Source organism: Flexivirga oryzae, assembly GCF_014190805.1.
GTDB classification, from domain to species: Bacteria; Actinomycetota; Actinomycetes; order Actinomycetales; family Dermatophilaceae; genus Flexivirga; species Flexivirga oryzae.
The window spans coordinates 1,028,198-1,085,868 of record NZ_JACHVQ010000001.1 but is presented as its reverse complement, the minus strand read 5'-3'; the positions used below and the strand labels follow the sequence as shown (position 1 = coordinate 1,085,868).

Below are 57,671 nucleotides of genomic sequence, written 5' to 3'. Positions count from 1 at the left end.
CCTCGACCGCAAGGCGGCCTCGATGATCAAGCGCGAGTTCCAGCCGGGTTTCCGGATCGACCTGCATCACAAGGACATGGGCATCGTGCTCGACTCGGCGCGGGCCGCAGGTGTCGCGATCCCGCTCGGCAGCCAGACCGCCCAGCTCGTGCAGGACCTGCGCAACCTCGGCCACGGCGGCCTCGACCACTCCGCGCTGCTGCTCCTCGTCGAGCAGCTGTCCGGACGCAGCAACAAGAACGAAGGTGATGCACGATGACCCGCATGCAGGCAGTCGACGCCGCAGTCCTGATCCTCGAGAAGGAGGGCGCGACACAGACGTTCGGCCTTCCCGGTGCTGCGATCAACCCTCTCTACGCGGCGATGCGCCGCCACGGCGGCATGCAGCACGTGCTCGCCCGGCACGTGGAGGCGGCGTCGCACATGGCCGAGGGCTACACCCGGGCCGCGGCCGGCAACATCGGCGTGTGCCTGGGCACCTCCGGCCCGGCCGGCACCGACATGATCACCGGTCTCTACTCCGCGTCCGCGGACTCGATCCCGATCCTGTGCATCACCGGCCAGGCGCCGATCGCCAAGCTCGACAAGGAAGACTTCCAGGCCGTCGACATCGCCTCCATCGCGGCACCGGTCACCAAGTGGGCCGTGACCGTCAAGGAGGCCGCCCAGGTGCCCGGAACGTTCGCGAAGGCCTTCTGGCTGATGCGCACCGGACGCCCCGGACCGGTGCTGATCGATCTGCCGATCGACGTGCAGCAGGCCGAGATCGACTTCGACATCGACACCTACGAGCCGCTGCCGGTCTCGCGACCGGCTGCCACTCAGGCACAGATCGACAAGGTCTTCGACATGCTGCTCGCCGCGGAGCGCCCGGTGATCGTCGCCGGCGGCGGCATCCTGAACGCCGATGCTCCCGACCAGCTGGTCGAGGTCGCCGAGTTGCTCGGCATACCAGTCATTCCCACGCTCATGGGTTGGGGCATCATCCCCGACGACCACCCGCTGCACGCGGGCATGGTCGGCATCCAGACGGCGCACCGCTACGGCAACGAGACCCTGCTCGCGTCCGACTTCGTGCTGGGCATCGGCAACCGCTGGGCGAACCGGCACACCGGAGCCCTCGACGTCTACCGCCAGGGCCGCAAGTTCGTGCACGTCGACATCGAGCCGACCCAGATCGGCCGCGTCTTCGCGCCCGACTACGGCGTCGTCTCCGACGCCGGCGCGTTCCTGGACGCCTTCCTGGCCGAGGCCAAGCGCCGCAAGGCCGACGGCCCCCTGCCCGACTACGACGTGTGGGCGAAGGACTGCCAGCAGCGCAAGGCGACCCTGCAGCGCAAGACGCACTTCGACGACGTGCCGATCAAGCCGCAGCGCGTCTACGAGGCGATGAACGCCGCGTTCGGCCGCGAGACCACCTACGTCTCGACCATCGGACTGTCGCAGATCGCCGGCGCCCAGCTGCTGCACGTCTTCGGTCCGCGTCGCTGGATCAACGCCGGTCAGGCCGGCCCGCTCGGCTGGACCCTGCCCGCGGCGCTCGGTGTCGCCACCGGTCAGCCCGACCGGCCGGTCGTGGCGCTCTCGGGCGACTACGACTTCCAGTTCCTCATCGAGGAATTGGCGGTCGGTGCCCAGCACAACATCGGCTACGTCCACGTGCTCGTCAACAACTCCTACCTGGGCCTGATCCGCCAGTCCCAGCGTGCCTTCGACATGGACTACTACGTGTCGCTCGCCTTCGAGAACATCAACTCCCCGGAGGTCGAGGGGTATGGCGTGGACCACCTGAAGGTGGCGGAAGGTCTGGGGTGCAAGGCGATTCGGGTGCACAACCCGGATGACCTGGAGCCGGCGCTGAAGAAGGCGAGTGCCCTGGCCCAGGAGCTGAAGGTGCCCGTCGTCGTCGAGGTGATCCTCGAGCGCGTCACCAACATCTCCATGGGCGCCAGCATCGACGCGGTGACCGAGTTCGAAGCGGTCGCCGAGAACGCCGCCGACGCTCCGACCGCGATCCTGCCGATCGGCTGAGGATCGACCCAGTCCGGCCGAACGACGGCCGGGAGCACAGTGTTGGATCGAAGATGAGGAACGAAGTCTTCGTCCCAGCCCGACCGACGATCGGAGAACGCCGTGCGCGTCGTCATCGCCCCTGACAAGTTCAAGGGTTCCCTGTCAGCCGACGGAGTCGCGCGTGCGGTCGCGGCCGGTCTCGACGGTGTCCTACCGTCCGCCATCGACCTCGTGCCGATGGCGGACGGTGGCGACGGCACCGTCGACGCCGCACTGCGCGCCGGCTTCTCCGCCGTCCACCAGGCCGTCACCGGGCCCGACGGGGCGACCGTCGAGGCAACGCTGGCGGTCGGCGACGGGACGGCGGTCGTCGAGCTGGCGACCGCGTCGGGACTCGCACTGCTGCCCCGGGACGAGCTCCTCCCGCTGACCGCGAGCAGCCGCGGCACGGGCGAGTTGATCCGGGCCGCGCTCGACGCGGGCTGTACGCGCGTCGTGCTCGGGCTGGGCGGCAGTGCCTGCACCGACGGTGGCGCCGGACTGATCTCCGCGCTGGGTGCCGAGCTCCTCGACGCGAGCGGGTCGACGCTGCCGGACGGTGGCGCCGCCCTGGCCGATCTCGACCGGATCGACCTGTCCGGCTTGGACGTTCGCCTGCGCGACACCGACGTCGTGGTCGCGCTCGATGTGGACAATCCGCTGCTGGGGAGCACGGGCGCGGCATACACCTTCGGTCCGCAGAAGGGCGCCGACCCGCAGCAGGTTGCCCAGCTGGACGCGGCGCTCGCCAACTTCGCAGCTGTCCTGGGCACCGCGCAGGGCAAGGATCTGCAACCGGTGATCGACGCCCCCGGGGCCGGTGCGGCGGGTGGCGTGGGGTTCGCCGCACTCGCTGTCCTGGACGCGACGCCCCAGACCGGCCTGGAGCTGGTCGCCGACCTGGTCGGGCTAGCCGACCGGGTGCTCGGTGCCGATCTGGTGATCACCGGGGAGGGAAGTCTCGACCAGCAGAGCCTGTCGGGCAAGACGCCGGTCGGTGTCGCCCGGATCGCCCGTGCTGCGGGCGTGCCGGCGGTCGTCGCGGTCTGTGGCGTCAGCTCACTCACCGACGCCGAGGCGCGGGCGAGCGGGATCGACGCCGTCTGGACCCTCGCCGACCTCGAGCCGGACGTGGCACGCAGCATCGCGAACGCCGCACCGCTGCTGACCCAGGTCGGCGGAAAGATAGGACAGTGGGCTCGAACCGAGCTGTCCACCACGAGCACCACCGAACTCACCACCGAGGAGGCATGATGACCGACACCGACGCCGTGCTGGCACAGGTCAACCAGCCGGAAGTTGTGCAACAGCAGATCACCGAATTCCTTGCAAAGCAAGGTGATCCGCGTACTTCGCAACCGGAGACGACGCAATCCTCCACGGCCTCAGGCGAATTCGATCTGGTGGTGCGGGCCCAGCGTGCGGTGACACCGGAGGGCGTGCGCGCCTGCGAGATCGGCATCCGCGACGGACGCATCGAGACGATCGAGGCGCTCGGGGCCGACCTGCAGGGCGCGAACGTCGTCCAGCTCGGTGACGACGAGACACTCATCCCCGGGGTGGTCGATGCGCACGTGCACGTCAACGAGCCCGGCCGGACCGACTGGGAGGGCTTCTGGACCGCCACGAAGGCCGCTGCCGCCGGTGGCGTCACGACGATCATCGACATGCCCCTCAACTCCATCCCGTCGACGGTCACGCCGCAGGCGCTGGAGTTCAAACAGCTGGTCGCGACCGGGCAGACGTTCGTGGACGTCGGCTTCTGGGGCGGAGCCGTCCCGGGCAACCAGGAGCACCTGCAGCAGCTGCAGGAGGCCGGCGTGTTCGGTTTCAAGTGCTTCCTGCTCGACTCCGGCGTCGACGAATACCCGCCGCTCACACCGGACGCGCTCCAGGACTACCTCACGACGATCGCCGGGTTCGACGGCCTAATGATCGTTCACTCCGAGGATGCCGAGTCGATCGCTGCTGCGCCGGAAGCCCACGGCAACGTCTATGCCGACTTCCTGGCCTCCCGCCCCCGCGAGGCGGAGAACCGCGCCATCGAGCAGGTCATCGAACGCGCCCGGCGGACCGGTGCGCGCACCCACATCCTGCACCTGTCGTCCGCGGAGGCGCTGCCGCTGCTGCGTGCCGCCAAGCAGGACGGGGTGGACATCACGGCCGAGACCTGCCCGCACTACCTGACCCTGCTCGCCGAGGACATCCCGAACGGCGGCACGGCGTACAAGTGCTGCCCGCCGATCCGCGAGTCGGCGAACCGCGAATTGTTGTGGGAAGCGTTGGCGGACGGGACGATCGACTACGTCGCGTCCGACCACTCCCCCTCGACCGTCGAGCTGAAAGACCTCGAGCACGGCGACTTCGGCAACGCCTGGGGTGGCATCGCGTCGGTGCAGCTGGAGCTGGCTGCCGTCTGGACGGAGGCACGTCGCCGCGGCATCGCCCTGGAGCAGGTCTCGCAGTGGTTGTCCGCCAACCCGGCAGCCCGGATCGGGTTGCAGCGCAAGGGGAAGCTCGCGACCGGGTATGACGCGGACCTGGTCGTGTTCGCGCCGGACGACGAATTCGCGGTCGACGCGAGGCAACTGCAGCACAAGAACCCTGTGTCGGCATACGACGGCAAGACGCTGGCAGGCGTGGTGCGCGGCACCTACGTGCGCGGTCAGAAGGTCGACTTCGACCAGCCACGCGGGCGACTGCTTACCCACGGCACCGACTGAAAGTAGCGAAAACTCATGCGATTGCTTCGTGTTGGCGACGTTGGCGCAGAGCGACCGGCGGCGTTCGCCCCCGACGGGTCCGTCGTCGACGTCTCGTCGGTGGTGCCGGACTACGACCACCGGACGCTCGACAGCGACTCGCTCGCTCGGGTCGCTGTGGCGGTGGCCGCGGGAGGACTACCGACCGTCGAGCTCGGCAACGTCCGGGTCGGCGCGCCGGTCGCCCGGCCCGGCAAGGTCGTCTGCATCGGCCTCAACTACCGCGACCACGCCGCGGAGACCGGAGCCGAGATCCCTGCGGAACCCATCGTGTTCATGAAGGATCCCTGGGTGGTCACCGGCCCCGACGACGACGTGCCGATCCCGCGCGGCAGCAGCAAGACGGACTACGAGGTCGAGCTGGCCGTTGTCATCGGCCGGACCGCCCGTTACCTGGAGTCAACGGAGCAGGCGGGCTCGTACATCGCCGGTTTCGCTGTTGCGAACGACGTGTCCGAACGGGAGTTCCAGCTGGAGCGAGGTGGCCAGTGGGACAAGGGCAAGAGTTGCGAGGGTTTCAACCCGCTCGGTCCCTGGCTGGTGACGCGGGATGAGTTCGACCCCTCCGACGCGCCGATCCGATTGCAGGTCAACGGTGTTGACCGACAGTCGAGCCGCACGAGCCAGCTGATCTTCGACGTGCCGACGGTGGTGCACTACTTGAGCCAGTTCATGGTGCTGCGCCCCGGGGACGTGGTCATCACCGGGACACCCGGCGGCGTCGCCATGGGTCAGCCGGACCCGAAGCCGTATCTGCGCGACGGCGATGTCGTCGAGGCGGAGATCAGCGGTCTGGGCCGGATGCGCCAGGTCTTCCGGCAGGCCTGACCACGACCGTGTCGGTTCGGGCGTTGACCTGTTGCCTGAGCCGGCTGTCGGCGCACGCTTCGCAGGTGTCCTCCGGGATCACGCCGACGCGCATCAGCTGCCCGAACACGAAGCATCCGGCACAGAATCCCAGTGCGCTCTCCAGGGTCGCGAAGACGGCAAGCACCACCAGCAGCGCGGTCGAAACTGCATGTGCGCCCGTGAGGTTGAGGATCAGCGCCGTGCCGGAGAAGGCCAGGCCGATCGCCTGAGCGAAGCGTTTCGGCGGACCGGGGACCAGCTTCGCGGCGCCGAGCCGGGGCGCCACCAGGCGCGTCGCCAGCTGACCGAGCGGGCTGAGCCGTGGCCCCGTCGCCACCCGGGCGGCGAAACCGTACGCCAGCACCAGCAGGACGACCCACCACCCGGTAACCGCCGCAAGCACGCTGAGCACGACGACGCCGGCTGCAACCGTACGCGCCGCCTTCTCGTTCACCGGATTCGGGAAGCTGAAGATCTGAGCCACCCGGTCAGCATAACCTTTGCTTCTGAATTAGGTAACTTTGTGTCACTCCGTGACCGGCATACCCGTCAGCAGCGTCGCCAAGGATGACAGCATCCACGCCTCGGCGCGGTCGAAACTCCACCCGGTGTCCTCGGTCAGCTGCCGCCAACTGGCCGGCGACGTCAACACCGCGAACGAGGTGGCGGCCTGATCGACACCGACCCCGGACGACAGAGCCCCGAGACCGGCGAGTCGCTCGGCCAGCGAATGAGCACCATCCCTATGGCGCCGCATCCCGTCCCTGACCGCAGCAGCGACGGCGGCGTCCGACGGTTCGGCGGCGAGCAGAACCCGGACGATGTCGCCACAGCGTTCGTTGATCCGGCGGGTCAACTGGACCGCACTACGCAGCACGACCTCGGCATCGTCGGCGACGGCGATGCGTCCGGCGAACTCGCCGACGCCGCTCTCGCTGTCGATCAGATCGTTCAGGGCGAGCACCAGGACGGCCTTCGATCCCACGCTCGAGTAGACGGTCTGAACGGCGACCCCGGCCTCTGTGGCGATCTGATTGATGGTGGTGCTGGCAAACCCGTGCTCCGCGAAGAGCCGTCGCGCCGCACGCAGGATCTCCTGCCTCGTCGCAGCGGCAGCGACATCCCGGCGGTTGCCCCGCCGTTGCGGCCCCTCGGACACCCTTGACAACCTCTCACTGGAGCGGGATTCTCTTTACTGGAATCTGATTCCAGTAAGAAGAATCTCCTTCTGATTCCAGCGTACAAGTACGAGGTGCTCCCATGTCCACTCATGCAACTCCGGCAGCGGCGATCACCACGGCGCCGGCTCTGACAGATCGAGCCATCCGCCGGATCGCGGGCTGCGCGGCGCTGGTCTTCGCAGTACTCCTGCTGATCCAGAACGTCATTCGGTCCGGAGAGCCGGCGTTCGACGCGGATCCGGCCGCGGTGTCGCAGTACTTCGCCGTGCACCGGATCGCTGTCGTGGTCCCGCTGGCGTTGTTCCCCGTCGGGATGGTGAGCCTGCTGTGTCTCGCCGGTGGCCTCCGCACCCTGGTGGCCGATCGCCATGATCGCTTCCTGGTCGACGTGGGCACGCTTGCCGTCGTGGTGATCGCTGCGCTCTTCGGTGTCGTCAACATCGTCGAGATCGCCCTCGCCGGAGCAGCCCCGCAGGCGACGTCATCGGCGGCCGTGGTCGCCGGCCTCTGGGCAGTGCACGCGGCAGCCTTCGGCCTGAACCTCGCGGCCATCGCGATCGCCCTGCTCACTCTGTCCGGCTTCTGCGTGCGCCATCACCTGGTGCCTCGGTGGGTTCGCCCGCTCGGGATGGTCGGCGCCGGCTGCCTGTTCCTCGCGGCGTTCGGAGCCGTGGCGATCGTCGAGGGAAGTGCGCTGCTCTACCTGGGTTTCGCCGGATTCCTCGCCTGGGGCGTCTTCCTGGTGCTCGCCGGCCTGGGTCTCCTGCGCAATCCCGACACGGACACCTCTGGCAGCTGAGTAGATCAGCGCAGGAATTCGACGAGTCACGCTGTCGCACAGCCCAATTCAGCGCCGGCCATCTCAGCGGTGATCATGTCAGCGGTGGCCATTCAGCGGTGGCCGAGTAGGTCGAGCCGCTAGGCGAGACCGTGATCGAGGTCCCGCGCCCGCCGCGCTCGCCGGGTCATCTTCCCGCGCAACCCATTCCAGCACCCGGTCATTTCCGCGGTGGCCGAGTAAGGGCGAGGAACGAGCCCGCATCGAGGTCCCGCACACCAGCGGTGGCCGAGTGATCACCCCGCGCAACCCAATTCAGCACCGGTCTTCTCCGCGGTGGCCATTCCAGCGGTGGCCGAGTACGGGCGAGGAACGAGCCCGCATCGAGGTCCCGCACACCAGCGGTGGCCGAGTGATCACCCCGCGCAACCCAATTCAGCACCGGCCATTCAGCATTCGGCCATTCCCGCGGTGGCCGAGTAAGGGCGAGGAACGAGCCCGCATCGAGGTCCCGCACACCAGCGGTGGCCGAGTGATCACCCCGCGCAACCCTTTTCAGCACCGGCCATGTCGGCGCCCGGCCATTCCCGCGGTGGCCGAGTAAGGGCGAGGAACGAGCCCGCATCGAGGTCCCGCACACGCCGCGGTGGCCGAGTAGGTCGAGCCGTTAGGCGAGACCGTGATCGAGGTCCCACACCCGCGCTGGCCGAGTCATCACCCCGCGCAACCCATTTCAGCACCGGCCATGTCAGCGCCCGGCCATTCCCGCGGTGGCTGAACATTTCTTCGATACATTTGACCGGAAACGTATCGGCTCGCGGGGTCGTGAGGCACGCGCGGGACCTCGATACGGCTCGCCCTTGCGGGCTCGCCTACTCGGCCACCGCGGGGGATCGGCTACTCAGCGGCGCGTCGGATCGGCTACTCGGCCACCGCCGGGGGACGCGACCTCGATACGCCGTTCCTCCGCTGCGCTCCCCCACTGCTACTCGGCCAGCGCATTGGGGTCAGCTACTCGGCCAGCGCGTCGGATCGGCTACTCGGCCAGCGCGTCGGATCGGCTACTCGGCCGGCGTGGGGCTACTCGGCCGACGGGTGAGGTACGGAACCCACGAGCTCGAAGGCGCGCCACATGTCCGCGTAACGACCACGCGCTCGGAGCAGTTCGTCGTGCGAGCCGACTTCCACGACCTCCCCTGCGTCGAGCACGGCGATCCGGTCCGCGGTGCGCGCCGTCTGCAGACGGTGGGCGATCACGATCGTCGTTCGTGTTTCGGCGACGGCGGCCATCGCCGCGTTGACCTTCGCCTCGGTGACCAGGTCCAGATTCGCTGTCGCCTCATCCAGTAGCAGAATCGCCGGATCGACCAACTGCGCTCGGGCGAGAGCGAGCAGCTGCCGCTGACCGGCGGACAACGACCTACCCCGCTCGGTCAGCTCGTGCAGATACCCACCGGGTAATGACGCGACGAAGTCGTGCGCCCCGACAGCACGGGCTGCGGCCTCGACCGCGCTGTCCGGTGCGTCCGGACGACCGTACGCGATGTTGTCCCGCACGGTGCCACTGAACAGGAACGACTCCTGTGGCACGTAGCCGAGCGTCCGGCGAAAGCCGGGCAGGTCCACCGTCCGCAGATCGACCTCGTCGACAGCCACCGCACCGGTCTGCGGATCGTAGAACCGCGCGATCAGCTTCATCACCGTCGATTTGCCCGCACCGGTTTCGCCCACGAGCGCGACCGTCTCACCGGCAGCGACCTCGAGCGACACGCCGCGCAGCGCCTCCGGTGGCTTGGGCACGGCCGGAGCCCTCGTGACGAGCTGCGCGTCACGCGGCCCGCGGGCCGCACTGCGCGGTATGACGGGCGGATAGCTGAAGTGCACGTCGACCAGCGCCAGTCGTCCCGCATGCACGACTGGATCGAGCGGCGAATCAGGCTGCGGCGTCAATGTTTCCAGCTTCATCAACTCTGAGATCCGGTCGACGGAAACTCGCGTCTGCTGCCAGGAGTCGAAGACCTGGGACAGTTGCTGGATCGGCGAGAAGAACAGGTTGATGTACAGCAGGAACGCGATCAACTCACCCGTGGTGAGCCGGCCGTGGGAGATCAGGTGCGCACCCACACCCAGCACGATGACGTCCGCGATGGCCGACAGGAACTGCACGAACGGGAAGTAGGTCGCCACCAGTCGCTGCGCCGCTACCCGCGACTCGAGGTAGCCCCGGCCGAGTCCGTGGAAACGAGCGATCGTCTCGGCCTCATGGACGAAGGCCTGCGTCTCCTTGACACCGGAGAGACTCTCCTGGAAATCGGCATTCACCACCGCGATGCGGTCGCGTGCCTGGCTGTAGAGAACAGCGGCCCGCTTACGGAAGGCGTAGGTCGCAACGACGAGCGGTATGGCGATGGTCAGCGTCCAGAGACCGAGCTCGAGATTGACCAGCACCAGAGCCAGCCCGACACCGACGAACGTCACCAGAGAGACCAGTGCCGACAACAGGCCGTTCTCGATGAGCGACTCGAACTGGTCCACGTCAGTGGTCATCCGGGTCATGATGCGCCCGGCCATCTCACGCTCGTAGTAGTCGAGCGACAGTCGTTGCAGCTGCGCCCAGATCCGGATCCGCAACGAGAACATGATCCGCTCAGCCGCGCGACCGGTCACGAAGGTCTCGGCGATCTGGTCGAGCAGATCCGCGACGGTCACGACCAGAAGGGCTGCCGAGGCCAACAACAGCACACCCCTCGCACCCTGCGAAACTCCATTGTCCACACCGATCTTCACCAGCACGGGGCCGAGCAGACCGGCGAGCGCGTCCAGCACCACGAGGATGAGCCCGACGCCGAGCGGACGCCGGAAGTCCTTGAGGAGTCGCCACAACGAGAAGTCCGGGAACGGTCGCGACTCGGATTCGACATCGACGGCAGCCCGGTCTCGGACGGGTGGGAGTGCGTCGACACGCGCGATCAGCTCCGGCGTAGGCGCCAGCGCCATTCGCCAACCGCCACCTGCACTCCCCCCGAGTCCGACACCGAGACTGGGTGCTCCGATGGACCCTGCAGCCGATGAGTAACGGCGGGCCCGGCGGGCCGCGGTCCATGCGGAGTCGGTGCGTTCCGCGCCGGACGTCATCGACGCGAGGACCTCGATACGGTCGCCGACTTCCTCATCGAGCTCGGTCTCCAGGCCGGACAACAGCCTTCGATACCTCTGGCTGGCCCGGGTCAGCTCGTCGTGCGTGCCGGACTCCACGATCCGGCCGTCCTCCAGCACCACGACGCGGTCCGCCAGGTGCAGCGTCGAGAGACGGTGCGCAATCAGCAGGGTCGTTCGGCCGGCAAGGATCTCGCGCAGCGCATCGTGGATGGCGCCCTCGGTGTGCGCATCGACGGCGCTCGTCGCATCGTCGAGGATCAGGATGCGCGGGTCGGCGAGGATCGCCCGCGCGAGTGCGATCCGCTGTCGTTGCCCGCCGGACAGTGACAGGCCTCGCTCCCCCACCGGGGTGTCGTAGCCGCGCGGGAGCTCCCGGATGAATCCATCCGCGGCCGCGGCGACCGCCGCGGCGCGGATCTGGCCCTCGGTGGCGCCCGGATGTCCGTAGGCGATGTTCGCGCGGACCGAGTCGGAGAAGAGAAAACTCTCCTCGAACGCCACCGCGACCTGGCGACGCAACGAGTGCAGCCGGACCGATCGCACATCATGGCCGTCGATCTCTACGGCTCCGGACTGGGGGTCGTAGAAGCGTGAGATCAATGCTGCGACAGTGGATTTGCCACTGCCACTGGCACCCACGATCGCTACCCGCTCCCCTGCCGGTATGTGCAGGTCGAACCCGTCCAGAACCGTAGCGTTGTCGTCATACCCGAAGCGCACACCGGCGAACGTCACGTCCCCACGCACGGGTGGTAGCTCGACCGCATCATCCGCATCGCGGACCCGCGGTTCGAGGTCGATGAGCTGGAAGATGCGCTCCACACCGGCGCGCGCCTGCTGGCCGATCGTCAACACACCGGCCAGTTGCCGGGCCGGCGCGACGAACTGTGAGATGTAGGTGCTGAAGGCCAGGAACGTGCCGATGCTGATGCGGTGCTCGAGCGCCATCCAACCCCCGAGTACGAGGATCAGCACCTGCGCGAAGGACGGAATCGCCTGCAGCAGTGGCTGATACCGGGCCTGCAGACGCACCGCTCGCATTCGCGAGCCGTAGAGCACCTGCGCTGTGTCCACCATGCGCTGCAGCTCGCGGGACTCCTGACCGAAAGCCTTGACGACGCGCACACCGGCGACGTCCTCGTCGACGATCTGGGCGACGTCGCCCTCACGCTGCTGCCCGTCCCAGGTGGCCGGGAAGACCTTGCGCCGCATGCTGTACGACACCGCGATCAGGGCCGGAAGCACCACCAGCCCGACGATTGCGAGCAATGGCGACAACACGAACATGATGACCAGTGACACCACCAGCAGCAGCAGATTGCCCGTCATCAACGGCATGAACTGCAGCAGCCCCTGGACGAGCGTCGAGTCCGAGTTGGCGCGCGAGACCAGCTGGCCGGTCGGCAGGTGATCCAGCGTGCCCTGGTCCATCGTCAGCAGATGGTCGTGCATCTCATTGCGGAGGTCGTACTGCACCGACAACGCCAGCTTGCCACCCTGATAGCGGCGCAGGTAGGCAAGCAGGAACGCCAGCAACGCCGTGCCGATCAACACTGTGAGCCACGGCCAGAGCGCGGCCCGGCGTTCGATGATGACTCCGTCGACGATCTCCCGCGCGACGAGCGGCACCAGGCTCTGGCAGAGGCTGCCCAGGACCGCGCCCAGCACGGCGAGCACCAGGCTGGTGCGGTGTGCGAACAGGTATGACGACAGCCGACGCACCCAGCCGCGGTCAGTCATCTGGCCGCCCTCTGCTCGGCGAGTTCGTCCAGACCGGCGTTCAGCGCCGTCAGTTGCTCGACGGTTGCCGCAGGCACCGGTGCGTGCGCAATCACGGCGCGCAACTGCTCGACCATTGCGGCGCGGGCCGCCGCCAGTGCCCGCTCGCCCTCGGGGGTCAGTCGCAACGTGACGGCACGTTGATCGGCCAACTCCGTCTGCCGCTCGAGGAGGCCTCGCCGGCATAGGGATTCGACGCTCGCGCTGACGGCCGGCTTGCCGAGCGCGAGTCGTCGTGCCAGTCGTGATGCCCGCTGCTGACCGTCCGCGACCGCTGACAGCACGCGGAAGTGCGCGAGGCTGAGGTCGGTCGAGGCGCGCTCCAGCACCCTGCTGAGCCGGATGATCGCGTCGACGGCAGCAACATCACTCACATAGCCATGCTACTCAGATTGGTTCGAGAGTCGAACCAATCTGAGTGGCAGGGCGTCGGTCACTCGGCGTAGTAGGTGTCCGTGGTGTCGAGCGCGAGGTCGAGGATCGCGAGGCCTTCGCGAACTTCGTCCTCGCTGATCGTGCACGGCGGCACGACGTGGGTGCGGTTGAAGTGGGTCATCGGCCACACCCCGCCGGCCTTGCAGGCGGCCGCGAAGTCGGCCATCGGCTTGGCGTCGGCACCGGAGGCGTTGTAGGGGACCAACGGTTCCCGCGTCTGCCGGTTCCGTACGAGCTCCACGGCCCAGAAGACACCGAGACCGCGGACGTCACCGACCGACGGGTGTTTCTCGGCCAGCTTCGCCAGCTCCGGTCCGATCACCTCGTCGCCGAGCCGGCGTGCGTTCTCGATGATGCCTTCGTCCTTGAAGATCTGGATCGATGCCACGGCCGAGGCGCACGCGAGGGGATGCCCGGAGTACGTCAGCCCGCCCGGGTAGACCCGGTCGTCGAACGTGGCGGCAACCGCGTCCGAGAGGACCACGCCGCCCAACGGCAGATACCCGGAGTTGACGCCCTTGGCGAAGCTGATCAGATCGGGCCGCACACCCCAGTGCTGTATGGCGAACCACTCGCCGGCGCGCCCGAACCCGGCCATCACCTCGTCGGAGATGAGCAGGATCCCGTGCTCGTCGCAGATCTCGCGGACCCCCGCGAGGTAGCCGGGCGGCGGCACCAGGATGCCGTTGGTCCCGACGATCGGCTCGAGGATGATCCCGGCGATCGTCTGGGCACCCTCGACCATGATCGTGTCGCGCAGGTGCGCCAGCGCCCGCTCGGTCTCCTGCTCCGGCGTCTCGGAGTGGAAGGAGGACCGGTAGGGGTACGGCCCCCAGAAGTGGACGATCCCGGGCACCGTGTGCGGCTCGGTCCCCCAGCGACGCGGGTCGCCGGTCAGCCCGATCGCGCCATGCGTCGCACCGTGGTAACTGCGATACATGGCAAGGATCTTCGGCCGGCCGGTGTGCAGCCGGGCCATCCGGATCGCGTTCTCGTTCGCCTCCGCGCCGGCGTTGGTGAAGAACACCTTGTTGAGGCCCTCACCGGCGACCTCGGAGATCAGTCGCGCAGCCTCCGACCGGGCATCGTTGGCCAGCCCGGGCTGGATGGTCGTCATCCGCGCCGCGTAGTCCTGGATCGCCTGGATCATCCGCGGGTGCTGGTGTCCGATGTTGACGTTCACCAGCTGGGAGGAGAAGTCCAGGTAGCGCTTGCCCTCGTAGTCGGTGAAGTACGAGCCTGCGGCGGACACGATCGGCAGCGGGTCGATGTGCGCCTGCGCCGACCAGGAGTGGAAGACGTGCGCCCGGTCGAGCCTGCGTACCTCCGCCTCCTCCGTGGGGATGGAGGCCAGGGCGTCCTGGGTAGAAGTCGTCGTCGAGGTCATCAGCGTGTCCTGGGGAAGCCGAGATCGACGGACGACGTCGACGGATCCGGCCAGCGCGAGGTCACGACCTTGCCCCGGGTGTAGAAGTTGACACCCTCCGGCCCGTACATGTGCGTGTCGCCGAAGAGGGAGGCCTTCCAGCCGCCGAACGAGTAGTAGGCGACCGGCACCGGGATCGGCACGTTGATGCCGACCATGCCGACCTCGACGTCGAACTGGAACTGCCGGGCGGCGCCGCCGTCGCGGGTGAAGATCGCGGTGCCGTTGGCGTACCGGTTGGCGTTGATGAGCTCCAGGCCCTCCTCGTAGGTGTCGACCCGGACGACCCCGAGCACCGGCCCGAAGATCTCGTCGGTGTAGACGCTCATCTCCGGTGTGACGCCGTCCAGCAGGGTGGTGCCGAGGAAGAAGCCGCACTCGGGCACGTCCGCCTCGCGTCCGTCGACGACGACCTTCGCTCCGGCACTCGCTCCGGCGTCGATGTAGCCGGCGACCTTGTCCCGGTGCGCCGCGGTGATCAGCGGCCCCATGTCGGTGTCACTCTCGTTCCCAGGGCCGACGACGAGTTTCGGCAGCCGTGCCGAGATCGCGTCGACCAGGCGGTCGGCGACGTCGCCGACCGCGACGGTGACCGACAGCGCCATACAACGCTCGCCGGCAGCCCCGTACGCGGCACCGACGATGGCGTCCGCCGCGACGTCCAGGTCGGCGTCGGGCAGCACCATGGCGTGGTTCTTGGCACCGCCGAGGGCCTGCACCCGCTTGCCGGCCGCCGTGCCCGTCTCGTAGATGTACTTGGCGATCGGCGTCGAGCCGACGAAGGAGACCGCGGCGACGCCCGGGTCGGTCAGCAATGCGTCCACGGCTTCCTTGTCGCCCTGCAGCACCGTGAAGACCCCGTCGGGAAGTCCGGCCTGCTGCCAGAGCTTCGCGATGAGCAGGGACGCGGACGGGTCCTTCTCGCTCGGCTTGAGGATGAACGCGTTGCCCGTGGCGATGGCGTTGGCGCACATCCACAGCGGGACCATCAGCGGGAAGTTGAACGGGGTGATGCCGGCGACGACGCCGAGCGGTTGCCGGATCGAGTACACATCGATGCCGGTGGCGGCCTGCTCACTGAAGCCACCCTTCATGAGCTCCGGTACACCACAGGCGTATTCGACGTTCTCCGAACCGCGGGCCACCTCTCCGTGGGCGTCCGCGAGAGTCTTGCCGTGCTCGGCGGTGACGATTTCGGCGAGGTCGTCCGCGTGCTCCTGCAGCAGGTGCCGGAACGCGAACAACACCGCGCTGCGCTTCGACAGCGACGCGGAGCGCCATTCGCGGGCAGCCGCGGCCGCCTTCTTCACGACATCGCTGACCTCCGCCGCACTGGCGAGGTCGACCTCGCCGGACTGCTCGCCGGTGGCCGGGTTGTAAACGGGGGAAGTTCGACCGGAGGTGCCTTCGGACACGCGACCGTCGATCCAGTGGGAGATTCGGGTGCTCATGGCATCAAGATTATGTGTGTTTCAAACTCCGCACCACCCTCTTTTTGTTATGTTACATAGTGTGCGAGCGACCTTGAGCGCCCTCGAAGAGCGGCTGACCGAACCCAACGCCCGCGGCCTGACCGCCGCGGTGATCGCTGCCATCCGGGACGGGGTGCTCGTGCCGGGAGAGCGACTCCCCCCGATCCGCACCGTCGCCACCCAGTTGGCGCTCTCCCCCACGACGGTCAGCAGTGCGTGGTCGGTCCTCGCCAGGTCCGGCACGATCCGCACCGACGGTCGCCGCGGGACAACCGTTGCCGACACACGGAATTCGGCAGGCGCGCTGCGCTACCAGCACGCGGTGCAACCCCGCGCCGAGTTCGCCCTCGACCTGTCGACCGGGGTGCCCGACCCGGCACTGCTGCCCGACCTCGCACCGGCCCTCCGGGCGCTGGGCCGCTCCGCGTCGACGCCGGCGACCTACCTCGACGACCCGATCCTGCCGGCACTGGTCGAGCAGTTCGCGGCCGACTGGCCGTACCCGGCGGAGGCGTTCACGCTCAGCGACGGTGCCATGGACGGAATCGATCTGATCGCCCGGACCCTGTTGTCCTTCGGGGACCGCGTCGTGGTCGAACACCCTGGATTCCCACCGCTGTTGGACCTGCTGGACGCTCTCGGCGCGGAACTCGTCGGGGTCGCCCTGGACGACGAGGGGATGCGTCCGGACGACCTGGCGTCCGCCCTGCGGACGCACACGGCGGCGGTCTTCCTCCAGCCCCGGGCACAGAACCCGACCGGCATCTCGATATCTCCCACACGCGCCGAACGGCTCGCGCAGATCCTGGGTGAGCACTCGACCCTCGTCGTCGAGGACGACTCCGCGGGCGCGGTCGCCATCGCGCCCGCAGTGAGTCTCGGCTCGTGGCTGCCGGAGCAGACCCTGCACCTGCGCAGCTTCTCCAAGTCCCACGGCCCCGACCTGCGGCTGGCCGGCATCAGCGGCCCGAGCGAACTCATCGGCCGGCTGTCCGCGCGGCGTCAGCTGGGCCAGGGCTGGACGAGCCGACTGCTCCAGCACACGCTGCTGCATCTGCTGACCGACACCGACGCAGTGGACCGGGTCGCCGTCGCTCGGAACGAATACGCCCGGCGCAGGGCATCGGCCGTACGGCAACTGGAGGAAGCGGGCGTGCCCGTGGCGGGCGACGACGGACTCAACCTCTGGATCCCGGTCGCCGACGAGACCGCGGCGATCGTGCGCCTCGCCAGCCAGGGGATCGGCGTCGCACCGGGCGCGCCGTTCGGGGTCCTGCCGGATCAGCCCGGACACATCAGGGTGACGATCGGCCTGGTCGACCCCGACACGACACCGGTCGTCGAACAGTTGGCCCAGGCCGCAACTGTCACCGGCGGCTGGGGCCGCGCGCGGTAACGGAACGCGGTCGTCTCATTGGTCGGGTGTCCGGTTGACAGTATCCGGACACGGAACCTAATTTTATAAGCACTGGTTATAGGTATCAGTGCATGACGTATGACGTGTCATGGCACTCGTCGTGCGCCGATGCAGTGACCGGGGTCTTCTGCCCACGACGAGGAACGGCGTACATGAGCGATCAGCACCAGTTCGGTTTCGACACGCTCGCCATACACGCCGGGCAACGCCCGGACCCCGAGACGGGTGCGCGGGCGATGCCCATCTACGCCACCTCATCCTTCGTCTTCGAGGACGCGCAACAGGCGGCGGACCTGTTCGCGTTGCAGACGTACGGCAACCTCTACAGCCGGATCGGCAACCCGACGGTCGCCGCGTTCGAGGAGCGGATCGCCACCCTGGAGGGCGGATTGGGGGCTGTGGCAACCGGTTCCGGCCTCGGCGCCCAGTTGGTGACCGTGCTGACCCTGGCGCAGCACGGCGACGAGATCGTGGCGTCGACGTCGCTGTACGGCGGCACGCACACCCAGTTCGACGTGACCCTGCGCCGGATGGGCATCGCGGTCACCTTCGTCGACTTCGACGACCCGGACGCCGTCGAGGCGGCGATCACCGACCGGACCAAGCTGCTGTACGGGGAGACGATCGGCAACCCGCGCGCGGACGTCCTCGACATCTCCCGCTACGCCGATCTGGCGCATTCCCACGGCATTCCGCTGGTGGTCGACTCGACGTTCGCCAGCCCCTACCTGTGCCGGCCGATCGAGCACGGTGCCGACATCGTGGTCCACTCAGCAACCAAGTTCATCGGCGGTCACGGCACCGCGATCGCCGGAGTGGTCGTGGAAGCCGGCACGTTCCCGTTCGACAACGGCAACTTCCCGCTGATCACCGAGCCGTCGCCGGCGTACCACGGGCTGACGTTCTGGGAGAACTTCCGCGAGTACGCCTTCCTCACCCGCGCCCGCGCGGAAGTGCTGCGCGACGTGGGTGCTCCCCTGTCGCCGTTCAACGCGTTCCTCCTCCTGCTCGGCCTGGAGACGCTGCCGTTGCGCATGCAACGCCACGCGGACAACGCCAAGGCCGTCGCGAAGTTCCTCGCCGAGCGCGACGAGGTCGCCTGGGTGAGCTTCCCGATCTTCGACGACGATCCCTACATCGCGCTGGCGAAGAAGTACCTCCCGGACGGACCCGGCGCGGTGTTCTCCTTCGGCCTGAAGGGCGGCTACGAGGCCTGCAAGACCTTCATCGCGAGCGCCGAACTCGCCTCGCACCTGGCCAATGTCGGCGATGCGAAGACGCTGATCATCCACCCGGCCTCCACCACACACCAGCAGGTGCCGGACGAGGCGCGGGCGGCTGCGGGAGTCGGCGACGACCTGGTTCGCATCTCGGTCGGCATCGAATCAATCGAGGACATCCTGTGGGACCTCGACCAGGCCCTGCGCGCCACGAACGGGGGCGCGTGATGGCGCCGACGATCATTCCCGCCAACGAAGCGACGCACCGGGCGACCGGCGGGGTTCCCGAGGCGTCGCCGCAGGACCGCCTGCAGATCCTGCGGGACGCGCGGTCCATCGCACTGGTCGGCGTCTCCCCCAACCCGATCCGCGCCTCCAACTTCGTGGCCACCTACCTGGTGCGGACCGACCTCACGACCTACCCGGTCAACCCGCGTGCCGACGAAGTGCTCGGCCGGCGTTGTTACCCGTCGCTGGCGGACCTTCCCGAACCGCCCGACATCGTCGACATCTTCCGTGCCCACGACGCGATCCCGGGCGTGGTGGACGAAGCCATCGCGGTCGGCGCGAAAGTCGTGTGGTTCCAACTCGGTCTACGGCACGACGAGGCCGCCCGGAAGGCGCTGGACGCCGGGTTACAGGTCGTCCAGGACCGATGTCTGAAGATCGAGCACGCGCGGTTCGCCGGCGGCCTGCACTACGGCGGATTCACCACCGGACTGGTCACGTCGCGACGGCGCCGCTCGATCTGAAGCCGTCGGTTCACCCGGCCCGAACGCGGGAAACCCCTGACAGAACACCACCAAGAACAAGGAGAACCTCCATGACCACCACCCCGACCGCCAACAACGGCGTCAACACCGAGGTGCTCCTCGGTGCGCGCAAGGCGCTCGCCGACGAGCCGGCCGGAGCCCAGTTCACCTGGCGTGCCACCAACGAGTGGCTGCACGCCACGCACACGAAGGCAACCGTCAAGAGCTACTTCGGGCTGGGCGCCGAGCAGGGCCACAAGGTCGAGTCGACCTTCGAGATGGACCACCCGGAGACCTTCGGCGAGGAGGACAACGCGGTCACCCCGGTCGAGTACGTGCTCGTCGGGCTGGGCGGCTGCCTCTCCGGTGGCATCGCGGCCGTCGCGCAGAACCGCGGCATCCAACTTCGGTCGGTGAAGGCGACGATCGAGGGCGACATGGACATCCTGGGCATCCTGGGCGCCGACCCCGACGTACGCAACGGGTTCAACAACGTGCGCGTCAACTACGAGATCGACGCAGATGCCAGTGAGGAGGACATCGAAGCACTGGTCGCGCAGTCGCAGAAGCGCTCGGCCGTCTTCGACATCGTGACCAACCCGACCAACGTCACCGTTTCCGTGACGAAGGCCTGATGCGCACCTCCGTCGTGGTCATCGGCGCGGGCCAGACCGGTCTCGCCGTGAGCTACTTCCTGTCCGAGCGGGACATCGAGCACGTGATCCTCGAGCGTGGATCGGTGGGCCAGTCGTGGCGCAGCGAACGCTGGGACTCGCTGCGCCTGCTCACTCCCAACTCGCAGTCCCGGTTGCCCGGGCACGTGTATGACGGGAACGACCCGGACGGGTTCATGACCATGACGGAGGTCGTCGGCTTCCTCGACGATTACGCCCGCAGGATCGCCGCGCCGGTCCGTTCCGGGGTGACCGTGACCTCGGTGCGGCGGCGCGGCTCGGCGTACCAGGTCGGTACCGACGACGGCACCTGGGATGCCGACGCCGTCGTGATCGCGACCGGCGCCTGCAACACGCCGCGGATCCCCGCGGTCGCCGAGGGCCTGCCCGACGACGTCGTCCAGGTCACCCCGGCGGATTACCGCAACCCGGACCTGCTTCCCGAGGGCGGGGTGCTGGTCGTGGGCGCCTCGGCGTCCGGCGCCCAGATCGCCTCGGAGGTGCAGCGCTCCGGCCGACAGGTCACGCTGGCCGTGGGCGAGCACGTCCGGGTGCCGCGCACCTACCGCGGACGTGACCTGATGTGGTGGATGGAGGTCACCGGGCGGCTGGACGAGCGGTACGACGACGTGGACGACATCGTGCGTGCGCGGCACCTGCCGTCGACCCAACTGGTCGGGACACCGGAGCGGGTGTCGCTGGACCTGAACACCCTGACCGCAGAAGGGGTTCGGCTGGCGGGACGGCTGGCCGCGGTGACGAACGGCCGCGCCCAGTTCTCCGGGTCGCTGCGCAACGTCGCGAAGCTGGCGGACCTGAAGGAGCGGCGCCTGCTGGAGTTCTTCGACGAGTGGGCGGTGGAGGCAGGTCTCGACGGTGCACTCGGCCCGGTCGAGCGGTACGAGCCGACCCGCATCGAGGACGAACCGCCGTTGAGCGCCGATTTCGCGGCGGACGGCATCCGCTCGGTGGTGTGGGCGACCGGCTACCTCGCGGATCATTCGTTCGTGGACATCGACGTGCTGGACCGCAAGGGGCAGCTGAAACACGACGGTGGTGTGGTGACGGCCTCCCCCGGTCTCTACCGGATCGGGCTGCCGGTGCTGCGGCGCCGCAAGTCGACCTTCATCCACGGCGCCGGGGACGACGCACGGGACATCACCGAGCACCTGGCCGGTTACCTGGCCTCGGTCGCGGTCGACGAAGCGGAGTGCGCAGTCGGCTGACGCCTCGCGTCATACGACCTGGACTGCGGTCAGACCTCGGCGAGCGCGTCCGCCGGACTCCCGCCGGCCGCGTTCGACTCCACGATGTCCTTCATCTCGTCCGTCGCGAATCCACTGCGCACACCCCAGAGGTACGCCGTGATGCCCAGCACCAGCTCGATCAGGCTGCCCCACGGGAAGCCCAGCGACGGATCCTGCAGCGGGCCGTAGACCCCGTAGTAGGAAACCACCAGCGTGCCGAGCAGCAACCAGAGCAGCCACGCGGTGCGTTCGATGTGCAGTCGGCCGGTGCTGTTGGAGAAGACCCACAGGAGCGCCGAGAAGATGATGAGCGCGGCCGCGAACGCGATGAAGTAAGGCCAGAAGCCCCAGCCCCCCGCGCGTTGGCCGCCATCGCTGGTCAGCACCCAGCCACCCTCGATCGCCAGCCAGACCCACACCACGAAGAACGCCACCCCGAGCACCATCGCGGGAACCTTCGGCACCCATTCCTCGTGCCACGCGTAGTACCACGCAAAGATCGGGAGCCCGATGAACGTGGCGGTGAAAACGTTGACCAACGTTGAGAACCCCGCCCAGTACAGGATCATCGCCGCCGCCAGGAAACCGACCCCGGACCAGAAGTTGTGCTGCCGGAGCCGGAACGGGCGCGGCAGCGACGGCGCGGTCCTGCGCATCACGGGCAACCCCACGCCACCCATCATGTAGGTCAGAACCGCTGCGGCACTGATGAATCCGACCAGTTGATACCAACTCGGCGCGGGCACGAAGAACACGCAGCCCACGACGCTGGAGACGATGAGCGCGACCCAGGGGACGCCGAACTTGTTGTTGGATTGGAAGGCCGGCGGGATGTTCCGGTGCACCGCGAGCCCGTAGCCAGTGCGCGTCGCGGTGCCGAGATAGACCCAGCCGGCACCGAGCGGCGACACGGCCGCATCGATGATCAGCAAGGTTCCCAGCGCCCCCAGCAGCGCCATGTTGGCCGAGTCGAGGGCGTGGAAGAAGGGGCCGTCGGCCCACTTGCCGGACTCCAGCATGTTCCAGTCACCGGGGTGCAGGCCCATGCTCTTCCAGTTGAGCGCTCCGACGAAGGCGACCTGCAGCAGCGTGTAGAGGACGCCCGGGATGACGACCGAACCGAGAGTTGCGAGCGGCACGTTGCGCTGTGGCCGCTTCACCTCGCCGCCGTAGTCGAGTGCCTGCCGGAAACCGAGCAACGAGAATATGATCCCGCTGGTGGCGATGGCATGGAAGATCGGCGCGACGCCCTTGGGGACGAACCCGCCGTAGCTGTGGAAGTTGTCGGCGTCGAGCACCAGGAACAGACCGAGGAAGGTCGCGGTCGGCAGCACGAGCTTCCAGATGGTGACCCACTTGTTGGACTCGGACAGGAACTTCGCGCCGTAGAAGTTGAGCACGAAGAACAACAGCATCAACAGCACGCCGAAGACGATGCCGTTGGGCCAGGACAGGATGTCGACGCCGTTCTTCTTCTCCAGGAAGTCCATGCTCGGCCACTTGCCACCGAGATAGGTCACGACGGCTATCGCCTCGATCGGCGGGATCGTCACTGCCGACAGCCAATACGCCCATCCGATGATCCAGCCGGCATACGAGCCATGGGTCAGATACGTGTAGCGGACGATCGCACCGGACCGCGGCAGCATCGCCCCGATCTCGCAGTAGGCCAAGGCGATCAGGAAGACGAGCACCGACGCGATGAGCCAGGCGAGGATCGCCGCCGGGCCGGCCACCCCGGCGGCGCTCAGCACACCGAACAGCCAACCGGAACCGATCTGCGCGCTCACTCCGAGGAAGAGCAGCTGCGTCAGCGACATACTTCGTTTCAGACCACGATCCGCGTGTTCGAACTTGCCCAGTCCTACGCCCTCGTCGTCATCCATCTTTCGACGCTACCGCCGGTCGGCTCGGCTACCGGTCGGTTCGGGCTGGCGAATGGGGATCCAGCCGGGCGCATTACCGTGGACCACGATGAGTGAGTCAGCACACCTGCCGAGCGGGATACGCAGCGCCGTCCCGTTCACGGTCATCGCCGCTGTCGGCATCGTTCTCGGTGGCGCGGTCTCCGCTGCGAGCGCACCCAACGCGAACTACACCGCGTCCTGGGCCGTCGCGTATCTCGTCCTGGTCGTCGGGATCGCCCAGCTCGCACTAGGGGTCGCGCAGGCACTGCTGGCGCCGGAGCCGCCGTCGTCGCGGACGATCGCCGCGCAGGTCCTCACCTACAACCTGGCGAACGTCGCAGTGCTGGTCGGCACCCTCGTGGGTCGGACGGTCATCGTCGACCTCGGCGGCGTGTTGATGCTCGTGTCCCTGGTGCTGTTCATGTGGGCCAGCCGCGGAGCACGAACCACGAACACGTGGCTGCTGTACGGGTTTCGGGTCGTGGTCGCGATCCTTGTGGTGACGACCCCGATCGGGCTCATCATCTCCGCGGTCCGGGGTCAGGCATAAGCCGATGACCGGTCCGCGGGGCAGCCTCCGTGCCGCGATCTCGGCTGCCGTCGCCACACTCAACCCGGGCTACTTCGCGCTGGTCATGGGCACCGGCATCATCTCGATCGCCATGTGGGACAACGGACACCATGCGTTGTCGCGCGTCATGTTCGCCCTGGCGATCGCCAGTTGGGTCGTGCTCGCGGCGCTGCACTGCTGGCGCATCACCGCCTATTGGCGCCTGCTGCGCGCCGACTTCACGGACCCACGAAGGGGTTTCGGCTTCTTCACGTTCGTCGCGGCCACCGACGTGGTCGGCGCGCGAGCGGCACTGGAGGGGTTCCGGACGCCGGCGATCTGCCTCCTGGCGATCGGCGCCCTGACCTGGTTCGTGCTGGGTTACGTCATCCCCTGGACGGCCGTGCTCAACCCATCGGTCCGCCCCGCGCTCGGTGGCGCCAACGGCTCCTGGTTCATCTGGGTGGTGGCCAGCCAGTCGGTCGCCGTGCTCACTGCCGCACTGGAACCCACGATGCACACCGGTCGCCGGGTCTTCGCGCTGGTCGCCGTCTTCTCGTGGGGCGTCGGTGCCTTCCTGTATGCCGCCGTCGCGGTGCTCGTCATCGCGCGGTTGTTGCTCTACAAGCTGGAGCCCGCCGATTTCACTCCCGTCTACTGGGTGGCGATGGGTGCCACCGCGATCACGGTGCTCGCCGGTGCCCGGATCGTGCAGATGGCGGACGCGCCGATGGTGGCCGCAACACGCGGCCTCATCGCCGGATCCTCAGTGATCTTCTGGGTGTTCGGCACCTGGCTGATCCCGGTGCTGTTCGCGGCAGCGTGGTGGCGGCACATCACGCACCGCATCCCGTTGGTGTATGACGCAACGCTGTGGAGCATCATCTTCCCGCTTGGCATGTACGCAGTGGCGTCGTACTATCTCGGCCACGTCGATCACCTGCCGATCGTGGGCGACATCGGCTCGGTGATGGCGTGGGTGGCGCTGGCCGCATGGGTCATCGTCTTCACGTCGATGGTCTGGCATCTCGTGACGACGCTGGTGCTGCGCCGCGGGTCCGTCGGCCACTGATCGGGGCCGCCGACCGCGTCGAGCCGATCCAGGACGGCCGTGGCGAGTGCGTGGGCCTGCATGCGGATCTCGGGGATCGCGGTGGACTCCCACAGGTCACCGCGCAGCAGTGCACCCAGGGCCCACACCGGCGCGGTGGTACGCCCCCGGGAGTCGACCAGGCGCCCTGCACGGGTCCGCAGACCCAGCCCGGCCGTGCTGACGACACCGAATCGCACACCGCCGGTACGGGTCCGGAGAAGGTTGTCGACGAGCGGGTTGTTCCATGCGCGGATGTCGGTGCGAGGGCCCGTGGCGTTGATCACCCAGCCGACGTCGCGCTCGGATCCGTCATCCAACGTGACGTGCAGACCACCACCGGCCAACGCCCGAACCCGTTGCACCGTCGCGGCATTCACGGTCAACCGTCGACTCTGCAGCAGCCCGTCCAATGCCTCGGCGCTTCGCGGTGGCATGCGGTGCCGCATGCGGTTCCACGCGCCCGCATCCTCGGCCAGGAACGCCATGCGGTCCGACTCGCTGAGGCGCGACCACAAGGTGCTCAGCTGGTGCCGCAAACCGTCGACGCCGGGCCGCCAGTCGCCGGTGGTCGCCTCGACGTGACTGATGTGGGCGGCCATCCGCCGGCGCAGCTCGGCAATACTGCTCCCCCAGTCCGCCACATCCGGGATGACCGGCGGTGCGATCACGGCCGCGTGCCGGTGGGGCCGCACACCGGACCGGCTGATCGCGTGCAGCACCCGGCCCTTCCGAGGCCGCTGACCGAGGGTCGCCGCGATGTCGACCATGGTCAGGCCGGTTCCCACCAGCAGCACGTCCGCCGGACCAGTCCGGTCCCGCGACACCACGTCCAGCGCCCCGGGGACCCACGGATCGGCGATGAAGAAGTCGCTGCGCACCAGCTCGTCGGGTGCCCAGGAGAACCCCGGCCTGCTGAGCCCGGTTGCCAGCACCACGGCATCGGCCTGGATCCGGGTGCCGTCGTCCAGACCGACCAGCACGCTCCGGGCCCGCCGGTCGAGCTGCACCGCGGTGCCCGCGCGCACCCTGAGGCGCACCCGCCCTTCGGCGTTGGCCAGCGCGGAACGCACCGTGTGGTCGAGGTACTGCGCGTAACTGCGCCGCGGTGCGAACTCGTCCGGGCCCGCGGTCTCCGCGCAAGTCCGCCGCCGCCATGCGACGAAGTGCGCGGGGTCCTCGGGCAGGGCACTCATACCCGCCGCCGGCACGTTCAGCAGATGCGCCTCGTCGCGCGTTCCGAACGCGGTCCCGGCACCGAGCGTGCTGACCGGGTCGACCACCACGACGTCGAGACCCGACGATCGTTGTGCGGCGGCGCGGGCCAGGTGCAGCGTCATCAGCGCACCTGCGGCTCCCGCCCCGACCACCACCACTCGTGGTCCGGCTGCGGTCGTGATCATGACTGAGTCCTGTCCACCCGGCGTCGGCATTCGATCAGGAGGCGAAGGACGCGATGGGTGAGTAGTGACTCGCGTCCCCCTTACGGGTCGAGCTCCGCACACCATCGATGCTCACCGGCACCTCTCCGGCCAGGGTGATGCGATGCAGTCGGCGGTGCTCACGGGCGTCGTAGTCGTCGACCGCATAGTGCTGGGTCGCCTGGTTGTCCCACACCGCGAGGTCGCCCTCGCGCCAGTTCCACCGAACGGTGTTGTCCAGCCGGGTGACGTGCCGCTGGAACAGCCGGAAGAGGTCCTGTGAGTCGTCGCGGGTCAGCCCGACGAAGTGCTGGATGAAGTGGCCCAGGAACAGCGTGCGCTCACCGGTGACCGGGTGGATGCGCACGACGGGGTGTTCGGTCTCGAACTCCAGGTGCCGGAACTCCTCCCGGTATGCCGTCTCCTTGACGTCGATCCCGCCGAGGCGCTTCTCGTCGTGCTCGGCGGCGTAGTCGTACAGGTTGGAGTGGACCGCCCAGAGCCGGTCGGCGAGTGCTTGCAGCGCCGGGTGGAGTTGTGCGTAGGCCCGGGTGGTGTTCGCCCACACCGTCGTGCCACCGTATGGCGGCAGCTCGACCGCCCGCAGCAGTGACGCCGAGGGGATGCGGTCCACGAAGGTGACATCGGTGTGCCAGCTGTTGGCCTTGCTGTGATCGGAGTCGATCAGCAGGACCGCGTCGCCGTCCCCCGCGACCGTGGGGTGCGGTTTGGTGAGTGTTCCGAGCAGGGCGGCGAAGGCCCGCTGGTCGGCGTCGTCGGCGTGGTGCTGGCCGCGGAAGAAGATCACCTGATGGGCAGCCAGCGCGGCCTTGATCTCGGCGACCTGTGCGGGTGGGACATCCGCGCCGATCGTGACGCCGCCGATCTGGGCGCCGATGTGGTCACCGACCTTGCGGACCTCGATGTGGTCGTAGTCGGGCAGCGGCACGGCCCGGGTGGCGATGGAGTCGGTGGTGAAGGTGTCGAGCTGAGCGGTCATGATGCGTCCTTTCGGGTGGTTCGGGATGAGTGGGTGGTGGATCGGTCGGTCAGACGCGCCAGCGGGAGAACCGGCGCTCCGCGAGGACGAGCAGGTAGTTGAAGGCGAGGCCGATGACCGAGATCGTGACGATGCCGGCATACATCTGCGGGATCTGGAAGTTGTTCTGTGAAGCGATGATCACATAGCCGAGACCTGCTTTGGCGCCGACGAATTCGCTGGTGACCAGGACGAGCATCGACACCGCCCCTGCCAGCCGGATGCCGGTGAAGATGGCCGGCGCCGCCGCCGGAAGGATCACCTTGACGAACAGCTTGCGGCTGGACAGGCCGAGCGACCTGGCCGACCGGATGAGCAGCGGGTCGACGTCGCGGGCGCCGCTGATCGTGTTGTACAGGACGGTCCAGAAGCACGCGTAGGCGATGATCATGATCTTGGAGAAATCACCGATGCCGAGGATCAGCGTGAACACCGGGATCAGTGCGACCGCAGCCGTGTTCAGGAAGATGATCAGCAACGGGTTGAGGATCTCCGACAGTGTGCGGTACCACGCGATGAGCAGGCCGAGTGGTATGCCGATGGCGATCGCGATGGCGAACCCGGCGAGCGATCGGTGCAGGCTGGCCGAGATGTCGGTCCACAGGACGCCCGATCGGGCCAGGTCGACCAGGGCGTCCAGCACCGTCGTGAACGGCGGCAGGAAGGCTTCCTCCACCCAGCCGAGCTTCGGGGCGACCTGCCACAGCACGAGGAACACGCCGATGGCGGCAACGCGTTTGGCGACCGTCGCGGCGCCGCGACCGGCCCACGCGAGCGGGCGCCCGACGCGTGTGGTGATCGGTGTGCTGCCCTGGACCGGGGCGGCCTCGGGTCCGTGCCGTAGCGCGGGATCGATGGGGGTGAGCGTCTGGCTCATGGTTGTTCTCCTCAGTGTGCGGCGACGGTCTGGCGGCTTCCGGCGACCTCGTCCTGCAACAGCTGCCAGATGTGGTGCCGCTGCTCGACGAATTCGGGGGTCGAACGCCGGTCGCCGCCAAGGGTCGAGTCGGGTGGGTCGATGTCGACGATCTGTTTGATGCGACCGGGCCGCGACGTCATCACGGCCACGCGCACTTCTGTAGACCTAGTTCAATATGTGAACCGCCTTGAGCACGGACCTGCAGCACGTCCCGAAGGCGATCGACAGCATCGCCCGTCACACGACGGCGACGCCCCCACGCCGTGTGGCCCGAGCGCGCGACCGCACCACAGTGAGCACGATGAAGCCGGCGAGCACTGCGGCGACCCAATAGCTGTCGCCGTACAGGCTCTTGGCGGCCACCTCGGTGGTGGAGCCCGAGACCGGCAGGACCGACGCGCTGAGGACGCCGGTCACCAGCGCGGTGCCGAAGGCGAAGCCGACCGCCATCGCCGTGCCGGCGACACCGGCCGCCATCCCCGCCTTTGCTTCCGGCACGGCGAGCTGAACGAGGGTGAATCCGGCGGCGTATCCGATGCTGCAGCCGAGCCCGACCATGGCTGCCCCGACGAGGTATTCCCACACGCGGTCGTGGGCGAAGGCCAAGAAGGCGAACCCGGAGATGCAGGTGCACGCGCCCAGGATCAGCACCGGACCGCCACGACCGCGGTTGGCCGGACCGTCCGCGATGACACTGCCGACGAGGAAGGTGAGAGCGAACGGCAGCATGAGCAACCCGGTCTGCAGTGCACTGAGACCGAGGCCGTAACCCTTGCCGGCCGGCAACGTCGACGGTGCGACCTGGGCGAAGGCGCTCAGCAGCAACAGGAATGCCGCGTTGACAGCGGCGAACAGACCGACGCAGGTCGAGGCGGCGACGACGAACGGGGCTTTCAGCACGGCCGCGTCGAACACCGCAGCCGGCGAGCGCCGCTCAACCCGCATCCACGCGACCCCGCCGATGATGCCGAGCGCCAGCGGGATCAGCGCGCCGGTGCCCCACACGAGGCCCTGGGTCAGCGCCAGCAGGATCGCCGCGACCCAGGCGATCATCCACACCGTCCCGAGCACACCGATGCGTCCCGTCGGCTCGGCCGGCGGAGCGTGCGGGATGGCCAGGAACGCGATCACCGTCGTCGCGACAGCGGCCACGGCGAGGAAGATGAAGATGTCGCGCAACGAGAGGTGCTCGACCGTGTACCCGCCACCGATCATCCCCAGGACGATGCCGATCCCCGTGGCGATGACCAGCACGGCCACGGCAATGGTCAGACCGCTGTCCCCGAGGTTGCGGCGCAGGAAGCCGAGCGGCAGCAACTGCGCCGCACCACCGAAGCCCATGATGACCGAGCCGATCAGCAGTGTGGGATACGAGTCGCCGATCGCGGGGATGGTGGCACCCGCCACGAGAAGGGCTGATGCGATCACCGCCGCATTGCGGTCGCCGTAGATGTCCGCGACCCGCGGCAACAGGATGAAGCTGACTCCGCCGCCGAGGGTGAGCGCCGTGTACAGCCAGGTCGTCTCGGCGACGGTCGTGAGGCCGTACTGATCCTGGATGGTGGGCAGCAGCGGCGGAAGGAGGAAGACGATCGCATTGGTCAGCATGACCAGCAACGCGCCGATTCCGATCATCGCTCGCTTGTTCGCTGGCGCAGACACACAGCGAACGGGCGGTGCCTCGTTCGTGGGCCGGAGGTTGGTCATGGCGGGTCCTCGCGTCTTTGTTCATACGACTTAGTCGTTTGATCATATTGCTGAGTGACTTGTGTCACAAGGCCTTTCGCGCAATGGGTTCCAGCCGTACGGCCCGGACGTCCAGAAAGGGTGGTGACGGACTCGCCGTCACCACCCCGCTGTCGAGCAACCCGCTGTCAGCGACGCCGTCGACGCAGGTATGCCGTCAGCATCGCTTCGGCGGTCGCCGCCTCGCGCAACGCTCGCTCCGTGTCGCCATGGGTGAACAGCTGCAAGGAGAGACCGTCGAGCATGGCCACGATCATCCGCGTGACCGTCTCGAGCTCCTCGTCCGGAAGCGGGGTCCTCGCTCCAGCCAGGTAGCCCTTCCACGAATCGATGAACATGTCGTAGACCCGGACGGCGAAGGCCCGATCGTTGCGCTCGGCCCACAACAGGATCTCGATCTGGGCACGGGTGGCGGCCGGGTTGTCGATGCCCCAACGGACCGCCTCGGCGAGCAGTCGGGTCGCGATGGCAGCAGTTGCCTGGCCGGGCCCGGTGACCTTCTCCACGTTGATTCGCACGGTGTCCGCGAGACTCTGGAAGACTGCCCAGAGCAGGTTCTCCTTGGTCTGGAAACAGTAGTGCAGGGTTGCCAGCGGTGCCGCCGCCTCGTCGGCGATCCGTCGAGTGGTTGCACCATCGACACCGTCTCGAGCGATCACCGTGATGGCCGCATCGATGAACTGCTGGCGCCGGACCTCTGTGGGGACGTGTGGCACGCCGATTCTCCCCTTCGACTCAGTCAGATGAACATGTCGAAGACTACCCCGACCGTCGGTCACGTCCGCGTAGCTCGGAGCCGGCCCAGCACTGTCGAGAGCGCCTCGGCGGTCGCCCGGACGTCGGAAGCGGAGTGCGCCGCGGAGAGGAAGACCTTTCCCGAGGGCATGAACAGGAAGCCCTCGCGCAGCATGCCCGCGAGGATGAGTTCCCACAGGCCACCGGTGCCGTGCAGGCCGGTGCCGCCGCCACTGGGAACGTACTGCAGCAGCGACCCGACCCGGTGGAGGGCGCCGCCCCCGGGCTCCTCGGCGAGCACGCCGCCGACGGCCCGTTCGAAAGCTGCGGAGGTCGCCTCCAGTGCCTCGTAGAGACCGGGCTCGGCCAGGGCGGTCATGGTCGCCGCGACAGCAGCCAGCGCGATCGGGTTGGAGTTGAAGGTGCCGGCGTGGACCACACCGGAGGTGACCTGGTCCACGAGGTCGGCGCGGCCGACGACGGCGCTCTGGGTGAACCCGCCGGCCATCGCCTTGCCGAAGACGGAGAGGTCCGGTGGTACGCCGTACTTCTCGGCCGCGCCCCCGCGCGCGATCCGGAAACCGGCGATCACCTCGTCGAAGATCAGCACGACCCCGTGCCTGTCACACAGCGACCTCAGGGTGGGCAAGAAATCCGGGGCCGGGGCCTCGACGCCGCCATTGCTGAGGATCGGGTCGATCAGGACCGCCGCGATGTCGCGCTCCACCGCCTCGCCGAGCAGGCGGCCGGCCATCGCGACGTCGTTGAACGTCGCGACCAGCAGATCGTCCAGTGCACTGGGCGACTGCCCCTTGCTGGCCGGCAGGGCCGGCTTGCCGCTGTCGGATTCGTCGAGGCCGGCATACACACTGTCGTGCCAACCGTGATAGCTACGAGCGAATTTGAGCACCCGGCGCCGACCGGTCGCGGCTCGGGCAAGGCGCAGGGCGACCTGCACGGCCTCGGTCCCGGTGTTGCTCCAGAGCAGCCGTTCGCCGTGCGGTACTGCCGCGAGCACCCCTTCGGCGGCGAGGTACTCCAGCTCGTGGCTGGTGCCGACGACCTGCATCCGGGTCGCGACCTCACGTACCGCCTCGACCACTCGAGGGTCGCTGTGCCCCAACAGTATTGGGCCCCAGGCCATCACGTAGTCGACGTACCGGTCTCCGTCCAGATCCCAGACGTGCGCACCGCGCGCCTCACGAACGAAGAGGGGGTGTGGCTTCATCGAAGCCCGTAGCCCCGACCCCACTCCCCCGCCGACGCTGCGCTTCGCCCGCTCGAAGGCGAGTCTCGAACTCTCCAATGCCACCTCGGCCGGTCCTTCCGCGCGGTTCGCCAAATATGTTCGCTTGACTTGATCGTTTGACCGAGTATGACGTGGGGCATACCCGTCGTCAATGCCTGGCGAGACGAGTCATGGCCTTCCGCAGCGAATCCGGAGTGCACGATGCACCACCTCGTTCGAAGCCGGGTGCGCGGTGTCGTTGCCCGATGCAGGGGCGGATCGCGACAGTGGCCTACGTCACGATCACCCGAGAGGAGCGCACCATGTCGTTGCGCGAACCAGGAGTCCGGCCCACCGACGAGGCGAGCACGACCGACACCTCAGCATGCGCCCCGACCGCCAAGAGCCGCTGGTCGGTGATCGCCGCGTATGCCGCCATGGCGGCCGCCTCGCAGGCGATACTCGTGAACTACGCGCCGGTGACCGGCGACGCCGCGCATCACTTCGGCGTGTCCATCACGGCGATCGGCTGGCTCTCGCAGGTCTTCCCTCTCCTCTACGTGATCGTCGCGATCCCCGCCGGTCTTGCGCTCGACCGGTACTTCCGTCCGGCCCTCGTCGCGGGCGCGGTCCTGACCGTGGCCGGCAGCTTCCTGCGACTCGTTGCCGACGACTACTCCTGGGCACTCACCGGACAGCTCGTCGCCGCCGTCGGGCAGCCCTTCATCCTGAACGCGGTCACCGGACTCGCCGTGGTCTACCTCGTGGCGAAGGACCGAACCACCGGTATCGCCATCGCCTCGTCGGCGGTGTTCGCCGGCATGGTCGCGGGCAATCTGCTCGGTGCACTGCTGCCCGGCGAGGAGCACATCCGAACCCTGACGGTCATCACGGCGGTCATCGCGATGGCTGCCGGGCTGTGCCTGCTTGTCGCACTCCGCTTCGTCCGAACACTGGCCGGCACCAACGCCATTCCCGCAACGAACGGGCTCCGGTCCTTGCGCGCCGCCTTCGGCAACCGCCACCTGCGGCGGCTGTGTGCCGTCGTGGCGATCCCGATGGGTGCGTTCATGGCGCTCACCACCTACGCCCAGCCGATGCTGGAGCCCGCGGGTGTCTCCGAGACGAGCGCCGGACTGATCCTGGCGGGCATGATGGTCGCCGGCGTCGTCGCCAGTGCCGTGGTGCCGGTCTGGGCCGACCGCCACCGCCGCGAGGTCCGGTTCATGGGGGTCAGCATCGTCCTGACGGCGGGTGCGTGCCTGCTGCTGGCCTGGGCTCCGAGCACGGCGATGGCCTACGTGATGCTGATCGGCGTGGGGCTCGTCCTGCTACCTGCCCTGCCGATCGTGCTGGCGCTCACCGAGCGGCACGCCCCGGAGGCAGAGGGCACGGCCGCCGGGCTCATCTGGCTGTCCGGCAACCTCGGCGGCGTCGTGCTGGCCACCATCATCGGGGTGCTGGTGACGCACGCGTCAACGGCGTTCGTCACCCTCGCGGCCCTCATCCTCCTCGCGGCGCCGGCGCTGTGCCGCTACCGCGGCGTGGAGCGACCGTCAGGCGCCGACGCGGCCTAGGACCCGGCCACTGCCGCGATGTCGGGCGCCACCTCCAGCACGAGCAGCGCCGCCGCGACGTGGGTGGGGTTGTCCTCGACCTTGACCGCCGACAACTTGTTCGCGCGAGACACCCGGCGTTCGACCGTGTTGCGGTGGGCGTACAGCGTGGCCGCTGCCCGCGTGGTGTTGAAGCCGCACTGCACGTAGGTGAGCAGCGCTTCGCGCAACTCCGCGTCCGCCTCGGCCAGGGGACCGAGGGTGTTGGTGACGAACCGCTGGGCGGTGGCCCGGTCCCGCGTCAGGGTGTCGATGAGTTCGACCTCGGCATACTCGGTGAACCGCCGGGCCGACCCGAGCCGGATGATCATCGCCTGGGCCGCGAGGGCGTCCTGGTGGCTGGACCGGAAGCCCTCCAGACCGTGACCGGGCCGTCCGACGGTGGATTGGACCGGTTCCGCTGCGGCCAGTGCCTTCTCGACCGGATTCAGGTCCGGGCCGCTGGGCCCGGAGAGCCAGATCCACCGCGACGTCGTGCTGGCGCGCGCCACCAGTGCGCGCTGTCCCGCCGTCGTGTCCCGGACGGCTGCGACGGCCGCCTCGAGGGCTTCGACCTGCGCCGGATCGTCGGTCCACAGGACGAGGGCCTGGTGCCAGCGCGCGAGCCGGTAGTTCAGGCGACCCTCCGCGAAGTCCTGCGGGACGGAGGCGCCGTTCGCGATCAGCTGGATCATCGCGACCGCGTCGGAGTCCGCGTTCGCCATCGCGTCGGCGACGCTGGCCTCTCGGGCAGCGACCATCCAGTCGATGGCGTACTGGGCCATGGATTGCGCGATGATGTCGAGAATCTCCTCCAGCAGGGCCGGGTCGGAGCACTGCGCCAGGCACTCCCGGAGCCAGCGCCGCCAGGAGATCGCGAGGCCCACCCGCCATCCTTCGGCGAAGTCCGGGGCGATCCCGCGCGAGGTGAGATCACGGATGTAGTCCGTCGTGCGGGTGCTGAAATACAGCTCCACGCGGTGGCCCGGGTGCTGGATGTTCGCGGTGAGCCACTGGACGAGGTCGGAGTGGCTGATCTGCCGGTCCTCGTTGGTCAGCGAACCGTCCGCGAGCAGTGCGGTGTCGTTCTGGGCGTTGAGCGCCGGGGCGATCACCGCTGCGGCGAAACCCTCGGCCTCGGCCAGCAACTGCTGGGAGACCGACCGGATGACGTCGGTTGCCCCGGTCGAGGGCGCCGGCCACAGTTCGTCCATGACCGCAGTCTGCACCGATCCGGTCAGGAAATCTCGACCTGAGCGCCTCCCGCACTCACCCGATCGGCGTGGCCGCAGAGGTACCGCGTGATGGGGTCGACCAGCGCCTCGGGTAGGTGGTGTCCCATTCCGGGAATGACCACGTGTTGTGCCGACGGGATCGCCCGGGCGGCGGCGACGCCGCCGCTGGGCGCGACCATGAGGTCGCGGTCGCCGTTGATGACCAGGGCGGGCGCCGCGATCGTGCGCAGTTGGGCGGTGCGATCGCCGGAGCGCTGGATCGCCTCGATCTGACGCGCCACCCCGGCGGCCGGGTCGCCGGCGCTGCGGTCCCAGCCGCGGGCCGCGATGGCGGCCTCCGCCGCGTCGTCGATGGGGTATGCCGTCCCGGCGATGTGCTGGGTGATCCGCAGATGCGACCGCACCGCATCGGTACGGGTCTTCGCCTCCGGGGACAGCACGAGGATCCGGATCGTCGACTTCGCGGGCTGGCCAACCTTCGTCGAGCCGGTGGTGGAGTAGATGGACGTCAGCGACAGGACCCGCTGCCGCTCGGTGGCGGCGATCGTCTGCGCGATCATGCCGCCCATGGACCGTCCGGCCAGGTGGATCCGGTCGATCCCGAGGTGGTCGAGGACGCCGACGCAGTCCTGGGCCATGTCCGCCAGCGTGTAGGCGTCCCTGCGGGGACGGGCGAGGATCTGCCGCCAGATCGCGGGCGGCGGTGCGGTCGCGAAGGTGGACCGGCCGACGTCACGATTGTCCATGGTGATCACGCGATAGCCCCGCGAGACCACCGACGACACGAAACTGTCACCCCAGAAGGTCTGGTCCTCGCCCAGTCCCGCCACGAGCAGGACCGCAGGGTCGGTCTTCGCCCCGTGGTCGCGGAAGCAGATCGTCATACCCGAGGCGAGCTGCGCGAACTGGTCCAGCTCGTCGGTCTCCTTCTTCTCAGACATCGGCGGTGCTCCGAGCGTCGACGGTCCAGACGGCGGGCCGGGCAGTGCCGAACCGGAGGTGCTCGTCGAAGACCGGCCCGCGCAGTGCCTTGGCGTCCTCCTGGTACGACATCGCCATCCGCCACGGCGCCGACACTCCCTGCTTCGGCAGGAACTTGGCGCCGCGCTTGGCATACCCGGACTGGAGGTCCATGACCGGGCGGTGCTCCATGTCCGGGTCTGCGACCGGGACGGCGTCGACGTATCCGTGCGCGTCCATGTGCTTGACCAGATCGATGAAGTAGCGACACATCAGGCTGACCTTGAGGGTCCACGACGAGGTGGTGTACCCGATCGCCATGGCCCAGTTCGGGATCCCGCTCAGCAGCATCCCGCGGTACGCGACCGCGTCGGTGATGTCCACCTCGGTGCCGTCGAGCGCGATCGGCATGCCGTCGAAGAGCTGCATGTTCAGGCCGGTCGCGGTCACGATGACGTCGGCCTCCAGCTCCTCACCGGACTCGAGCAGGATGCCGCGCTCGGTGAAGCGCACGATCTGGTCCGTGGCGACCGAGGCGTTGCCCGCCTTGATGGCGTCGAAGAAGTCGCCGTCGGGGGCCAGGCAGAGCCGCTGGTCCCAGGGGTTGTACGGCGGGTTGAAGTGCTTGTCGACGTCGAAGCCCTCCGGCAGCCGTTTGCGGTTCTCGCGGCGGATGAAGCGGCGCCCGGCGTTGGGGAAGCGTCGCAGCCACACCACCCAGCCGCGCTCCAGCCAGATGTTCTTGAACCGGGTGGCCGCGTAGCCGCGCTGCTCCCCCAACACCTTGGTCAGCGCGAGCGCGACACTGTCGACCCGGGGCATCGACATGATGTATGTCGGTGTGCGTTGCAGCATGGTCACGTGGGCGGCGGCCCCGGCACCCTTGAGCATGGCGGGCACCATGGTCACCGCGGTGGCGCCGCTGCCGATGATGACGACCTTCTTGCCGGTGTAGTCGAGGTCCTCGGGCCAGTGCTGCGGGTGTACGACGACCCCGCCGAAGTCCTCGCGCCCGGCGAACTCCGGCGAGAAGCCCTCGTCATACCGGTAGTAACCGGTGGCGGCGAAGACCCAGCCGGCGCGGATCGTGCGCGTCGTCGTCCCGGCGGCGTCGGTGACCTGGACGGTCAGCGTCCAGGTCGACTCCTGCGACGACCAGTCGGCCCGCACGACACGGTGGCCGTACCGGATCAGGCCGGTGAGCTCGTTCTCCTCGACCGTCTCGCGCAGGTAGCCCTTGATCAGGTGCGCGTCCGCGATGGCGTTGTCATGGCGCCACGGTTTGAACTCGTAGCCGAACGTGTGCAGGTCGGAGTCGGAGCGGATCCCGGGATAGCGGAACAGGTCCCACGTGCCGCCGATGTCGGCGCGGCCCTCCAACACGGCGATCGACTTGGTGGGGAGCTCGCGGGTGAAGTACGTCGCCGCCCCGATCCCGGAGATTCCGGCTCCGATGACGACGATGTCGAACTCCTCGACCGCCTGTGACACCTGAGTTGTCATGACCGCTCGCTCCTCGCTGTTGCATTCCTGATTCCGACCACTGTCACCGTCCGGGACCCCCGTCACAACGACAGCGCGCACCTGCTTCCGCCGGCGCGAGTGCAGCGTGCACCGACTTCGGCCGGACACAACCCGATTCCGCGCCGAACCATTGACAGCAGGTGACGCCGGTCACAAACTCGCTCAAGTGATCAAGTCAAACGAACAAGTCAGGAGAGGAGTCAACTCATGAAGGATCTGCTCTTTCTCGCGGCCGATCTGTGGTTGATGGCGACGACGTGGATCTACGGGGCCAAACTCTGGCGCAACTACCGCAATCAGCTGTTGACACTCGAGTACTTCGTCGTGGCCGTGTCATCGACCAACTTCCTGCTGTGGTCGCTGCTCAGCGGCAAGAAGTCCAGCCCGATGTATTACTTCGCCTACGACTTGGACGCGTTCTCGCGGTGCTTCGGCATAACCCTGCTCCTGGTGATCGGCCTTCTCGCGGTCACGCACGGCTACAAGCCACCGACGGCGGTTAAGGCGGGTGCCACGGTGCTCGCGTTCGCAGGCGCTGTGATCTTCGGGCCGATGCACAGCGACGACCTGCCGCGCGATTTCCCGCACCTTGCGCTGGCCACGTTCTACGTCGTCGGGAACCTGCTGACGACGTGCTTCCTCCTTTATTTCGCGACGCGCCTGTGGCGGGCGGGCGCGCAACGCCTCGCGGCACTGACCGCCGTGGTATCGCTCGCGGCGACCTACGTGGCGCTCACCTATGACTTCTTCTACCACTTCATCCCGGGCGCCAACGGCGAAGCCGACCTGAACCGGTACCACACCTGGCTCTACACCGATGACTCGTCCCGAACGATCTTCTACACCATCGCGCTCACCGTCTGGGGCTTCCAGGCCATCACCTACTACTACGGCTACAAGACGATGCGCGCGCACCACGATGCCACGGACGTTGCGTCGGCGCGGACCGTGGAGGTCGTGTCGTGAACGCGCCTGAATCAGTCGATGTCGTGATCGTCGGCGCTGGCTTCGCTGGGCTGACCGCGGCGCACGACCTCGTGGACCAGGGCTACTCGGTGGTCGTCCTCGAGGGCCGCGACCGCGTTGGCGGGCGCGTGTTCACCGGCGAGATCGCCGGGGTCAAGGTCGACCTCGGTGGCACCTGGGTGGCGAAGGAGCACGACGCGATCCGCGCGATCGCCGACCAGGTCGGGTGCACCACCGTCAAGCAGTTCGCCGAGGGACGCAGCACGCTGTGGCTCGCCGGCAAGCGGAGCACCTACAAGGGCACCATTCCCAGGCTCTCGCCGGCGGCCCTGGTGAACATGACCCGCATCCAGATGGCCCTGGACAAGTTGGCGAAGACCATCGATGTCGAAGCCCCGTGTAACTCCCCTCGCGCCGCCGAGCTCGATGCGATCTCCCTGGAGGGGTGGCTCGATCGCAAGCGCGCCCGCACGACGACGCGCGCGCTGATGACCATCGTCACCAAGGTGGAGTTCGGGTGTCAGACCAGTGACGTCTCGCTCTTGCACATGCTGCGCACCATCCGTGCTTTCGGCGGCTTCGACCACATGCTCGACGCGGAAGGCGGGATGCAGGACGCGCGGTACGTCGAGACCACGCAGGAGATCGCCGTCCGGTACGCCTCGCTTCTCGGCGACCGGGTCCACCCGAACTCCCCCGTCCGTCGGATCATTCAGGACGCGGACGGCGTCGCGGTCGACACGGACACCGCCCAGTTCCGGGCCGAGTACGCGATCGTCACGACGGCCACCGAGCACCGCGCCGGCATCGAGTTCGAGCCCGCGCTGCCCGAGAAGACACAGGGGCTCATCCGGTCGTGGGGCCTCGGCGCGCTGAGCAAGGCCTTCGTCGCCTATGACAAGCCCTTCTGGCGAGCCGACGGGTTGTCGGGCGAGGCCCTGACCGACACCGGGACGGTCTTCATCACCTTCGACGTCTCGCCGAGCCCGAACGGTCCCGGCGTCCTGATGGCGTTCTGCGATCCGCGCGTGTTCGACGTCCACCAGCCCGAGACGCGCAAGGCCCAGGTCGTGAAGCAGCTCACCGACCTCTACGGCCCCGAAGCCGCCCGGCCGATCGACTACATCGACCACTGTTGGAACACCGACTCGTTCGCGCGGGGCGGCCCGAACCCCGTCGTCGGCCCCTACGCGACGACGCGCTACGGCAGCGTCCTGACCGAGCCCCACGGCCGGGTCCACTGGGCCGGCACCGAGACCGCGGGCGAGTGGACGGGCAGCATGAACGGCGCAGTCCTGTCCGGCCAGCGCGCTGCCGACAACGTCGCGCGGCTCCTCCCTGCAACCGAACCCCTCGATCGAAAGGGTGCGTACTCATGAAACAGGACATGTCGAAGATCAAGCTGCACACCTTCAGCGGTTGGATCGACCCGCCGACCGACCTACAGCCCGCCGTCAGCGGTGAGGTGACCTGCGATGTCGCAGTGATCGGCGGCGGTGTGGGCGGGATGGCCACGGCCACGCGGCTCGCCGACCGCGGCCGGGACGTGGTCCTGCTGGAGGCGGAGTTCTGCGGCTACGGCTCCAGCTCTCGCAACGGTGGCCACATCTCCGGGGCTCCCGGCGGCGACCTGCGGATGCTGAAACTCTTCTACCCCAAGCTCATGAAGGGCATGGTGGTCCTGGCCGACCGGGCCGCCGAGTACCTCCAAGCCCAGATCAAGGACCACCGGATCGACTGTGACTATGTCCCGAACGGGCTGTCCTTCGGGGCTATTTCGCCGATCCAGATGCTGCGTGTCAAGGCCTGCGCCAAGATCCTCAGGGACGCCGGGGGACGCGGTCAGGTGGGGACGGCCGAGGAGATCGGCATACCGCGCGCGTTCGTCGGCGGGATGCGGGAGGGCGTCGGTGGGATGCTGAATCCCGGCAAGCTCTGCCGTGGTCTGCGAGGTGTCCTGCTGGCCGGCTCGGCCCGCGTCTACGAGCAGAGCAAGGTCACCGACATGCGTCGCGAGAGCGGGAAGATCGTCATCACGACGCCCGGCGGTGCGGTGATCGCCAACAAGGTGGTGCTGTCCACCAACGCCTACTCCGGCGAGTGGGACATCACGCCCAAAGGCCTGTCGATCCCCGCGTGGATCATCGAGGTGGAGACCGAGCCGATCGACCCCGCGCGGATCGAGGCGCTCGGCTGGACCAGCCGCTCCGGCGTGCTCAGCCAGCACCAGATCATGGAGCACTTCCGCGTCACGGAGCGGAACACGATGGTCTTCGGTGTGCGCCGACTCGAGCGGGGCACCAGCTACCCACTGCCCGAGAACAAGGCGCCGGATCCCGGTCTGGTCCAGGAGCTCGCGGATGCATTCCACACGCGTTTCCCGTCGCTGGCCGACGTGAGGGTGGCCCAGGCGTGGGGTGGCTGGATCGCGATCACCTCGTCCTGGGTCTCCGTCGCCGGACAGACGGGTGACGACGTCTACTACTCATGTTGCTGTAACGGGCACGGTCTCGCCCAGGCGCCGTACATCGGGTCGCTCATCGCGGACTACATCGTCGACGGGAAGCGCCATGAGGACCTCCAGACGATCTGGAAGGACGAGCCGAAGTTCCCGCCGTTCATGATGATGGGCCGCGCCGGCCTGCGGACCGTCTGGGTCCTGGACCGGATCTGTGACGCCTTCAACGGCAACAAGCGCCGCGCACAGCGCGGCGCCGCCAGCGCAGAGCGCGGCGAGTTCATCCCGATCACCGAGGGACAGGTGCAACTCTTGTGACCATCGAATTCAGGGCCGCGGTCTTCCGGACGGCGAACACACCGATGACGATCGAGACGGTCTCCATCCCGTCGACGCCCCCGCCCGGCGAGGTGCTCGTGCGCATGAGGGCCAGCGGCCTGTGCCACAGCGACCTCCACGTGATCGTCGGCGAATGGGAGGTGCCCACGCCGATGATCCTTGGCCACGAAGGCGCCGGCGTCGTCGAGGCGGTCGGCGAGGGCGTGAGCGGCGTCGCTCCGGGTGACCACGTCATCCTGACGTGGACGCCACCGTGTCGCCGGTGCCGCTACTGCGTGAGCGGCCGACCGGTCCTGTGCGACGAGGTCGCCCGGCACTCCGCCAACCACCTGTCCTCCGACGGGAGGACCCGCATCAGGACCGTGGACGGCCAGGAGGTCTACAGCTTCGCCGGCACCGGCACCTTCGGGGAGTACACCATGGTGCCGGAGTCGGGCGCGATTCCGGTGCGCGCCGACGCTCCTTTCGAGCAGGCGTCTCTCGTCGGCTGCTCCGTCACCACCGGCGTCGGCGCGGCGATCAACACCGCGAACGTCCGCCCCGACGAGACGGTGCTGGTCCTCGGCTGCGGCGGCGTCGGTCTCAACGCGATCCAGGGCGCCCGTCTGGTCGGCGCCCGCCGGATCATCGCAGCCGACCTCTCCGACACGCGGCTCGAACGGGCGCGACACTTCGGTGCCACGGAGGTCGTCAACACCTCCGAGGAGGACCTCGCCGAGCGGGTGCCACAGCTCACCGACGGGCGCGGCGTCGAGGTCGCCATCGAAGCGATCGGCCTCCCAGCGACCATCGAGGCCGCGTATGCGTCCTTGGCCCGCGGTGGCCGGGCCGTCGTCGCCGGACAGGTGCCCGACGGCTTGACCATCACGATCGACCCGTTCGTCATGTCGGACTCCGAACTCCAACTCATCGGCTCGAACTACGGTTCCAGCCGACCGGCGATCGATTTTCCGCAGCTTATCGACCACTACCTGCACGGCCGCATCGACCTCGACGCGCTGGTGACCCGGGTCATGGGCCTGGACGAGATCAACGACGGGTACGACGAGCTGAAACGCGGCATCGGCATTCGCTCGGTGATCAAGTACTGAAGGTCGGTGACACGATACGTCCTCAGTTACACTTACATGTAGACGTTTCATGCCGGAGAGGTGGTGACGACGATGTCCATGCTGAGGCCGGGTAGGGCCGAGGAGGCGGGCCTGTCGCGCAGTGGGCTTTACCGTGCAGCGCGGGATGGCCGGCTGGAGCGGATCGCGCGGGGCATTTACCTGCCGGCCGATGCTCCGGCGGCGGACTGGGACTGGATCGAAGCGGCCACTCGTCGCCCGGATGCAACGATCTGCTTGGCGTCGGCGCTCGCTCACCATGAGCTCACCGATGCGATTCCCGCAGCGTTGGATGTCGCGATCCCGCGCGGGTCGCGCACGCCGGTGAGCACAGGTGCGATCGCGTGGCATCAGTTCGATCGGGCCACGTTCGACATCGGCCGGGAGGCGATCCCGATTCCGGGCACGGATCAGACCATTGGGATCTACTCACCCGAGCGGTCGATCGCCGACGCGTTCCGGTTGCGTGGCGAGGTCGGGTACGAGTTGGCACGGGAGTCGTTGAAGGAGTGGCTGCGCCGCGGCGGGAAACCTGCTCGATTGATGGAGATTGCCTCTCAACTACCTCGGGCGAAGTCTCCAACCCTTCAGGCCTTGGAGGCGCTGGCGTGAGCGTGGGCGATGAGGTGTTCCGCCGCATCCAGTCCGCGGCACGCTCCGCCGCGGCGAAGGCTGGGACGGGTGCGCCGACACAGGAGTATCTGATCCGGCACACGCTGGAGTCGTTCCTGGACCGCCTCAGCCGCACCGCCCATGCCGAGGACTTCGTGCTCAAGGGTGGGATCCTGCTGGCCGCCTACGGCATACGGCGCCCGACCAAGGATGCCGATGCGAACGCCATCGGTGCCGACGTCACACTTGAGCACCTCATCGCAGTGGTTCACGACATCGCCGCCGTCGAGACCGATGACGGGGTGGTGTTCGATCTCAACTCGATCAGCGTGCAGGTGATCCGCGAGCACGCCGACTACCCCGGATTCCGTGTGCGGGTCGGTGTGTCGATCGGGCCGTGGAACGGCGCCGCTGCGTGGGATGTCTCCACCGGAGATCCGATCGTGCCCGCTCCCCGCAAGGTGCATATCGACCGTGTCCTGGGCGACCCGATCAAGCTGCTCGGCTACGCGCCAGAGACCACGATCGCCGAGAAGGGCGTGACCATCCTCGAGCGGGGCATCACCAGCACCCGATGGCGCGACTACGTCGACATCGTCCAGCTCGCCCGGCAGGGCACGGACACTGACGAACTGCTCCGCTCCGCACGAGCCGTGGCGCGCTACCGCGGCGTCACCCTCGAGCCCATCGCGCCCTACGTCGTCGGCTACGGACAAGTCGGTCAGACCAAATGGGCGGCCTGGCGGCGCAAAGAACGACTGGAGGCAGTCTGCGAAGCAGACCTCGACGAGCAGATGGCACTGGTGGCCTCCTACCTGGATCCCGTGTTCAGACCGGGGGACACCGCGCCGCCTTGCAAATAGCACGCGTCCGTGCCCAGCTGCAAGACGTCCACGCCACCTACACCGATGCGCTGGCCACGGTGCGGAAGCAACTCAACCGCCCATCTTCGTCTGGATCTTCCTCAGCCCAGAACCCGGCCAGATCCGCACCGAGCTCGACGAGCCCTTCGCCAGCATCACCCAACCAGGATGAGACCTGGCAACCCAAGTCGCCGTAGCAGAACCGCTCCGGCGGCGAAGCAAGGAGAACCTACTCGAACCACATGCTGATGCCAGCAAAACTCCTGGTCAGCCCAGGGTTGTCCACGCCCGGAACCGACTGAGGCCGCCCTCTCGGACGGCCTCACAAGCGTCGATCTGCACTTTCGACAAGAGCAACTGGGTGGAGGTCCGGGGAGCGCATTACAAGAAATCTGTGCAGGTCAGGGCGTTGGAGGCGCTGCTGCGTAGGTTGCCGAAACCCGGATCTCCCCCTCCGACGGCGTTGACAGCTCGTCGACCAGCGACCGCCCACCAACTCGACGTGCAGCAAGTCCAGGCGCTCATCGACGGCTATCGCGGTGGGGCGACGGTCTATCAGCTCGGTGGCCAGTTCGGCATCGATCGGCGAACGGTGAGCACCGTCCTGAAGCGACACGGCGTCCTAATACGCAAGCAGGGCCTGACCACTGAGCAGATTCAGGAAGCCATCCGACTGTACGAGAGCGGGCTCTCGCTTGCACGGGTCGGGCAGGTTGTCGGCGCCAGCGCCAAGACAGTCAGCGCACGCCTGCGCGAGCACGGCTTGCACGTGCGCAACCGCCACGGCCAGCCGAGGTAGCGCGTACCGACCCACGAGAACAAGCGTTCGCGCCGGGGCAGATGATCGGCACGACTACGACGGCCTCCTCGCTGCCGATCATGGGTGGTGAGCATGAGCTCGACAACGTGCGTTGCCTGACAGATGACGTAGCGAGCAGCGTCGACGCGCCAAGCAGCCGTTGCCGTCGAAAGAAGCGAGTGCCGTCTGGGCGGACAGCGGGTTCAGCGTACGTGGGATCGGCCAGCCTACCGTCTCCTTACCGATGAGCACCCCAACCGCCCGCTTGTAGACCATTGACGTGCGACGATCTCCAGAGTGTCGACGCATCAGCTGCAGCAGGAGGTCGCCCAGCTCATCCGTGAGCGGGACAGTCTGCGCTCGGAGAACCTGCGACTGGCCCGGCTGCTGGACCTCCGCGGCCAGGACGTCACGCCGGCTCCGGAACAACTGGCCGCCACCGTCGATCCTCCAGGCATGGTCACCATGTCTTCCGCTGTCGCGGACAAGCTGCGCCTGTTCGCCGGCCTCTTCGTGCCACGCACCGATGTGTATGCGGTGCGATGGGAGAACAATCGAACGGGGGCAGCAGGATGGATGCCAGCAGTTCGCGGCGGCTGGCGCAAGGGCATGCGCCGCAGCGACGCGTCCTACCTGCCGCTGACCAGCGAGGTCCTCGGGGCCCACCTGGTGGGCCAGGAGTTCGTCGGTGTGTACCCGTTGCGCCCAGACAACACGTGCGCGTTCCTGGTCGCAGACTTCGACGGCTCCGCAGCGATGCTCGACGCCCTGGCATACGTCAAAGCGGCCCGAGCCAGGCAGGTTCCCGCCGCGCTGGAGATCTCCCAGTCCGGGCAGGGGGCACATGTGTGGGTCTTCTTCGCCCAGACGATCCCTGCCGCCACCGCACGATCGGTCGGAACCGTGCTGATCCACGAAGCCATGACGCTGCGCGGGGCGATGGACCTGCGCTCTTACGATCGGCTGTTCCCGAGTCAGGATGTGCTGCCCGCCGGAGGATTCGGCAACCTGATCGCCCTTCCGCTGCAGGGGCGACGCCGACGGGACGGGCTGACGACGTTCCTCGACCTGTCCACGCTCGAACCGCACGAGGATCAGTGGGACTTCCTGTCCACCATGGATCGGCTCAGCCTTTCCGCGGCGAGCAAGATCGCCAACCAGGCCAGCACCACCACCGTCGGCAGCGACGTCCGTGGCTTGAGCCGACCGTCTGCAAGCAGAGTTCACCCGCGTCTGCCGTCCGTCCTACACGCCGAACTCGACGCTGGACTGCGGCTGAGGCCCGCGCAGCTCACCCCCGCGGCGCTGTCCACTTTCAAGCATGCGGCATCGATGGCCAACCCAAAGTTCTACGAGCTGCAGCGGCTGCGCAAGTCGACCTGGAACACACCCCGGTTCGTGCGCGGGTATGACGTGACCGTTGATGGCGATCTGGTCCTTCCCCGCGGACTGCGGCACTTGGCGTCCGAGATCGTGCACGAGGCCGGCTCCCGCTTGGACATCACCGATCTGCGCAGCGCCGGAGCCGAGATCGACGTCGCGTTCTCCGGTCAGCTCGATCCCCGGCAGACCGCCGCCGTCGACGCGTTGCTGGGCCACGATGACGGTGTGCTGGTCGCACCACCGGGATCGGGCAAGACCGTGATGGCATGCGCCGTGATCGCCGAGCGAGCTGCCTCCACCGTCATACTTCTCGATCGCAAGGCGCTTGCCGAGCAGTGGCGCTCCCGAATCGAGGAGTTCCTGGGTTTCCGGCCCGGCCAGCTAGGCGGCGGCCGGCGCAAGCTCACCGGCGTCGTCGACATCATCATGCTGCCGTCCCTGGCTCGTCGCGACGATGTGACGGAGCTGACCAACGGCTACGGACACATTGTCGTCGACGAATGCCATCACCTGGCCGCCGCTGCCTACGACCACTCCGTCAAGCGGATCCGAGGGCGGTACTGGCTCGGGCTGACCGCAACACCCGAACGCCGCGACCGGCTCGGGGAACTGGTCACCTGGCAGCTCGGTCCGATCCGGCACACGGTGAACGACGAGGGACCGACAACCCTTACCGACGTATTCGTCCACGAGCCGGGCCAGCAACGGGTGATGCACTTGCACCAGACAGCGTTCCGCTGCGACGGCATCGACCCCACCGACACGGCCGCGCTGGCGGAGGTGCACCGTGCACTGGCAGCCGACCCAGCCCGTAACACCCAGATCGTCGACGACGTCATTGACGCCGCCGCTCACGGCCGCAACTGCCTGGTGCTCACTCGCCGCGTAGCGCACGTCGAAAACATCGTCGCCCTCCTTGCCAAGCACGGGCACGACGCAATCGTTCTCCAAGGTGGCATGAGCACCGCACAGCGCCGCGAGGCAGTCCACCGATTGTCGGAGGCGGACACTGGCGACGGCGTACTCGTCGTCGGGACAACACCATTCATCGGCGAAGGCTTCGACGCCCCCGCCCTGGACACGCTCTTCCTCGCCGCCCCGGTCTCGTTCGACGGCCTGCTCGTCCAGTGCGCGGGCCGGGTGGTACGCGCCTCGCCCGGTAAAGAAGTGGTCGAAGTGCATGACTATCACGACCACCAGGTGCCGATCCTCGCCGCCTCACTGAAGCGCCGCATGCCCGGCTACCGCACACTCGGCTTCAGCGAGTCATCCGGCAATCAGCGCCGGAGCTGATCGTGCCCGACGCCGTGTGCACGGCGGAAACTCCGGCTGACCGGGCCTGACATCAATCACTTGGGTACACTTGCCTTACCTGTTGTAAGGAGCGAGGAATGGTATCTGCGACGGTCACCAGCAAGGGGCAGGTCACCATCCCCGCCGAGGTGCGGGCTCGCCTCGGCCTACGGCCAGGCTCCCGACTCGCCTTCGTACCAACCGCGGATGGATACGAGATCCACCCGCAAGCTGCCTCGATCAGGGATCTCAAGGGCGCGGTGCCACGGCCGGACCAGCCGATCAGCGTCGAGGAGATGAACGAGGCCATCGCCACTGCCGCAACGGAAGACACCCGGTGATCGGTCTCGACACCAATGTCGTCGTCCGGTATCTCGTTCAAGACGATCCCGACCAGTCAGCTGCCGCGTCCGCGCTGATCGAAGACCTGACCGAGACCGAACCCGGTTACATCAGCCTGGTCACCGTCGTGGAGTTGTACTGGGTCCTGCGACGCGCCTACAGAGTCAGCCCGGCCCGGTGCACCGAGCTGCTGGAAGGCCTCCTGGATGCGCGCGAGCTTCGAGTCGGTCAAGACGACCTGGTGCGGGCAGCGCTGCGAGATGCCGACGGGCTAGACTTCGCTGATGCCGTCATCGCTGAGCTCGGTCGGACCGCGGGCTGCGAGCGCACGGTGACCTTCGACCGGCGTGCAGCGCGTGGCCGTGCCATGCAACTGCTCCCATCCCGCCGTTGAACTCGCACAGGGCTGCCGGCGTCCTCGCTGCGCCGCCGCTCCTCCTGAATCCGCTGCGTTCAATGAATTGACAGAGGGACCAGGCGAAATGCGTGCCTGGTCCCTCTGTCAATCAGTGGAGCTGGTTCGACGCCTTTCACACCCGCTTGTCGGAGTGCTCGAAGGACAAACAAAAGGAGCCGCCAACCGGTACCGCCTCCACGGCACTGTCGACCCCGACTAACTAGTAGAAGCCGACAGCGGCTCGACCGCATCTGCACGGCGGTCGCGAAGCCGCACGGTCGACTCGGGCGGGCTGCACATGTTCGCGCGACCACGGCAATGCGCGCATCGCCACTGCTGCTGGAGCGCGACAGTCCCAGTGAGCCCGGCAGACACCTGCAGCATGCAGCCACAGCACTCGGGGTCTTGACAACGCTGAGTTGTCGGCGGACTCTTACAAGCGCGCAACGCCACACGCGGGAGGAGGTGAAGACGCATGCCAGACCGCAACTTGGAAGAGCTCCTGGAGGAGCTCAAGGAGCCGAGTGCTGCCGACCGCGGCCCCGATGGTTCCCACCACTTCGTCGCAGACGAAGACGAACTGCTGGACGAGGAGTGACCGCAGTACCACAAGGGTGGCCCAGGCTCAGTCTCGATGAGCCTGGGCCACCGCTTCGCAGCCGTACCAACACCCAGAGTGCAGCATGACTGACTGGAAATTGTATCTGTCCGACACGTATGCGTACATCCTCACGCCGTATGGCAATCGCCGGATAAGCCGAGGCGCGCTCGGACTGGACCATCCGACTGCAACCGTCAGCGCAGAGGGCGCCGACGAGGTAAAAGACGTGCCTGAAGGGATCGCCCAGTTCATCAACCAAGCAGTATCGAAGCTTCGGGACACGCAGAGTCTGCCCGGCCAGCAGAAGAAACAGGGACCGACGGCGGACGCAATCACCTCGAGTGCACGGCGGATCGTAGATCTCGGCAAGAAGCGAATACGTGTTCTAAATCTTCTTCTGGAGGATGAACCGTCGCTGACCGAGATTGTGCACGAATCTGCAATCAAGAATCAGGAGCTCGTGTCCATAATCTGGAGCAGAGACCTCAAACTCCTCGCCCTTCACCGACCAGCTACCCAGACATGTCCGTTATGTCTTACAAACCGGATCCGTGCTCGACATCCTTGGCGTGATATCGCTTCAATCCCACTTTACGACTTACTTGGCCAGACAACCGACTCAGACACCACAGTAGACCCTGCCCAAGTTGATGACATCGTCCGACGATGGGTCCTCGGCGCACTTCCCGGCCTCGACACGGCACATACACTCGCAGGTCGGAATTTCGAGGAACATTTAATTCCTCCATCGCCCAGCTGCAGTATTGACGGCCTCCACAAGTCAATGGCTGATGCTGTGGCTCCAGACAGGATCGCAGACCAGACCCTCGGGATTGTCGGTAGCGTTGAACTCGCAAACGACAGCGAGGTCTCAGAGGGCCTCTCACACGCAGTAACCGTGGGCAAGACTGACACCCGTCAGTTCGCACCAGTCGAAGGTCAAGCATCTGGCTCGGCAGTCAAAGACACTGTCATTGGTGCGAAAATGGCAGCTTTAGGAGAGGCGATAGAACGGTATTGCTCGGCGATTTACTCTCCGCACAAGCTGAAAAGGTCGACGTTCTCGCATCTCTCAGCACAAGCTATTCACCCATCCGATATTCAACTAGCGTCTGATCGCGAACTGGCTCTTCCAAGATCGCTATCCCGATACACTGAAGCCACGGAAATAGACTGGGTTGTTGCCAATTTGATCTCCAACGGCCTGCCCATATGGGTTCCGGCCGCCGCCGTCTACTTACCTTTCAAGGTCCGCAAACGGGAAGAACTTCTGTTTCGACCGATTTCTACGGGGCTCGCAGCCGGAACCTCTCTGGCAATGGCACAGCGGAACGCACTGATTGAAATTATTGAGAGAGATGCGTTTGTAATCTTCTGGGAAAACAAGCTGACCGTTCCGTCACTTGATGTGACCTCGCTGCCACAGGAAAATATTGCGCGCATCATCTACGAACGATATCTCGACGCTGGGATCGACATCGTCTGCAAAGACATCACTACGGACAATGGAATACCTGCAGTGCTCGTCTCCTCTATTGACCGCCACAGTCAAACCTATCCATTGGTCGCGCACTCTGCACGGGCTGGCCTAACGTACACCGAAGCAATATTGGGCGCTTTAAGCGAACTTGGACAAGTGCGAGACGGCATAGTTCAATGGCTCAAGCGTCAGCCGGTTCCGAAGTCCGCGGATGACCTGAAAACAATGTCTGACTATTTCACGTACTATTGTCGCGAGGACCGACTTGATGCCATCTCCTTTGTTCGCCAGGGGGATTCGAAACCCGTTCCAGACAGCGAAATCGAACGCGAACCCCTCGCAATGGAGACTCAAGTCTCTTGGCTAGAGGCACGACTTAGCGCAGTCGGCCTGGACGCCCTATACGTTGACCTCACGACTGCCGATGCCGCTTGGGCTTCGTGGCGCGTGGCACGAGTCCTGGTTCCAGGATTGCAACCAGTCAGCTTCAATCGAAACTTCCGCCACCTCGGGAATCCTCGGCTGTACCAAGAACCTGTCAAGCGTGGCCTCCTAACGCACCCCAAAGACGAATCACAGCTGAATGTCCACCCAGTGCCTGGTGGATGATGAACCCAAGCGATCAGTTACTCACGTACGCGCTGCCGAACTTGCCGCGCAAGGACGCCAATGGTCCGATGACTGGCATTGAACGAGCCGTGTGTGAACTGCTGCATGACCCACCTTTGATGGCATCTGGACGGTCTTCCGCGACCCACGTCAGAGTTGAACCGTTCGATGAGAGATCGTGGATTGCTATCCCTGAGGACGAACTCGGCGTGGAATATGTCGCCGCTGCCGAAGATGACTTTCCGCGTGGCCGTTGGGGCCGGGTGCTGTCGAAGACCATGAGCGGATCTCTGCGCTTCACGCTAGCTCATCCGGACATGGTCACCAGCATCTTCACATCCGATCTAACGCTCCATATCAATGGAAGTGGTTATTGGTACCCAGCCGTCAAGGGACGAGGTCGATTCGAGGTGGATGCGAATGACGAGGCGTCACTCATACTGAAATCGAACCAAATCACTTCAGCACCACACCAATTTTCAACTATCCGCCTCGTCCAACTGAGTACACGGGCTGAGCTGCTAAAACACCTCGCGGCGGAAACGGTACACATCGCAGCCCTCCAGACGAATGAGTACGTCGATGAATCGAAATACTTGATGCGACATGGTGATACCGCCAACGTGTCGCTTTTAAGGCGCGGGATCGATTCAGCATTAACTACTGCTGAGGCGTGGGCGTTGAGTTGCGCCATCCCGCGCGACTCGTTTGCTCAGCAATTCTGTTTCCAGGGAATTGGGGCAACATGTACGCTGAGTCCCACCACCGTGATAGCGACTGACAAATGTGAACCGAACGATCTGCCAAAGAGCGCATCCATGATGGTCCAGCCGACCGCGCGGGCAACGCGTTGCGGTCGTTGGCTCGCCGACACGCTGCGCGAACGGGTAGGAATCAACCTAGATGTCGTCGTACCCGACTGGCATACATACTGGCATGGAGTCACCCGAGGTATCGGTGCCGACTTGATCTGGTGCGGAGCGTACGCCCACTCAAACACACTATGGGCTTGGGTTGGCGAGAATATTCTCGACTGGATGCTTCCAGAATCGGTTGCGCGTAAATATTGGGAGTTCGTCGAAGAGCGTAATTACGCAGAAGGCGCGCTAGCAGAGATAGAATCACGAGCAATACGTGCTGGGTGGATCATACCAATCTATCGGCATCATGCAGTATTCGCGGTCAACCGGCATGTTGCAGGTTTGGATGTTCAGCTTGATGACTGGCCGGCTCCAGCCTTGAAACGGATCGAAGCGCTTTCATGGACGTGAGTTCGCGTAGGACGCCAGGGGCTTCGGCACTTGCCGACGCTCCTGGCGAGTACGTCTCGATCGGCGCGTTGGAGGACGCTCATGTCCATGCCGCCGACCGCGACAAAGAAGAACTCCTCAGATACGGCATCGCCTCCGTTCGGGACATGGGATCGACTGGGCTCGCGACCGATCTCCAGTCCGATTGCTGGCCAACCCGTAGATCTCTCCAGGTCCAACGTGGCGGTCGAGTATTCGACGCACCCTACAGTACACTCCGAACCGCATGGCCATGGCATGACGATGATGACCTTAAGCGGATCATCTACTCACTGCCAAACTCATGGAGCCATATCAAGATATATAGTTCGTTTCCCTCGACCCAAATACCGTGGCTATGTCAGCAGGCCGTCGGCCGCGGCTTGACGATAACCATACACCCAGGCGCTGATGCGCTATTGACTGCGATACCAGCTCTTGATGAAGTTGCGCACATTACGAGCGTTCTTGGCTACATCGAACCTCTTCCTCATGCGATTCCTCAACTTATCCAACGCTGGTCAGCGGGATTTACCAAGATAGAAATCGATGACATCATTAATCGAGCCCGGCTGGCGCAACTATGTCCGACGCTGTCTGTCTTCCATGCGTGGCTCGAAGCCAAGTCATTCGATGGCGTTCCCCAGAATGTACGTTCGACGCTGCGATCGTCACGGAAGGTTGTCGAAGCGGCGTGGGAGAACATGATAATGATGGCAAATCTTCTTTTCCATGCCGGGGTCACATTTCGCATCGGGTCAGATACTCCGAACCGTGGAGTCGCTCCGGGGTATTCCTTATGGAAGGAGGTCGACCTGATTTCACAAGCAATCGAAAGGCCGCGGATTACCGTGCTAGAAATGGCGGCTAGCGGAACCGGAGAGACAATCAGGGTTAGACGAGCGGTGCTTGATCGATTCTTATGCACAGGGGTGCCGCCTGCTCCAGAGGACATCCAGACCGGGAAGGAATAACACATGAGTAACCAGGAAGCGCTGACGAGCAACTTCGTAACCGTGGGAACCGAGCACGGTCCCATGGTTAGCGACGGCTGGCACGGCACTTTTGTCCCGGCCTCCGAACTGTTGCTAGCAATCTTGAACGCTGCATCGACCCCGTCGACGCTCGAACAACTGTCATCCGCGCTCGACATCAGCCCGGACCAGCTGGCGCCCGTTGCACAACGACTGGAGCAGCTCGGCCTCCTCACACGAGACCGCACCTCAAGCGACCTGACCGCCATTGAAATGATTGGACATGCGGTCCTGCCGCATGGCCGCAAGGCGGATCTCCATTCTCTTCCTCCCCAGCCATGGTCTGGCAGCCTCGGTTCCCCGACGACGTCACTGCCTGCCGATATCGAGATTCCTGCCGGCATTCGAGCGCTCTTTCGAAGGCGCAGCAGAAGGGACTTCGCTGACATCCCCCTTCCTTTGGGTAGGATTGCCGACCTCCTGGCGCTAAGTGTCTTTGATGCGCAGTCGATCGGACCTGCTGAGAAGCAAGCTCAGCATCGAGTCTCGCCGTCAGCAGGCGGACGTCATCCGATTGAGCTCTTCCTCCTTGTCGATCGTGTTGAGGGACTTGAGCCCGGAATCTACTGGGTGGACGCTCCCAGCCGCGGGCTCACAATCGTTCCGGGTGGGCGGGAGCCAGCGCGGGTTCTCCTGGAACAAACCTATCCGGCTGCAATGCGAAGCGATACGCCGGCCGCAGCTCTCTATCTAGCAGCAGCTACCCGCCGCGTCGCGTGGAAGTATGAGCAGAATGTCCTTGAACTCGTCAATCGTGATGCTGGTGCGGTCCTTCAAACGCTCTACCTAGTTGCCACTGCTCTGGGTCTTGCAGCGACAGCTGTTGCTGTCAACGAGCATCCGCCAAACTCAGCCGTCGCCAGGTTCGCACCAGAGCCCATCATCAACGTTGGCGCCTTCTGTCTAGGATTGCCGGTGAAGAAGTGAACGCTATATGGGAAGAGGCATGTATTCTTGGTCGCCAACTGTCCAAGGACTGGGCACCCGATGATGGTCCCGATGCTTTTGGCACTATGGCTGCACAACTGTTGGCTGAGCGTCGTCACGATCTAGAAGCGGTTCAGCATGACGCCTTAGTCCAGTTGGTGAAGTGCCACCTTGGAGAGGTAGCTCCACAGCGAGATGGCGGTGGTTTAGGTGATCCTGCCGTCACTCTCTACGAGGATCGCCAGAGAAAGTTTTATATCGAAGCACTTTTTCACATCGATGTCAGCACCGCCATCCACGATCACGCGTTCAGCGGTGCGTTTATCGTCACCGATGGCACCTGTGCACATCAGAAGTTCGAGTTTGAAGTTGACGGGTCTGGCTCACACCTGCTCGGCGAATTGAGTCCCACCAAAGCTGATCGAATCGGCCCGGGAACCGTACTTCAGATTGAGAGCGGTCCTCGGTTCGTCCATCGGAATCTCCATCTCTCGAAGCCAACTGTCACCGTTGTAGTGAGAACCGAGTGGGATGGCATCTATCAGCACACGTATACTGCCGATGGCATTCGCCTTCCGATAAAGACCAGTGCGGAGAATCGCGTTCAGCTGACCATGCTTCGAAGCCTGGCACAGATCGATCGAGGTAAGGCGTTGCAATTCGCCGTCGACGCGATAGCGCACACCCGTTCTAGTGAACAGGCCATCAGACTCATATATGCGGCATGGCATCACCTTTCGCTTGATGAAGTCGAGCGCATGAACCTCGTTATGCAATCAGAGTCAGCTCTCGATGGGAGCGTCGGGGCGCTCGTGAGATCTGCGGCACAGTTTGGGGCTCCTGCATTGGCGGACGACCTGCTCGCTCACGCCTTTTTGGATGAGGAGACTGCTAGGTGAACTTTGACGACGCGCGATACGGTGACTCGATTGCCGATGATTACGATGCCCTTGGAGGGGACCCAGGCGACACGGACGAAGCGGTCGCTTTCTTGTCATCCTTGTCGGCCCCGCGATATCTCGAGCTGGGTATCGGGACCGGACGGGTTGCAGTGCCGCTAGCCAAGACTGGAGCGACCGTAGTTGGAGTCGATGTCTCCGAGAGGATGCTCGACGTACTGAGTTCAAAAGAATCCGGAATTGGGGTCCGCGGTGTTCTCGCCGACATGGCTGATCTTCCAGAGACAGTCGGTGAGTTCGATTGCGTGTATACATTGTTCAACAGCTTCTCGGCCCTTCAGACACAATGTCGTCAGCTCCAATGCATGAAATCAGCACATGAAAGACTGGCATCTTCCGGGTGCTTCATCGTTCAGGTGTCCCTTCCAGAGCCCAAGCTATGGGACCGTGGCCAGCGCTTTCAAGTGTGGGATATCGAGCCCGATAGAGTAATCCTAGAAGCCAGCCGCGTCGACACGATCTCACAGCAGATTGATCTGCAAAGGATAGTTGCAACAGAACGCGGCCTACGATTCTTTCCGTGGAAGGTTCGCTACGTATGGCCCTCGGAGATGGTGCTGCTTGCCAAGCTGGCTGGCTTCGAGCATGTAGAGCAATTCGCTGACTGGGACCAGTCTCCTATTCGGCCTCAGTCGTTTCGCTATATCACTATCGCGAAACGCGGATAGCTAAACGGATACAGTTTTTCCTAGTCTCACTGCACGGGCAAGCATCACGAGTGTGACGACCATGGCCATCGGGGCAAGTAACAGCCATGAGCCGCGCGGGCCCAACCCAGCGGCGACGACCCCTGCGATGCCGGCCCCAAGTGGGCTTCCCAGATTTGCCAACGAACGAGCTGTCGAGTGGACGCGACCCAAAAGATCCCGCGGGACGATGATCTGGCGCAGCGTGATCGTTGCAATCAGTACATAATAGACGGAACCATCCAACAGCGCGGTCCCAACGCCACTTGCTATCGGATTCAGGACGGCAGGAGTTGCAACGGCAGCGACAACCGAAAGTGCTGCTGCTCCTGCGACCGGCGCCGGCACCTGGCGCGAGAACCTTGTCTTCGCGATCAGAACCGCGGCAATGAGCCATCCTAAGCCGCCGGCAGCATAAATCAAACCCGTTTGAGACCCCGTGTAGTCGCCTATGCCTCGAAACAACGGGATCATCATTGCCCCAACGGTGCCAGTTGCAAAGGCGAGACTCGCTGACGACAGAGTGAGACGAGAAACAGTTCGATCACGCAGCACGTACCTTAAGCCAACCAATGCCGAGCGTCCGGGGCTTTCACCGCACTGCTTGCTACCGGCGGTGGGCTGAGCACGTAGCAGTAGACTCCCTATCGTGGCAAGTGCCAACGTGCAGGCGTGCGTCATGAACACCACGGGCACCCCGACTGTACCAAGCAGCGCGCCTGCAGCGCTCGGCCCAATGATCCGTGTAAAGGCACTAACACCCTCAACTCGGGCATTTGCGGAGGGCAAATCGTCGGTCTGCACCATACGTGGAAGCATCACTGCACTGGAAGCGTCAAATGCAACCGTCAAGCAGCCGACGGCAAAAGCAATGACCGCGAGGACCGGTATCGAGGTGACGTGTGTGTACGCGGACACCGTCAGGATCGCGATGAGAACTGAGGAAACTCCTTCGGTAAGGACCATGAGGCTCTTAGGCGGTGTTCGATCTGCAAGGACGCCCGCCCAAATTCCCACAAGCGCATAAGGAAGAACCGACGTAGCAGTAACCCAAGCCGTATCGGAAGCTGATCCTGTCAGGAGATAGGCTTGCCAGGGAATCGCGACGACCATCATAGAATGACCGAAACTGGATACAGCTCGCGATAACCAGTAGAGTCCGAAATTCACGCCGAGTGGGTTAACCTTCGCCGCTATCGCTGACACTACGCACCCTCATGTCGTTGAACTGCGTGAATCCAGTGTTGACGGGCCGCCTGCTTCGTCATTCCGAGAATCTCGCCCACTTCACCCCACGTGGCACCCGCATCTATGCATGCGGCGACGGCCTCTCCCAACTGCCGGGCGAGTTGCGCAGAGGCAGCCCGGTACTCTGTCAATTCGGTCGTGAGTTCGCGGAGCTTCGCAGATGCATCAGGCGGGGTTGTGCGGTTATAGGCCATCGCGTCCGTCTACTCTCGACCTGGTGGCCCTTCGCTCGCGTGAAACCATCATGTCGACAACTATGGCTTGTCGGCTTGATGTTGTCAAGGTCCTACACGGCCACCTACGTCGCGCTTCCGGGGCGTCCCCTTCGTATAGCCAGGACCGACAAGAGCCCCGCGATGCCCGGGCGGACGACGGGGGGCCATCCACGTCCGGCGAGACTCCTGTCGACGCGAGCGGTCAGTGGCGTTGAGCCGCAGATGTTTTCATTGCCACCCTCACCTCAGCAACTCCACTGCCTCCCGCTCGAAGTATTCTGCAATGCGCTCGACCGACTTCAGGGTGAGGTTCTTCTCGCCACGCTCGATAGCGCTCCAGTAGGTACGGTGCATGCCGATCCGGTCGGCGAAGGCTTCCTGACTGAGGCCAGTGCGCTCACGGAGGGTACGGACGTTGGGCAACGCCACGGTCAGCTGCACGCGACGGGAGCGGCGACATGACGACGATCGGCTGGATCCTCCTAATCGCAGGGCTCTTCCTAATAGCGGCGTCAATCTTGATGGCTTTCCAAGTCGGTCGAGACCGGTTGACAGAGCGCCCACAGACCAGTAGTGGGCAGTGGGGTGACAAGGGGTTCGTCGTCAACAGTTTCAGTGCCCTGATGTTCATGGGCGGCCTCGTACTGGTAATCATCGGCCTTGTCTTCGGTCGCACTGGTGGCACGGATCGGGCTTCAGGTGTCAGTACCTTTCCGCCGGTTGTGGCCACGACCGGCGCTCCATCGACGGTGACCGTCACAGAAACCCCTCGAACGACGAAACCCGGACCCAGCACGCCCCGAGCGACCGCGCGGGCGCAGTCTTCGACGTCAATACCCGCGCCGTCGCCGTCCAGCACGACGCAGCCCACGTCTTCCAGCCCCTCGACGGTGTCCAGGACTGGACCGTG

General features: G+C 66.1%; 49 protein-coding genes and 1 pseudogene (2 of these 50 running past the window's edge). 31 read left to right on the top strand and 19 right to left on the bottom strand.

All coding sequences use genetic code 11. The features are described 5' to 3' along the window. The 5 genes from FHU39_RS04950 to FHU39_RS04930 all read left to right on the top strand — a co-directional run. On the top strand, positions 1–259 hold the 3' portion of the coding sequence (locus FHU39_RS04950; RefSeq protein WP_183319331.1) for a 2-hydroxy-3-oxopropionate reductase. The gene continues 662 nt to the left of window position 1, outside the view; only the last 259 of its 921 coding nucleotides appear in the window; the start codon falls outside the window, past its left edge; the stop codon is at positions 257–259. After that, positions 256–2,031, top strand: coding sequence for a glyoxylate carboligase (gene gcl, locus FHU39_RS04945; RefSeq protein ID WP_183319330.1), 1,776 nt, complete (start codon positions 256–258; stop codon positions 2,029–2,031). The genes FHU39_RS04950 and gcl overlap by 4 nt, the downstream gene beginning before the upstream one ends. Positions 2,032–2,133: 102 nt before the next feature. Then, the gene (locus FHU39_RS04940) at positions 2,134–3,306 is read left to right on the top strand and encodes a glycerate kinase (protein ID WP_183319329.1); all 1,173 of its coding nucleotides are present in this window, start codon (positions 2,134–2,136) and stop codon (positions 3,304–3,306) included. After that, positions 3,306–4,775: an allantoinase AllB gene (allB, locus tag FHU39_RS04935; protein ID WP_183320896.1), complete on the top strand. Its 1,470-nt coding sequence runs from the start codon at positions 3,306–3,308 to the stop codon at positions 4,773–4,775. The genes FHU39_RS04940 and allB overlap by 1 nt, the downstream gene beginning before the upstream one ends. A gap of 15 nt (positions 4,776–4,790) precedes the next feature. Further along, complete coding sequence (locus FHU39_RS04930) at positions 4,791–5,642, top strand: fumarylacetoacetate hydrolase family protein (protein ID WP_183319328.1); 852 nt, start codon at positions 4,791–4,793, stop codon at positions 5,640–5,642. On the opposite strand, the gene FHU39_RS04925 is transcribed toward FHU39_RS04930, so the two are convergent. Together FHU39_RS04925 and FHU39_RS04920 are read right to left on the bottom strand one after the other, a co-directional pair. Continuing rightward, on the bottom strand, positions 5,599–6,147 hold the full coding sequence (locus FHU39_RS04925; RefSeq protein ID WP_183319327.1) for a DUF4395 family protein: 549 nt from the start codon (positions 6,145–6,147) through the stop codon (positions 5,599–5,601). The two genes, FHU39_RS04930 and FHU39_RS04925, sit on opposite strands and share 44 nt — an antisense overlap. Positions 6,148–6,189: 42 nt before the next feature. Then, positions 6,190–6,822 carry a TetR family transcriptional regulator gene (locus FHU39_RS04920; RefSeq protein WP_183319326.1) on the bottom strand — a complete coding sequence of 211 codons (633 nt, stop codon included), beginning with the start codon at positions 6,820–6,822 and terminating at the stop codon, positions 6,190–6,192. A 101-nt stretch (positions 6,823–6,923) separates the two neighbouring features. On the opposite strand from FHU39_RS04920, the gene FHU39_RS04915 reads away from it, so the two are divergent. Continuing rightward, the gene (locus tag FHU39_RS04915) at positions 6,924–7,643 is read left to right on the top strand and encodes a DUF4386 family protein (RefSeq protein ID WP_183319325.1); all 720 of its coding nucleotides are present in this window, start codon (positions 6,924–6,926) and stop codon (positions 7,641–7,643) included. A gap of 1,059 nt (positions 7,644–8,702) precedes the next feature. Here FHU39_RS04915 and FHU39_RS04910 read toward each other — a convergent pair. From FHU39_RS04910 to FHU39_RS04895, 4 genes are read right to left on the bottom strand one after another with little or no spacing between them, the layout of a single operon-like run. Beyond that, on the bottom strand, positions 8,703–12,521 hold the full coding sequence (locus FHU39_RS04910) for an ABC transporter ATP-binding protein (RefSeq protein ID WP_183319324.1): 3,819 nt from the start codon (positions 12,519–12,521) through the stop codon (positions 8,703–8,705). Further along, positions 12,518–12,934 carry a MarR family transcriptional regulator gene (locus FHU39_RS04905; RefSeq protein WP_183319323.1) on the bottom strand — a complete coding sequence of 139 codons (417 nt, stop codon included), beginning with the start codon at positions 12,932–12,934 and terminating at the stop codon, positions 12,518–12,520. The genes FHU39_RS04910 and FHU39_RS04905 overlap by 4 nt, the downstream gene beginning before the upstream one ends. A gap of 59 nt (positions 12,935–12,993) precedes the next feature. After that, the gene (locus tag FHU39_RS04900; protein WP_183319322.1) at positions 12,994–14,382 is read right to left on the bottom strand and encodes an aspartate aminotransferase family protein; all 1,389 of its coding nucleotides are present in this window, start codon (positions 14,380–14,382) and stop codon (positions 12,994–12,996) included. Next, complete coding sequence (locus FHU39_RS04895; protein WP_183319321.1) at positions 14,382–15,872, bottom strand: CoA-acylating methylmalonate-semialdehyde dehydrogenase; 1,491 nt, start codon at positions 15,870–15,872, stop codon at positions 14,382–14,384. The genes FHU39_RS04900 and FHU39_RS04895 overlap by 1 nt, the downstream gene beginning before the upstream one ends. Before the next feature lie 73 nt (positions 15,873–15,945). On the opposite strand from FHU39_RS04895, the gene FHU39_RS04890 reads away from it, so the two are divergent. From FHU39_RS04890 to FHU39_RS04870, 5 genes are all read left to right on the top strand, one after another. Beyond that, on the top strand, positions 15,946–17,289 hold the full coding sequence (locus tag FHU39_RS04890) for an aminotransferase-like domain-containing protein (protein WP_246336164.1): 1,344 nt from the start codon (positions 15,946–15,948) through the stop codon (positions 17,287–17,289). A 173-nt stretch (positions 17,290–17,462) separates the two neighbouring features. Further along, positions 17,463–18,758, top strand: coding sequence for an O-acetylhomoserine aminocarboxypropyltransferase/cysteine synthase family protein (locus FHU39_RS04885; RefSeq protein WP_183319319.1), 1,296 nt, complete (start codon positions 17,463–17,465; stop codon positions 18,756–18,758). Beyond that, on the top strand, positions 18,758–19,282 hold the full coding sequence (locus FHU39_RS04880) for a CoA-binding protein (RefSeq protein WP_183319318.1): 525 nt from the start codon (positions 18,758–18,760) through the stop codon (positions 19,280–19,282). The genes FHU39_RS04885 and FHU39_RS04880 overlap by 1 nt, the downstream gene beginning before the upstream one ends. A 71-nt stretch (positions 19,283–19,353) precedes the next feature. Continuing rightward, the gene (locus FHU39_RS04875; protein ID WP_183319317.1) at positions 19,354–19,917 is read left to right on the top strand and encodes an OsmC family protein; all 564 of its coding nucleotides are present in this window, start codon (positions 19,354–19,356) and stop codon (positions 19,915–19,917) included. Continuing rightward, entirely contained in the window at positions 19,917–21,182 is a 1,266-nt protein-coding gene (locus FHU39_RS04870; protein ID WP_183319316.1) for a flavin-containing monooxygenase, read from the top strand. The genes FHU39_RS04875 and FHU39_RS04870 overlap by 1 nt, the downstream gene beginning before the upstream one ends. A 29-nt stretch (positions 21,183–21,211) precedes the next feature. Here FHU39_RS04870 and FHU39_RS04865 read toward each other — a convergent pair whose 3' ends face one another. Beyond that, positions 21,212–23,089 carry an APC family permease gene (locus tag FHU39_RS04865; RefSeq protein ID WP_183319315.1) on the bottom strand — a complete coding sequence of 626 codons (1,878 nt, stop codon included), beginning with the start codon at positions 23,087–23,089 and terminating at the stop codon, positions 21,212–21,214. Positions 23,090–23,177: 88 nt separating this feature from the next. Between FHU39_RS04865 and FHU39_RS04860 the strand changes: the two genes are divergently transcribed. Beyond that, a complete protein-coding gene (locus FHU39_RS04860) occupies positions 23,178–23,660 on the top strand; it encodes a hypothetical protein (RefSeq protein WP_183319314.1) in 483 nt (160 codons plus the stop codon). 4 nt (positions 23,661–23,664) lie between these two features. After that, complete coding sequence (locus FHU39_RS04855; RefSeq protein ID WP_183319313.1) at positions 23,665–24,732, top strand: tellurite resistance/C4-dicarboxylate transporter family protein; 1,068 nt, start codon at positions 23,665–23,667, stop codon at positions 24,730–24,732. Positions 24,733–25,463: 731 nt separating this feature from the next. Here the strand turns inward: FHU39_RS04855 and FHU39_RS24040 are convergent. The 7 genes and pseudogenes from FHU39_RS24040 to FHU39_RS04825 form a co-directional block, all read right to left on the bottom strand. Beyond that, positions 25,464–26,153, bottom strand: a pseudogene (locus FHU39_RS24040) (FAD/NAD(P)-binding protein); the annotation flags it as partial. 34 nt (positions 26,154–26,187) lie between these two features. Beyond that, positions 26,188–27,171 (bottom strand): TauD/TfdA dioxygenase family protein, encoded by a 984-nt coding sequence (locus tag FHU39_RS04850; RefSeq protein WP_183319312.1) that lies wholly within the window; start codon positions 27,169–27,171, stop codon positions 26,188–26,190. Positions 27,172–27,220: 49 nt separating this feature from the next. Next, the gene (locus FHU39_RS04845) at positions 27,221–28,087 is read right to left on the bottom strand and encodes an ABC transporter permease (protein ID WP_183319311.1); all 867 of its coding nucleotides are present in this window, start codon (positions 28,085–28,087) and stop codon (positions 27,221–27,223) included. A gap of 11 nt (positions 28,088–28,098) precedes the next feature. Beyond that, complete coding sequence (locus FHU39_RS04840) at positions 28,099–28,278, bottom strand: hypothetical protein (protein WP_221185137.1); 180 nt, start codon at positions 28,276–28,278, stop codon at positions 28,099–28,101. Between the two features lie 88 nt (positions 28,279–28,366). Continuing rightward, the gene (locus FHU39_RS04835; RefSeq protein ID WP_221185136.1) at positions 28,367–29,764 is read right to left on the bottom strand and encodes an MFS transporter; all 1,398 of its coding nucleotides are present in this window, start codon (positions 29,762–29,764) and stop codon (positions 28,367–28,369) included. Positions 29,765–30,003: 239 nt separating this feature from the next. Beyond that, complete coding sequence (locus FHU39_RS04830; RefSeq protein WP_183319309.1) at positions 30,004–30,591, bottom strand: TetR family transcriptional regulator; 588 nt, start codon at positions 30,589–30,591, stop codon at positions 30,004–30,006. Positions 30,592–30,650: 59 nt separating this feature from the next. Then, positions 30,651–31,838, bottom strand: a complete 1,188-nt coding sequence (locus FHU39_RS04825) for an aspartate aminotransferase family protein (protein ID WP_221185135.1) — start codon at positions 31,836–31,838, stop codon at positions 30,651–30,653. Between the two features lie 266 nt (positions 31,839–32,104). Here FHU39_RS04825 and FHU39_RS04820 point away from each other — a divergent pair, with 266 nt between their 5' ends. Continuing rightward, positions 32,105–33,415 carry an MFS transporter gene (locus FHU39_RS04820; RefSeq protein ID WP_221185134.1) on the top strand — a complete coding sequence of 437 codons (1,311 nt, stop codon included), beginning with the start codon at positions 32,105–32,107 and terminating at the stop codon, positions 33,413–33,415. Here the strand turns inward: FHU39_RS04820 and FHU39_RS04815 are convergent. The 3 genes from FHU39_RS04815 to FHU39_RS04805 are packed head-to-tail and all read right to left on the bottom strand — an operon-like array spanning position 33,412 to position 37,131. Then, positions 33,412–34,647, bottom strand: a complete 1,236-nt coding sequence (locus FHU39_RS04815) for a helix-turn-helix domain-containing protein (RefSeq protein ID WP_183319307.1) — start codon at positions 34,645–34,647, stop codon at positions 33,412–33,414. The two genes, FHU39_RS04820 and FHU39_RS04815, sit on opposite strands and share 4 nt — an antisense overlap. A 23-nt stretch (positions 34,648–34,670) precedes the next feature. Beyond that, positions 34,671–35,609, bottom strand: a complete 939-nt coding sequence (locus FHU39_RS04810; protein WP_183319306.1) for an alpha/beta fold hydrolase — start codon at positions 35,607–35,609, stop codon at positions 34,671–34,673. After that, complete coding sequence (locus tag FHU39_RS04805) at positions 35,602–37,131, bottom strand: flavin-containing monooxygenase (protein ID WP_183319305.1); 1,530 nt, start codon at positions 37,129–37,131, stop codon at positions 35,602–35,604. Before FHU39_RS04805 ends, FHU39_RS04810 begins: the two co-directional genes overlap by 8 nt. A gap of 228 nt (positions 37,132–37,359) precedes the next feature. Between FHU39_RS04805 and FHU39_RS04800 the strand changes: the two genes are divergently transcribed. The 16 genes from FHU39_RS04800 to FHU39_RS04730 all read left to right on the top strand — a co-directional run bounded on the left by FHU39_RS04800 (position 37,360) and on the right by FHU39_RS04730 (position 55,280). Then, positions 37,360–38,118, top strand: coding sequence for a transporter (locus FHU39_RS04800; RefSeq protein WP_183319304.1), 759 nt, complete (start codon positions 37,360–37,362; stop codon positions 38,116–38,118). After that, positions 38,115–39,497 carry a flavin monoamine oxidase family protein gene (locus tag FHU39_RS04795; RefSeq protein ID WP_221185133.1) on the top strand — a complete coding sequence of 461 codons (1,383 nt, stop codon included), beginning with the start codon at positions 38,115–38,117 and terminating at the stop codon, positions 39,495–39,497. Before FHU39_RS04800 ends, FHU39_RS04795 begins: the two co-directional genes overlap by 4 nt. Beyond that, the gene (locus FHU39_RS04790) at positions 39,494–40,894 is read left to right on the top strand and encodes an NAD(P)/FAD-dependent oxidoreductase (protein WP_221185132.1); all 1,401 of its coding nucleotides are present in this window, start codon (positions 39,494–39,496) and stop codon (positions 40,892–40,894) included. The genes FHU39_RS04795 and FHU39_RS04790 overlap by 4 nt, the downstream gene beginning before the upstream one ends. Continuing rightward, the gene (locus FHU39_RS04785) at positions 40,891–42,006 is read left to right on the top strand and encodes a zinc-binding dehydrogenase (protein WP_183319303.1); all 1,116 of its coding nucleotides are present in this window, start codon (positions 40,891–40,893) and stop codon (positions 42,004–42,006) included. The genes FHU39_RS04790 and FHU39_RS04785 overlap by 4 nt, the downstream gene beginning before the upstream one ends. A gap of 72 nt (positions 42,007–42,078) precedes the next feature. Continuing rightward, positions 42,079–42,636, top strand: a complete 558-nt coding sequence (locus tag FHU39_RS04780; RefSeq protein ID WP_183320892.1) for a type IV toxin-antitoxin system AbiEi family antitoxin domain-containing protein — start codon at positions 42,079–42,081, stop codon at positions 42,634–42,636. Further along, entirely contained in the window at positions 42,633–43,499 is an 867-nt protein-coding gene (locus FHU39_RS04775) for a nucleotidyl transferase AbiEii/AbiGii toxin family protein (protein ID WP_183319302.1), read from the top strand. The genes FHU39_RS04780 and FHU39_RS04775 overlap by 4 nt, the downstream gene beginning before the upstream one ends. A gap of 502 nt (positions 43,500–44,001) precedes the next feature. Further along, positions 44,002–44,298, top strand: coding sequence for a hypothetical protein (locus tag FHU39_RS04770; protein WP_221185131.1), 297 nt, complete (start codon positions 44,002–44,004; stop codon positions 44,296–44,298). Positions 44,299–44,595: 297 nt separating this feature from the next. Further along, entirely contained in the window at positions 44,596–46,974 is a 2,379-nt protein-coding gene (locus FHU39_RS04765; RefSeq protein WP_343065739.1) for a TOTE conflict system archaeo-eukaryotic primase domain-containing protein, read from the top strand. A gap of 98 nt (positions 46,975–47,072) precedes the next feature. After that, positions 47,073–47,315 (top strand): AbrB/MazE/SpoVT family DNA-binding domain-containing protein, encoded by a 243-nt coding sequence (locus FHU39_RS04760; RefSeq protein ID WP_183319300.1) that lies wholly within the window; start codon positions 47,073–47,075, stop codon positions 47,313–47,315. After that, the gene (locus FHU39_RS04755) at positions 47,312–47,710 is read left to right on the top strand and encodes a PIN domain-containing protein (protein WP_183319299.1); all 399 of its coding nucleotides are present in this window, start codon (positions 47,312–47,314) and stop codon (positions 47,708–47,710) included. Before FHU39_RS04760 ends, FHU39_RS04755 begins: the two co-directional genes overlap by 4 nt. Positions 47,711–48,188: 478 nt before the next feature. After that, positions 48,189–48,311, top strand: a complete 123-nt coding sequence (locus FHU39_RS24625) for a hypothetical protein (protein WP_281379567.1) — start codon at positions 48,189–48,191, stop codon at positions 48,309–48,311. Positions 48,312–48,396: 85 nt separating this feature from the next. Continuing rightward, positions 48,397–50,403, top strand: a complete 2,007-nt coding sequence (locus FHU39_RS04750) for a YcaO-like family protein (protein ID WP_183319298.1) — start codon at positions 48,397–48,399, stop codon at positions 50,401–50,403. Further along, positions 50,400–51,674, top strand: a complete 1,275-nt coding sequence (locus FHU39_RS04745; protein ID WP_183319297.1) for a periplasmic substrate-binding domain-containing protein — start codon at positions 50,400–50,402, stop codon at positions 51,672–51,674. The genes FHU39_RS04750 and FHU39_RS04745 overlap by 4 nt, the downstream gene beginning before the upstream one ends. Positions 51,675–52,669: 995 nt before the next feature. Then, positions 52,670–53,653 (top strand): SagB family peptide dehydrogenase, encoded by a 984-nt coding sequence (locus FHU39_RS04740; RefSeq protein WP_183319296.1) that lies wholly within the window; start codon positions 52,670–52,672, stop codon positions 53,651–53,653. Between the two features lie 86 nt (positions 53,654–53,739). Next, positions 53,740–54,552, top strand: a complete 813-nt coding sequence (locus FHU39_RS04735; protein ID WP_183319295.1) for a hypothetical protein — start codon at positions 53,740–53,742, stop codon at positions 54,550–54,552. Further along, positions 54,549–55,280 carry a methyltransferase domain-containing protein gene (locus FHU39_RS04730; protein WP_183319294.1) on the top strand — a complete coding sequence of 244 codons (732 nt, stop codon included), beginning with the start codon at positions 54,549–54,551 and terminating at the stop codon, positions 55,278–55,280. Before FHU39_RS04735 ends, FHU39_RS04730 begins: the two co-directional genes overlap by 4 nt. Here the strand turns inward: FHU39_RS04730 and FHU39_RS04725 are convergent, their stop codons facing one another. Beyond that, positions 55,281–56,468 carry an MFS transporter gene (locus FHU39_RS04725; protein ID WP_183319293.1) on the bottom strand — a complete coding sequence of 396 codons (1,188 nt, stop codon included), beginning with the start codon at positions 56,466–56,468 and terminating at the stop codon, positions 55,281–55,283. A gap of 533 nt (positions 56,469–57,001) precedes the next feature. Next, positions 57,002–57,202 (bottom strand): helix-turn-helix domain-containing protein, encoded by a 201-nt coding sequence (locus FHU39_RS04720; RefSeq protein ID WP_183319292.1) that lies wholly within the window; start codon positions 57,200–57,202, stop codon positions 57,002–57,004. A 17-nt stretch (positions 57,203–57,219) separates the two neighbouring features. Here FHU39_RS04720 and FHU39_RS04715 point away from each other — a divergent pair, with 17 nt between their 5' ends. After that, positions 57,220–57,671, top strand: the 5' portion of a protein-coding gene (locus tag FHU39_RS04715) for a hypothetical protein (protein WP_183319291.1). It continues 349 nt past the right edge of the window; 452 of the gene's 801 nt are visible here — the first part of the coding sequence; the start codon lies at positions 57,220–57,222; the stop codon falls past the right edge of the window.

What these genes read in the sequence shown, in the direction of transcription:
- gcl (WP_183319330.1), top strand. Translation starts at nt 256, where the DNA reads ATGACCCGCATGCAGGCAGTCGACGCCGCAGTCCTGATCCTCGAGAAG.
- allB (WP_183320896.1), top strand. Translation starts at nt 3,306, where the DNA reads ATGACCGACACCGACGCCGTGCTGGCACAGGTCAACCAGCCGGAAGTT.
- FHU39_RS04930 (WP_183319328.1), top strand. Translation starts at nt 4,791, where the DNA reads ATGCGATTGCTTCGTGTTGGCGACGTTGGCGCAGAGCGACCGGCGGCG.
- FHU39_RS04915 (WP_183319325.1), top strand. Translation starts at nt 6,924, where the DNA reads ATGTCCACTCATGCAACTCCGGCAGCGGCGATCACCACGGCGCCGGCT.
- FHU39_RS04910 (WP_183319324.1), bottom strand. Translation starts at nt 12,521, where the DNA reads ATGACTGACCGCGGCTGGGTGCGTCGGCTGTCGTCATACCTGTTCGCA.
- FHU39_RS04900 (WP_183319322.1), bottom strand. Translation starts at nt 14,382, where the DNA reads ATGACCTCGACGACGACTTCTACCCAGGACGCCCTGGCCTCCATCCCC.
- FHU39_RS04895 (WP_183319321.1), bottom strand. Translation starts at nt 15,872, where the DNA reads ATGAGCACCCGAATCTCCCACTGGATCGACGGTCGCGTGTCCGAAGGC.
- FHU39_RS04885 (WP_183319319.1), top strand. Translation starts at nt 17,463, where the DNA reads ATGAGCGATCAGCACCAGTTCGGTTTCGACACGCTCGCCATACACGCC.
- FHU39_RS04880 (WP_183319318.1), top strand. Translation starts at nt 18,758, where the DNA reads ATGGCGCCGACGATCATTCCCGCCAACGAAGCGACGCACCGGGCGACC.
- FHU39_RS04875 (WP_183319317.1), top strand. Translation starts at nt 19,354, where the DNA reads ATGACCACCACCCCGACCGCCAACAACGGCGTCAACACCGAGGTGCTC.
- FHU39_RS04870 (WP_183319316.1), top strand. Translation starts at nt 19,917, where the DNA reads ATGCGCACCTCCGTCGTGGTCATCGGCGCGGGCCAGACCGGTCTCGCC.
- FHU39_RS04865 (WP_183319315.1), bottom strand. Translation starts at nt 23,089, where the DNA reads ATGGATGACGACGAGGGCGTAGGACTGGGCAAGTTCGAACACGCGGAT.
- FHU39_RS04860 (WP_183319314.1), top strand. Translation starts at nt 23,178, where the DNA reads ATGAGTGAGTCAGCACACCTGCCGAGCGGGATACGCAGCGCCGTCCCG.
- FHU39_RS04855 (WP_183319313.1), top strand. Translation starts at nt 23,665, where the DNA reads ATGACCGGTCCGCGGGGCAGCCTCCGTGCCGCGATCTCGGCTGCCGTC.
- FHU39_RS04850 (WP_183319312.1), bottom strand. Translation starts at nt 27,171, where the DNA reads ATGACCGCTCAGCTCGACACCTTCACCACCGACTCCATCGCCACCCGG.
- FHU39_RS04845 (WP_183319311.1), bottom strand. Translation starts at nt 28,087, where the DNA reads ATGAGCCAGACGCTCACCCCCATCGATCCCGCGCTACGGCACGGACCC.
- FHU39_RS04835 (WP_221185136.1), bottom strand. Translation starts at nt 29,764, where the DNA reads ATGATCGGAATCGGCGCGTTGCTGGTCATGCTGACCAATGCGATCGTC.
- FHU39_RS04825 (WP_221185135.1), bottom strand. Translation starts at nt 31,838, where the DNA reads ATGAAGCCACACCCCCTCTTCGTTCGTGAGGCGCGCGGTGCGCACGTC.
- FHU39_RS04820 (WP_221185134.1), top strand. Translation starts at nt 32,105, where the DNA reads ATGCAGGGGCGGATCGCGACAGTGGCCTACGTCACGATCACCCGAGAG.
- FHU39_RS04815 (WP_183319307.1), bottom strand. Translation starts at nt 34,647, where the DNA reads ATGGACGAACTGTGGCCGGCGCCCTCGACCGGGGCAACCGACGTCATC.
- FHU39_RS04810 (WP_183319306.1), bottom strand. Translation starts at nt 35,609, where the DNA reads ATGTCTGAGAAGAAGGAGACCGACGAGCTGGACCAGTTCGCGCAGCTC.
- FHU39_RS04805 (WP_183319305.1), bottom strand. Translation starts at nt 37,131, where the DNA reads ATGACAACTCAGGTGTCACAGGCGGTCGAGGAGTTCGACATCGTCGTC.
- FHU39_RS04800 (WP_183319304.1), top strand. Translation starts at nt 37,360, where the DNA reads ATGAAGGATCTGCTCTTTCTCGCGGCCGATCTGTGGTTGATGGCGACG.
- FHU39_RS04790 (WP_221185132.1), top strand. Translation starts at nt 39,494, where the DNA reads ATGAAACAGGACATGTCGAAGATCAAGCTGCACACCTTCAGCGGTTGG.
- FHU39_RS04780 (WP_183320892.1), top strand. Translation starts at nt 42,079, where the DNA reads ATGTCCATGCTGAGGCCGGGTAGGGCCGAGGAGGCGGGCCTGTCGCGC.
- FHU39_RS04760 (WP_183319300.1), top strand. Translation starts at nt 47,073, where the DNA reads ATGGTATCTGCGACGGTCACCAGCAAGGGGCAGGTCACCATCCCCGCC.
- FHU39_RS24625 (WP_281379567.1), top strand. Translation starts at nt 48,189, where the DNA reads ATGCCAGACCGCAACTTGGAAGAGCTCCTGGAGGAGCTCAAGGAGCCG.
- FHU39_RS04750 (WP_183319298.1), top strand. Translation starts at nt 48,397, where the DNA reads ATGACTGACTGGAAATTGTATCTGTCCGACACGTATGCGTACATCCTC.
- FHU39_RS04745 (WP_183319297.1), top strand. Translation starts at nt 50,400, where the DNA reads ATGATGAACCCAAGCGATCAGTTACTCACGTACGCGCTGCCGAACTTG.
- FHU39_RS04740 (WP_183319296.1), top strand. Translation starts at nt 52,670, where the DNA reads ATGAGTAACCAGGAAGCGCTGACGAGCAACTTCGTAACCGTGGGAACC.
- FHU39_RS04735 (WP_183319295.1), top strand. Translation starts at nt 53,740, where the DNA reads ATGGCTGCACAACTGTTGGCTGAGCGTCGTCACGATCTAGAAGCGGTT.